This is a genomic window from Schaalia sp. lx-100 (assembly GCF_021083625.1).
Classification (GTDB): domain Bacteria; phylum Actinomycetota; class Actinomycetes; order Actinomycetales; family Actinomycetaceae; genus Pauljensenia.
The window spans coordinates 1-57671 of the sequence record NZ_JAJNRP010000008.1 but is presented as its reverse complement, the minus strand read 5'-3'; the positions used below and the strand labels follow the sequence as shown (position 1 = coordinate 57671).

Below are 57671 nucleotides of genomic sequence, written 5' to 3'. Positions count from 1 at the left end.
CTTGACGCGAAAAAATAAAAACAATAGCGGGAAGCATGTGAGCGCGATCCAGTGCAATCACTGTTCCAACCCGTGTTTCGCGTTTACCAGAGGAAGAACGACCTCGCGCACGCCCAAGCGGTGAAACTTCAGATAAAAGCCGAGGATTCAGACGCGAACTCAAACCTTTCCCATGACGACTCGGGGCATACAGATCAAAAAGATGATCTCCAACCAACATATGTTGATACAAAGGAACAGGCCGTTTCTCCCAAACAACAACCTGACATGAACCACGTACTTCCTGCATCCATGAACCGAATTCTTCAACATTAGACACTGTGGCAGATAAAGCAACAATACGAATATGTGCAGGCAGATGAATAATGACTTCTTCCCACACAGGGCCACGCATACGATCAGCTAAATAATGCACCTCATCGAGAATCACATGTGAAAGATTTTTCAGATCAACTTCCGCATAAATCATGTTCCGTAGAACTTCAGTTGTCATCACAACAATCGGAGCTGAAGGACGAACAGACGTATCTCCCGTTAAAAGACCAACATTTTCTGCACCAAAAATCCGCTGTAAATCTAAGAATTTCTGATTCGATAAAGCCTTAATAGGAGTCGTATAAAAAGCACGCTGACCACTGCTCATCGCAAGAAAAACAGCAAACTCCCCTACCACTGTTTTTCCGGCACCAGTGGGAGCCGCAACTAAAACAGAGGAGCCACTTTCTAAATGATCCATTGCTTCGCATTGGAAAGGATCAGGCACATATGGCAAATTTGCTGTCCACTCATGTCGAGCCGAGGAACGAAAATGACGGTCCTCATGAAAAGCTCGCATACGTTCTGCCGGGCTTAAAAGAGTGCTATTATCTGGTTCCGCACTTTCACGTACTACGCGACGACGGCGACGTGCAGGGCTCATATTTTTTCCTTTACACCGATAGTTTCCCAGATATGGAGTGCACGTGTGGCTCGCCTGTGAAGCCGCTGACGTATACGAGAAGGACAATCGAGTATATGCGGTGCTACATCCATAAGGACACTATCAACCCACTGGTCATTCCACAGGGGAAAATCAACCGTGAAAGCACCTTCATCTTCATCAATGATCCGAAGTGAATAATCATCAACGATCCAACGTGCAGGGGTACGTAATTTTATAGGCACGCACTGGGGTTGCGGCTGCTCAGCATTCAACAGTAAAGAAGGGGTCTGTGTGAGGTTCTGCGTTTCCTTAGGTGTACCCGTCGATTTATGAGGAAACTGGGTAGCTGAAGTTTTGAGGATGCAAATATGGGTCATACGTGAAAGAAGGAATGTGCGTTCTTCTTCATTTTCATGACACCATCCCTGTAAAGACCACTCATGTGTTCCACGTGAAAGTTCCCGTGGATCAACATGCCGATGAGAGCATTTACCGGAGTTATTCACGTAGTCAAAAGTAATAGCGTATTTGTTCTGAATTGCATCACGTATGACAGCAACTTTGGGATTATGTTTTCGGTACTGTGTGTCTTTCAGGAAAATTGAGGAGTGAGGCACCCCTGCAAGAGCGCCAATTTTCATAATAGTGCGAGGAAGGTGGGCGCATAATTCATCATCTAAGGTTTCAGTGATAGCTTCGAGGCTTACAAGTAAAGCCATCGCTTCATCTTCACTCAGCCGTGGAGGTAAATGAGCGCCCATTGTTGTACGAAGGAAAAGTTGCCCGGTTTCTGTGTAAGCAGCCCAGTCAATTTCAAAAGAAGCACCCGGTAAAGAATCTCCCACATTCCCTAAATACTCAATATCACGTTTCACTTGTCGACGAGTACGGTCAAAGTGGGACGCAATTTCTTGGATTGTGGCCCCCTGGTGTTGTCCAAGCCAAGAAACTAACGAAATTAAACGCACAAGAGCATGGGAAACAGGTTCAGGCATACTTATTTTCCCTTCTGTGTGTAACGCTGCACCAAAGAAATCTGATAAGGAAATAGGACGTAGGAGTACACATCTTATTCAGATGTCTGCGCTGCCGCGTGTAAACGTTTAAGGATTTCATTACGCAAGTCCACGGGATCTAGAACAACTACGTCATCTATTGCAGATAAAATCCTGTGTATCCACTCCCCTTTTTCTGCTTCCTCGGTGTGAACACATTGCCATTCTTGTGTGTCATCCGTTTCAATGTACTGAGTAATATGCGGGTAAAAACGATCTAAGGCTGACAGACGGATCATCAGTCGTGGAGCCACAAGAAAATCTGTAAAAGGATCACGAACTCCCTCTGGCATTGGTTGGGCATCACCGGCTTGCCCATAAAATTCAATAGCTGATCTTATGCGGGACAAACGAAAAACTCGCTGATCCAACCGATCCAAATCATATCCCCATAAATACAATGAAGGGCCTCGTAAAATAATGCGCCATGGTTCAACAGAACGCTGATCGCTCCCTTTAAGCGAGGAATAATCAAACACAACGACATACCGATCATGAATAGCGCGTGCAAGGTCAGCAACGCTTTCTGCTCCACTGAAATCAATACGCACAGGCGTTATATCTTGTGTACGAGAAGTGGCAGTATCGTGGGCAGCGGCAGCAAGTTTAGGACGTATGAGCTGAGGATTAATTTTTTGCCATGCTGATGCAGCCAGTTGAATAAGGGCCATATCGGTGATATTAAGTGTTATATCTTTCTTAGCAAAAAAATCGGAAGCGATACGGTACTTTTCATCTTCAGAACTGCTCATGTATTTCTTATCCAGAATTACACCTATTGAGCGTAGGGCAGCTTTATCCCGTTCAAACTGAACATCAAATGCCTGTGTCGTCAGGTTGGAATATCCTGGTAGAGAGCGAATATGTGCACGTGAAATCCCTGAGGTCGAATAAAGAATTGTAAAAAATAAGTTGAGCACACGCGTATTTGTTAAGACCTCAGAAGCCACAAAAATATTCTACGTGACAAGGTTTTAAGACAAGGCATAGGAAACGCCTCATGTGGATTATCAAGCAAGGGATATGCGCCCGCTTATTTTTCCTACAAAGCCAAAGCTCATCTTAAAGACGTGAAGCTGCGATTTGGGTGACGATAATGCCTCGGGCACCACATTCATGCAGATGATCCATCACAAGATTCACTCCTTGTGCAGGAACCATCACACGTACAGCAATCCATTGAGTATTAACAAGAGGGCTGATTGTAGGCGAACCAAAACCAGGGGTGATCGCAATTGTTGCCTCTAAATCCACCTCACGCACATTGTAGTCAACGAGTACGTAAGAGCGTGCAACTTGTACACCTTCAAGCCTGCGGTCAAGAGTGATGACGCGAGGATCCTCACGTAGTTCCTTGCGGGTGATGAGCACCGCTTCTGAAGTAAGAATCGGCTCAGCGAATACTTCTAATCCGGCTGTTTTGAGGGTGCTCCCAGTTTCTACGACATCAGCAATAACATCAGCAACACCGAGTCTGATGGAAGACTCGACCGCTCCATCTAAGTGAACAACTTCGGCTTCAATATTGTGTTCATCCAGGTAAGTACGAACTAAATGATCGTACGAAGCCGCCACTCGTTTCCCAGTGATATCACTGAGATTTTGCATTGTCCCTACGGGAGCAGCAAAACGAAAAGTAGAACGAGCAAAACCTAAAGGACGGTGTTCAACGGCGGCGGTTCCTGAATCAAGTAGCAAATCACGACCGGTAATGCCAGCATGAATGGAGCCACGGCCAACATACACAGCAATATCGCGTGGACGCAGGAAGAAAAGTTCCACACTGTTATCTGAATCGCTTAACACTAACTCACGGCCACGGCGCCGTGTCTTGTAGCCTGCTTCTGATAGGAGTGAAATCGATTGCTCTGAAAGAGATCCTTTATTTGGCACGGCTACGCGTAATACATTCGTTGTATTCATGATAATCCGATCAGAGCTTTTGATACACGTCTTCTAGAGTGAGGCCACGAGCAATCATCATAACCTGCGCATGGTACAAAAGTTGCGATATTTCAAGTGCCAGGTCATCGTCACTTTCATAACGTGCAGCTATCCACACTTCACCGGCTTCTTCTGCAATTTTTTTACCGATGAAATGAACACCTTGCTCTAGTTCTTCGACTGTGCGGGACCCGGCTTCATGGGTCTGTGCTTTACGTGAGAGTTCAGCAAAAAGTTCATCAAAAGTAGTCACCTATCTTAGGCTAGTGTCCTTTTGGTGTTTTTTCAGTCAGGCCCAAACATCGGACTTTCGTTGAGATAAGGCGAAAATGATAAAGAAAAGGCCCGACAAAATACTTGCCGGGCCGAATGTCAGCAGAACAGAGGCTCAGGCCTCCACGTCCAGCAGACCGTTCTTGTACGCCTTCGCCAGACGACGCGGCACGCGGACCTCACGACCTGCAACCTTGATGGTGTTCAGCTCGGTCAGATCAGCTTTCCATGCAGACCGGCGAGTGCGGGTGTTGGCGCGGGACATCTTACGCTTTGGTACTGCCATTGCCTTACCCCTTTCATCTTCTCGTGGACGTATATCGTGCCGGATGACGATCCGTGGAATCCTCATCCTCGGCTCGGCTTCGCGCCCACTCAGGAGAATGCGCGCAAATGGCAACTCGGAAAGTTTAACATGTCTATTTGCAATACTTGATGCCGCGCCGGAGTAGCATAATGCGATTCTCGTTACATCTACGCTCAATATTGCACATACAAAGATTATTCACATCAGTTGATCGATGCTTTCAATACTATTTGCTGCTGCGTAACTTAGATGAGGAAAGTCCGTAATGGATTATTCCTTTCCTCTCCACAGTTGTTTTCACGCATATTAATGGCTCAATACACTCACATTCGCTGCTCCAAAGGACTATGGGAGTAAAGATTGAGAGGGGAAAAGATGAATTGAACAGGGAAAATTGGGGTATTTCATAAGGATGATGACGATGATGAGGAATATTAAGCGGACTCAAAAGGATAAAAGTACTGACTCAAAGGGGTGAATACAGCAAGTAAGGGGGCGCGTCACAGGATAGATGGATTGACTAGAATTAGATACAAGGTAGTGAAGCAGTAGCGACAACATATCAATATACGAAGATAACTCTTTTCATTTAGTCCCACAAAGTATTCCTCAACGCATTGAGAAAGGACCTGCTTATGGATACTCGCGGTCTGCTCACATTACGTGAGGGCACAATCATTGAGCACGAGATAGAAATTAAACGATCACGTTTCATTGCCACCCTCGCTCGTACAAATACTCCCCAAGAAGCACGTACCATTATTAACGACGTGCGCTCCACACACCCCGCCGCACGCCACGTATGCTCGGCATACCTCATCCACGAGCAGGGACAATCGCCTCATCAACACTCCAGTGATGATGGTGAACCCGCAGGAACCGCTGGAAATCCCATGCTAGAAGTCCTCCGAAATAATGATGTATGGAATGTATGTGCTGTTGTGACTCGCTACTTCGGTGGGATCCTTTTAGGGACAGGTGGGCTCGTTCGTGCTTACTCTAGCGCAGTAAGTGAAGCGCTCATCCGCGCTCCACGTGCCCGATTAAAAGACATGCAGGTGTATGAAACCCATCTCCCACTTGGAGAAGCCGGACGAATTGAAGCCGAAATACGTAGCTTGGGTGCGCATGTTATGAATGTTACATGGGGCAATGACGTTACCCTGCAGGCCGCTATCTGCGAACCGCAAAAACAAGCACTTTTTGAGTGCGTAGCCCGAGTGACGCAAGGGCAAAGTGCGTTTCAATTAGTGACCACAACTCTTGTTGAAGTGGACGAGATTTCCGCTTCATCGTAGGGTGGGTACATGACTTGCGAACGACACACACATAGCCATATTGAAGCTGCTGTGCTTCTTTGCGCTTGTTGTTTCACTGTGTGTTGTCTGTAGGGCGCACGTCTATATTGGTACGTCGCTTACATATTCACACTGATGGTATGCGCGTACTGGCGTTCGCCCTCATCCTTTACTTTTCTTACCTGCTATTTCACACTCAGCGGCCGTTTTCTATCGCATATGTATGCTCGGCCTTTCATATGAAGGAGTTCTCATGTCCCGTATTGCTCATAATGTTTCTGAACTTATTGGAAATACTCCCCTTGTTCGTCTGAACCGTCTTGTTTCCAATCAGGCAACCGTTTTAGCGAAAGTCGAATCTTTTAATCCTGCTTCCTCAGTTAAAGACCGTATCGCTGCAGCAATTATTGACGCAGCTGAAGCATCTGGCGAACTTAAACCTGGAGGTACAATTATTGAGGCAACTTCCGGTAATACTGGTGTTGCCCTCGCCATGGTAGGGGCTTCGCGTGGCTACAAAGTAGTGATTACGATGCCTTCATCGATGAGCATTGAACGGCGTTTACTTATTCGTGCTTTTGGCGCTGAAATCGTTCTTACTGACCCAAGTACAGGTATCAAAGGTGCCGTTGCTGAAGCTGAACGCATACGCGATGAACGCCCCGGTTCAATTATTGCTTCCCAATTCACTAATCCCGCAAACCCTGCTGTTCATCGTCGCACCACTGCTGAGGAAATTTGGGGCGATACAGATGGAAATATTGATATTTTGGTTGCTGGTGTTGGTACCGGCGGCACAGTCTCAGGCGTGGGGGCTGTTCTTAAAGAACGTAAGTCATCCGTTCAGGTGATTGCGGTTCAGCCTGAAGAATCACCTTTGCTTACCGGGGGTGATCCTGCACCTCATGGCATCCAAGGTATTGGCCCGAACTTCGTCGCACAAACTTACGATTCATCTGTGGTTGATGAAGTCCTATCCGTTAACACGGCTGAAGCGATGGCAATGTCACGTCGTGCTGCTGCTGAAGAAGGACTCCTGGTAGGCATTTCCTCTGGAGCTGCTCTTGCTGCTGCTGTTCGTGTTGCTGAACGACCTGAAAATGCTGGAAAAACTATTGTAGTGGTATTGCCAGATACAGGTGAACGTTACCTGTCTACAAAGCTTTTTGAGGATCTACGCGACTAAAAATCAGCTCTGTGTGAAACACTATCTGTAAAATCAACCTCATAAATATGACAGTTGATTTCTCATATTTTTCACGCTTACCGCTGAATCTAGGGTACTCGTACCACGAAAACAGGTGTGAGTACCCTAGTATGTCGGTGATATATGTTCCACTACATAAAAACATCCTCAAGACTATGTGGCTGGGGTGCGCCACTGGACCATATTGTGTGTGAACGAGTACATACGAGATTGATGCACGTGAAATGAAAGAGGTTACTATGGCATCGACTTCCGCCTTGAAACTGCTAGCTGAAGATCTGCGTACCGCTCGTCGTCGTGACCCGGCTGCACGTTCCAATGTAGAAGTAGCTTTAGCCTATCCAGGTGTTCATGCTTTATGGGCACATAGAATTTCTCATGCTCTGTGGCAACGCGGCTTTGGTACGCCTGCACGTGTTATTTCTTCACTCTCCCGTGCAGTAACAGGAGTTGACATTCATCCTGCCGCCCAAATTGGTCGACGAGTTTTTATCGATCACGCAACTGGTGTTGTCATTGGTCAAACTGCTGAAGTTGGCAATGATGTTGTGATTTTTCATGGAGTAACTTTAGGTGGAGTCGCCATGACTCCAGGTAAGCGGCATCCCACAGTGGGCAATCATGTGATGTTAGGGGCAGGGTCAAAAATTCTGGGTCCTATTGTCATTGGTAATGGAGCAAAAGTAGGGGCAAATGCTGTGGTCACACGCGATGTTCCTGATGATTCCGTAGCTATTGGTATTCCAGCGCGGATTCGTGAAACTCCACAAAGTAATGAATGTGATGCTGATTTGATTATTGACCCAAACTGCTATGAGGATCCGACCCTTTTGATTTAAGTGCTGTTTCTTCTGGCGCTTCCTGCTGTATTTCAAATACAGGGAGAAGCGTTTGTAGGGCTACTTTCTTTCGTGCAGGTATGCGTCGGTTTGAAAGATAGATCCGAAGTTTTTACCAAAACAGCATATATGTGCTACGTATCACTTACACTGGGTCTATGACACAGCGAACAATGAAAGCACAACTACAAGCGTTAGCTGATGTCGAGCGTCCAGAAAACTACGAAATTGCGACGCTCACTCGCCAAGATATTCCCGCATTGGCGGTGCTGAACATCGTCGCATACGAAGCACCTTACACAGCACAAGCACTTTTTGAAGCAACAGACGAACTCCGTTTAATCTTCGACGGTGTTTTTGGTATTCCACGCGATGACTCATTTGTTGGAGCATGGCATGAAGGGACGCTCATCGCTGCCATTTTGGTTGTTGTAGGCCCTCCGTGGGATGAAGCAGACACAAACACCCCTGTTGTTCTGGACCTCATGGTAGATCCTGAATTTCGTCGACGCGGCATAGCCACAGCACTTATTGCTGAGATTGCGCGACGATGCATGAAATGGGGAAAAGAGTCCCTGTCCTTACGTCTGGACGCTCATCATAGTGCGGCCGCAAGTCTTTACGATTTACTTGGTTTTGAAGAATCAACGAAATAGACTCCTGCTTTTACGGGGTGGCAGCATAAAAACGCTGAGGTTATCTGAGGAAGCTTCCAGACCCTGCAGGTGTGAAACCACGGTTATATGTCAGACTATCGTTGGCAATTCGGACACCAAAATAGACGTCGATTATTCATCAATTTTTCTGCAATATGCGTACCACAACGGATACACGGACGCCCTGTACGATGATATACATACCAGCGCGAGGCTTCCTCATCCCCCTCAATTACTGACTCGGGTGCTTCATCGGGAGACATAGTAATAAGATAGCCCGCTGCTAAACCACGATTCATCACCTCACATACAACATGCCATAGATGCTGTAATCGAGAAACAGAGATACGGTCACCACGCCTCATCGGGGAAATTCCCGCTAAAAATAAAGCATCCGCACGATAAATATTGCCGACTCCCGCAATGATGGACTGATCCATCAGCATTTCCCCAATGGTTCTTTTACGGCGACGAACTGCCTCCACAAAACGCGTACACATCTCATCATTATTGTGAGCAGCAACAGCCAAAGGATCAGGGCCTAGCTGTGATTCAATCAGACAGCGTTCTTCATCAGTAACTAATTCACAGCGATGAGGACCTGCCAAATCTGCAACAGCATGTGTGGTGACAATACGTAGGCGCACTTGCCCTATAGGTTCAGGAACCTCCCATGACTCATTTTCTACCGGGTCAGGGATCTGGGGTGCAGGAGCATTGAGCGGACCACTCCCCCAGCGCATAGGAACATGACGGTCGCGTGGCCCTACACGGTGTACCACCCCATGACCATAATCTTTCACAGTGGTATCACCGTTAAAACGCCACCAGCCGTAAAGACCTAAATGGATATGAACCCACTTGTCTACACGTTCAGGTATTTCTTGCCCTTGCAGGGATAAAGAATCATACGTGCGAAATTCTGCTGCATGTTCCTCGGTGGAAAAACCTAAGAACATATGTTTACCAACTGCTCTGCAAACAACAAGCAGGTGCCCATTAAGTATGGCGGCAGAAGCTGCAAAACGACCTTGCGGGGATGACACGATGCAACGTTGACCCGCGAAAACTTCGGCAAAAGTCTCAGCCAGACGCCGAACGGCATCCCCTTCAGGCATGGTAATCCTTTACTTTTGTGGGACGACAAGATTGATAAGTGTTGGAGGACGCACAATCACTTTCACAGGTATTTGCCCATTCAAGAGACGTTGAATAGCTGGTTCGTTCATAGCAGCTTCACGTAAATCATCTTCACTTATTGATGGAGTTACCTCCAAACGAGCACGAACTTTGCCATTAACTTGAATGATCGCAGTTACCGTTTCTTCAACAAGTAAAGATTCATCTTCCACCACGGGGAAAGGAATCCGCGCTAATGATGTGTCATGTCCAAGACGTTCCCACAGTTCCTCAGCAATATGCGGCGCTACAGGGGAAACCATGAGGACCAATGCTTCTACAGCTTCACGAGGTACAGCAGAAAGAGAAGTCAGATGATTATTGAGGACGATAAGTTTTGCGACCGCTGTATTTACACGCATATTTTCGTATTCCACAGTAACGTCGGCAATTGTCCGAGCCAAAACACGCTGCGTTTCTAAATCGGCAGGATCCTCAGTAATACGCAATTCGCCAGTGGATTCATCAACGACGTTACGCCATAAACGTTGCAGGAAACGCTGTGAACCAATAACTGCACGAGTCTCCCATGGGCGAGACACATCCAGCGGCCCCATACTCATTTCGTACACACGGAATACGTCAGCACCATAAGCCTCATACATGTCATCGGGAGTCACAATATTTTTCAGCGACTTACCCATCTTGCCGTATTCACGGTTGACAGACTGGCCTTTCCATGTGAAACCAGTGTTTTCGTCGCCTTCTACTTCATCGGCAGGAACGTACTGTCCACGAGCATCGGTATAGGCATAAGCCTGTACATACCCTTGATTAAAGAGGGTGTGGTACGGCTCAGAATCAGGAACGTATCCCAGATCAAAAAGAACTTTCTGCCAGAAACGTGAATACAGTAGGTGCAAAACCGCATGTTCCACACCTCCCACGTATAAGTCAGTGCCGCCACTGATTTTGCCTTCACGTGGACCCATCCAATAATTCAGATTTTCTGCAGATGCTAAGGCGTCATTGTTATTCGGGTCGGTGTAACGCATTTCGTACCAGCAAGAACCTGCCCACTGTGGCATTGTGTTGGTTTCGCGTCGGTAGCGTTTCAAACCGTCACCAAGATCAAGCTCAACATTTACCCATTCGTCAGCACGACCTAAAGGTGCGTCAGGTGAAGTCTGCGCATCATCAGGATCAAAAGTACGTGGAGCGTAGTCAGAAATCTCCGGTAGTTCCACAGGTAACATATTTTCAGGTAATGCATGAGGCAAACCATCCTCATCCCACACGATAGGGAAAGGCTCACCCCAGTAACGTTGACGACTGAATAACCAGTCACGCAGACGATATATTACTGTTTTCTTTCCGTAGCCACTGCTTTGAAGCCAATCGGTCATCGCAGCTTTTGCTTCGTCTTTTGTTTTACCATTCAGATCAATGTCACCATTGGCTGAATCAACAGCAACACCATCACCTACATAAGCCGACTCAGAAAGATCATGAGCATAAGGATCCGCAGGATCCCCAATGGTGCGAATAACATCCAAGTCAAAAGCGCGTGCAAAATCCCAGTCGCGTTGATCGTGCGCGGGAACAGCCATAATCGCCCCTGTCCCATATCCCCACAGGACATAGTCGGCAACGAAGATAGGGATACGGCGACCATTTGTTGGATTCACACCGTAGTACCCAGTGAATACACCAGTTTTTTCACGGTCCTCAGCTGTGCGTTCCATTTCGGTTTTCCGTGCAGCTTGACCTCGATATGCTGCCACAGCTTCACGAGGTGAAGGATAGCCACCTGTCCATGCTTCTTTTGTTCCTGCTGGCCACTGCTGAGGCACGCTCAGATGTGCTTCATCATCAGCTTCACCGCCGTGAGTTCCTCCTAAGAGCGGATGCTCGGGGGCAACAACCATGAAAGTTGCACCAAATAGCGTATCTGGACGAGTGGTGTACACCTCAAGTTGCGAAATCGATGAGTGAACCTCTTGCGCGTTCAGTACATTGAAAGTAACTGTGGCACCTTCTGAGCGTCCAATCCAATTTCGTTGCATTGTGCGTACTTTATCGGGCCAGTTAATCGTGTCCAGATCACGGGCTAAACGCTCACCATAAGCGGTGATACGCATCATCCATTGACGCAGGTTACGTTTGAAAACAGGGTAATTTCCGCGTTCAGAACGACCATCAGCTGTTACTTCCTCATTTGCCAAAACTGTTCCCAACCCTGGGCACCAGTTCACAGGCGCATGGGACACATATGCTAAACGGAAACTATCAACAACCTGTGATTTTTCGACCTCAGTCAGTTCATCCCATGGACGACCATCGGGCACTGCTACCTGGCCGGCTGCAAGTTTTTCACGTAGTTCAGATACTGGGCGCGCTGCACCTTGTGAGCCGTCGGGAGCAGTTGCTTCAGGATCAAACCATGAGTTAAAGACTTGTGTGAAAATCCACTGTGTCCAGCGCACATATTCAACATCAGTTGTCGCTAAAGAACGGCGACGATCATGTGACAGCCCTAAACGACGAAGCTGCCTGCGCATATTAGCAATATTTTCTTCGGTGGTGATACGTGGATGCTGGCCTGTCTGAACGGCATATTGTTCGGCAGGAAGACCGAAAGCGTCATACCCCATCGTGTATAGGACGTTATCGCCTTTCATGCGGCGGAAACGCGCCACTGTATCTGTAGCAATGTATCCTAAAGGATGCCCCACATGAAGACCTTTACCTGAAGGATAAGGAAACATATCAAGGAGGAAGAAGGGTGTGTGCGCGGCCAGAGGACCGGCAAGATCACCAGTGGGATTATCAGCATGGAAAGTACCCCACTCATCCCAGCGTTCCTGCCATTTTGTTTCGATTTGTCCGGCCAGCTCTGCCGTATAACGGTGGGCGGGAATGATAGCTGTAGGTTGAGTTGATGACATGTGCGGGCTTCCTTGTGGTTCCTGCGGTTCTTTTGGCCTTAAAAGGCCCCGTATAAGGGTAGACCATTTAGGCTTTTTCCTCTCGTTCCCATCAAAATATGAGGCAAGAGGAGGAAAAATTCACGATCTTTCATGTAGTAATGTCAGCGTATCAAGTAAATGCTGCCCTTTATGGGACGCGCATTCATTGTTGTCACACGCATAAGGCCAAGCGGCGTTGCACAATAGATGTATGAGTACTGTATTTGAAAAAATTATCAGTGGAGACTGGCCTGGTCGTTTTGTGTGGACTGACGAGGTATGCGTCGCTTTGATGACCATTGAACCGGTTTCCCCTGGGCATGTTCTAGTTATTCCGCGTCATCCCTGGGAAAAATGGAGTGATTGTCCACAGGAAATCCTCACACATCTCACCCATGTTGCCCAGAAGATAGGTTCTGCTCAGGAACGTGCTTTTGAGGTATCACGATCAGCTGTGGTGATTGCTGGCTTTGAGGTTCCTCATACTCATATTCATGTGATTCCGGCTCGTTCAGAAGCTGATTGTTTACTAAATAACGCTCAGAGTGCGCCTGCGGAAGAAATCGAAGCTGCTGCTATCCACCTGCGCGATCAGCTCATCCATGATGGTTATGAAGCGTATGTTCCGCCTCGTCTTGAAAGTGCTGCCAGCTAACTAGTTTCCCTGTCGGTACTTTACGTATTCTTCATATGCGCACATGTGCTGTGTATGACGTGTGCGTGAGAGGTCAAACAGATCATTGACTTATGAGCAATAGACTCACGCTAGTGAAACAGGTATTACGCATCTGCGCTCACATGAAGAATTTGTGCTTGCCGGTAGGTAAGAACGCTTTCGTGGTCCCCTATCTTCACAATAAATCCTGAGTCCTCGGATAAAACCCGCATCATACACACACATGTTCCTAAAGTGATTCCAAGAGCGTCATTTGCACGCATTGCTTCAGAATCACGATCACTGACACGGATAAGGATGGCTTCTTGTCCTTCGGTAAGTTCTGAGAGCAAAATTGTTTCTGGTAGGACTTCACATGTACCGTCAGCTGCTGGAATCGGGTCACCGTGCGGGTCTCGTGAAGGATACTTGAGTGCAGCTTCAAGACGACCTAAAAGCCGATCAGATATTGCGTGCTCAAGGATTTCTGCTTCTTCGTGTACTTCATCCCAGTCAAAATTCAAAACTTCATGCAGGTAGGTTTCTAAAATCCTGTGACGGCGTATCATCCCTACGGCCACGCTGCGCCCTTTGGAGGTTAAACGGGCTTTTTGGTAGGGAGTGTGATCGATAAGTCCTTGAGCGACTAGACGGCGTACATTCTCAGATGCTGTGGAAGCCACTACTCCTGTGCGACGGGCAAGCTCATTAATACTCAAGCCATCCTTTCCGCGAGTTTGCGCAGTCCATATCAATTTGAGGTAATCCTGCGCAACGGGTGAGGCTGCGAATATTTCTGTACTTTTTTCGCCGGTCATCGCACTCCTTGACATATGTAAATAACTGGCTTCTAGCGTACCTTTTGCAGGTTACTTCGCCATCTGAAGTCAAAATGTGTCCTGATCCTCGTGAATAGATTTTGTGTCTTGCCCTCTAAAGGAGTAGTCTATTCTTTCGGTCCTAGGATTGCCGCGCCGTTAGCTCAATTGGCAGAGCAGCTGACTCTTAATCAGCGGGTTGGGGGTTCGATTCCCTCACGGCGCACGAATATTTTGTGCGTGGCAATACCGCTCATAAAGTATCCAACGCGCCGTTAGCTCAATTGGCAGAGCAGCTGACTCTTAATCAGCGGGTTGGGGGTTCGATTCCCTCACGGCGCACTTTTTATTCCCGTTTTCTTGCTAATCGTCGGTAAATCATATTTCTATGGGGTACGTAGCTCCATTAAAGGATCACGATGAGCAGCCCATGTAGCCGGCACAAAAGCCCCTAGAGTACTCATAAAAGTTAAAGCCGTAATTGTTGCGCCCAGAAAACTCAGTGGCGGCAGCGAATTATGTGTGAACCACAACCATAGTTGTGTCAGCAATACGCCACTACTTGCACTCAGCATTGCAATAAAGCAGGCATGCATAACAGTGAGTGTCACAATGAGGGAGCGTGAAGCACCTAGTGCGCGGCGACGACCGTAATCTTTACGGCGTAGGAGGACAACGGTCCATACAATGATATGGGTAGCTGTTACGCAGGCAATGAAAGTAGCTAGCAAAATCCCTCGGTTTGAGGCTATGAGTTCTCCGGTAATAGCTTTTTTCAGGGGAGAAATATTGTCTGGGAGCTGTATTTTTACCTGCGAACGTGGAATTCCAGCTAAATGCTGTTGGAGAATTTTTTCGACACTGCCTATATCTTCCAATGTTCGGGCAGTTACAGAGATCATGCTGAGAGGTTGTTTTTCCTCAATATTGCGTGGAATCAGGATGATAGGCTCATATATTTTTAGAACTTCAGGTAGTTCTTTCGTATCGATAACATTGATTTCTTCCCCTGTTTTTTCTTCGCGCACAGTTGCGCTACGTGTAGATACCCCTATGGTTGCAAGCGCTTTCGGGGAACTAATTGCACTGGTAGGAAAGTTTTTAGGGGCCGCAGGCACATGTAATGCGTAAGCGGAGGTTGTGTACAGTGTGCGGCCAGGTACTTTCGGGCTGGCTGGATTGACCGCTGAAACATAATCATGAATCGGTCCCATGCCGATAACTGATTCAATAACAGAATATTGGTCAAGTGCGCCAATAAGTCCTGTGTCAAAGCCACTGGCTTTTTCTCCGAGGATAGTGAGGGTACGCATGGTAGGTGAATTGAGTTGCGATAAAATTTTTTCTTGACTTGTCGCAGTTTTCCCTGCTGTAAGTATTAAAAAAGAAGAAGCTCCACAGATGATGAGTCCCATGATGATGCTGGTAAGAGCTGCGGAGCGGATAACAGCGCACAATTCACGCAGAAAAACAGCAATGGACTCTGCTGCGCGTTTCACGGTTTTACCGCCGTAATTTCACAGTGATAGTCAGCAAAGTCGCTCACTTCAGGATCGTGGGTGACCATGATAACTGTTCCTCCGTTTTGTGCGTGTTCTTTGAGGGTACGTAGAACCAGTGCGGAAGTGATGCTATCAAGGTTTCCAGTGGGTTCATCAGCGAAAATAATCTGCGGATTGGTTACTAATGCGCGGCATACGGCAATCCTTTGTGCTTGGCCTCCAGAAATTTGACCGGGCTTACGCAGAGCCGGTACATCAACATTCATTTCTTCCATGAGGCGCAGAGCACGTTCACGTAAATCTCGCGGAGATCTTCCTTGGTACAGGCTTGTTTCAACGATATTGTCAAGGACTGAGCGTGTGGCATCCAGAGCAGCGTCTTGGAAGATGAAACCAAAATGATGTGCGCGGATAGCGGCTCGTTCCCTGTCAGTGAGGTTATCTACTCGTCTATCATCAAGCCAGATTTCGCCGCGTTTGATTTTCACCATGAGGGCCAGCATGTATAGGCGTGTGGATTTTCCTGAACCGGACATCCCTGTTATCGCAGTTATTGTTCCTGATGTGAAGCTATGCGACCAATCAGTGACTACTTCCTGAGTAGAGCGCGGATAAGTGTAGTGAATACCGTATGCATGTAGATCCATGGTTACTTCTCATCTTTTTGCGTGGAAGTGTCAGACTTTTCTTTTCCTATGGAAGCTAACGGAATACTCAGTCTGGTTCCGTCGTTTATTCCTGTCACAATGGATTGGCCGCCTATGGATACAACGACCTCAACAGTAATTTTCTGCCCACTGCTGTCTGTAACGTACACTGTGGCATCTGAAGCCACGTAAATGGCTGTATTAGGGACGATTATTCCTTCAGTTTGTGGTACTACGGTGATTGTGGTGGACATTCCTTCTGTTCCCGTAGCTGGGATAAGCGCACATTCCTCGCCGCAGATTGTTTCAGTATCTGCGGGTGGTTCCAGGAATGCTATGGTTTGCCCTTCGGCATTTGTGGTGATGGTTCCGATGATTGCTGGCCATGTTTTGTCTTGATAGGTAATACTGGCTTCCATCCCTTCTTTGACGAGTTCAGCTTGCCCTTCGGGTAGGAGCATGTGAAAACGAGGGTGGGATCCGGATAAGGTTCCGATTGTGTCCCCTGTGGAAATATGGGAGCCGATAGCGATATTGTCGGCCCAAGAAAGCGATACGGGGAGTTTGCTGACAAAAATCATTGATCCCAGCGAAACATCTCCAGTGGGGGTTATGCCGTTTTCTTTTTGCCAGCGTGTAACTGCGGTTTGAGTTGAAGGGCCGTATATTCCTTCTTTATCGTAGATGGGATACTCGTGGCGTTTAAGAAAAGCTTGTAGTTGTTTGACGTCTTCCCCTTCGGTTCCTGATGTAAGGTCACGATAAGCAGGGATAGTTCCTTCTACGATGACAATAGGTTCCATGTCGATACTCGCGATTTTTTGTCCGTCTTCAAGTGGAACGTTATTTACTGCCAGTATTTGGGTAATTACTCCGCCACGGTTTGCGATGAGGTGAGTGCTGTCAGTCCAGGTAATTTGTGAGACGAGGGTGATTTTTCTTTCTAGCGTGCCGTTGTGTGCAGTAGCTTCGTCATATGTCGTGGGATGCGGTAGCAGTTGAGGTGCAAAAAATAATGTTTTTACTGTCCATACGCCAAGAGCAGACAGCGCAAGAAATAGCAGCAGAATCAGTGTAGCGAATCGTTTTTTCTTCCCCGTCATCGTTGACCTCAATACCGTAGTGTTTTGAAATATTTAGTAGCTTCGCAGGAGAAGCCATTTCGTTTTGTAAGACTTCACCATTGAGGGCATTTTTCAGTAATCTCACGAAATCTGTCTGCCGTCAGATCACTGGCGTTCATGAGGTCCGTGTAAGGACTCCACGTAACACGATCATTCCTGAAGTCATCAATGTACTTTTGTTTCGTTGGAGGGGTAGTGACTGCGATCCCCTCTTTTTCTAAACAATCCCTTACATTCAAGTTATAGTTATAGATATCCTCAATATCAGCAACAGACATCACAATATCCGCATCAGGTGAAGGGTTTAGCGCATTACATTCATTGATATCTGCAGCAACTTGTGTACGCATTGCCGGATCTTCTTGAGGCTCTACCGTGTACCCAAGATCTTTCAGATCAACTTTTTCTATTTTCCACCCTTTATCTTCCAGACACGAGATTTCATGCTTCATTGCTTCGCGTATTTTTTCGCGTCGTTCTTCACGACTGAGCGCGAACCATTGACGTGAGGCTTCAGGCTGCTCGTCACGACTCTCTACCACAACCGTGGCATTCGAACCAGACTCACTAGATTTACCCGTCTCGACTTTCACAGATTCAGCACTTCCCAACAATCCCTGTGTAGATGTATTTGCGCATCCAGCAATAGACAAAGCAAGAAACGCGCACAGCAATGCGGAAACGACTCTGCGTTTCAGAAGCATTTTCCTCACCTCACTTCCTAAAAAACTATGCGCTAGGTACAGACCATACGGTATTAATCTGCACCTAGCAGCAATATTCACTCAGGAATATTCAGCGGACAGTTCCAGTGAAAATGCATTGGGCTTTACCGTCTGCCAAATTATCACTTACAACTTGCCATCTACCACCACGGTTTACATTCGCCAGTGCATAGGTCCATGTAAATGCTTTTTGAGATTCATTCATACGTTGCACCTGAGGGTCACCGGGTGGGTAATGCAAGACAAGCCCTTTACTCAGCGCTCCTGATCGTCCTGCTTGATTTGCCGTGCAACCGATGACGCCACTTTTAGTAGCGCTCCAACCCACATTCGTCACACCGAGTACAAGTAGTGCCGTAAGTAGAACAGTTGATATCCGAGGGATTCTTTTTGTCATGATTTCTCCTCATCTTTGGGGTGGATTTTCAGCGTAACGAAAATAAGGAACATTTGCTCTAATTTTGAACAAAATTATCCTATTATTTCGTATAATGAGATACTTAAGTAAGTAAAAAATCTTCAAAGTCAGACCGTCTGCGCCCAACACTACCATTGAGGGCATTTTTCAGTAATCTCACGAAGTCTGTCTGCCGTCAGATTGGTGGCATTCATAAGGTCTGTGTAAGGACTCCACGTATCACGATTATTCCGGAAATCATCAACATATTTTTGTTTCGTTGGAGGGGCAGTGACTGTGATCCCCTCTTTTTCTAAACACTCTTTCACCGTCAGGTCATACTCGTAGTCATCTTCAATGTCGGGAACCGAGATCACTGTGTCAGAGTCAGGTGCAGGGTAAAGTTTGTCACATTCTTCAGAATCTGCCATAAACTGGGCGCTTATAGTTGGATCACCTTGAGTATCCGCAGAAAAACTTATTTCTGCCGGCCCTCCACTCACTTCTTTAACTTTCCAGCCTTTTCCCTCTAAACACGCCATGCTCTGTCGCATATATTCGCGGATTTTTTCACGTCGTTCCTCACGACTGAGCGCGAACCATTGACGTGAGGATTCAGGCTGCTCATCACGAGTCTCTACCACGACTGTAGCAGGAGAGTCAGATTCACCAGATTCATTCACACTTTCAGAGCTTCCCAATATTCCTTGTGTAGATGTATTTGCGCATCCAGTGACAGACAAAGCAAGAAACGCACACAGTACCGCGGAAACGACTCTGCGTTTCAGAAGCATTTCCCCTCACCTCACTTCCCAGAAAAATGCTACGTGCTGATGTCAGTTAATACTGAGGGCATTTTTCAGTAATCTCACGAAATCTACTGGCCGTCAGGTTCGACACATTCATAAGGTCCGTATACGGGTTCCAATATGATCGATCATTTCTGAAATCATCGATGAATTTTTGTTTTGTCGGAGGGTCAGTGATCTTGATCCCTTCGTTTTCTAAACAGGCTTTCACCGTTAACCTGTATTCGTAGATGTCTTCAATATCAGGAACAGAAATCACGAGATCACGATAAGGCGAAGGTGAAAGTTTTTCACATTCTTCAGAATCTCTGATCATCTGTGCGAATAAAGCATCATCACCTTGAGTATCTATCGAATAGCTTAATTGCCCATAATTGTTAGTTTGCTCTACTTTCCATCCCTTTTCTTCCAGACAGCCCATGTTCTGCCGCATCTCTTCATCATCAATTTTCCTCTGTTCTTCGCGACTGAGGGCAAACCAACGGCGTGAGGATTCAGGTTGCTCGTCTCGACTCTCCACTATAACCATGTGGGGTGAGTCCGATTCGCTAGATTCACCCGTCTCGACTTTCGCAGATTCAGCACTTCCCGACAATCCCTGTGTAGATGTATTTGCGCATCCAGCAATAGACAAGGCAAGAAAACCACACAGTAACACGGAAATGAACGTGCGTTTCAGAAGCATTTTCCTCACCTTGCTTCCCCAAAATGCTATTGCTGGGTACAAACTCATAAACATTTGAGCTGCACCCAGCAGTCGTAAGAAAACACCTAACGGAGAGTCCCCGTGACAACACACCGAGCATAGCCATTCGTTAAATCTGGGTTTGACACTTGCCATCTACCACCACGGTTCACATTTGCCATTTCGTAAGTCCATCTGAATTTATCTCGAGGCCCATATACCCTGTATGTTTGGGGATCACCAGGGGGTGTATGGTAAACAAGCCACTTACCATAGGCATATGACTCTCCTGCTTGATTTGCCGTACAACCAATGACGCCACCTCTGACAGCGCTCCAGCCCACATTCGTCACACCGAGTACAAGTAGGGCTGTGAGTAGAACGGTTGAACTCCGACGAATACTTTTCTTCATGATTCCTCCTTGAATCTCGAATGGAATTTCAGAATAACGGACAGAACAAGCATCCATCCTAATTTTGAACAAAATTATCTTAATATTCCATATAGTGAGATATTTGAGTAGGTAAAAAATGTTCAAAGTGAAACCGTCTGCACCCAACACTACCATTGAGGGCATTTTTCAGTAATCTCACGAAATCTACTGGCCGTCAGGTTCGACATATCCATAAGGTCCGTATACGGGTTCCAATATGATCGATCATTTCTAAAATCATCAATAAATTTTTGTTTTGTCGGAGGGTCCGTTACCTTGATCCCTTCGTTTTCTAAACAGGCTTTCACCGTTAACCTGTATTCGTAGATGTCTTCAATATCAGGAATGGACATCACAAGGTTCTCATCAGGCCGTGGAAATCTTTTGTTACATTCATTTGTATCAGCAGAAATTCTCGCCTCTAATGCCGCGTCATTTTGAGTATTTACGCTGTAGCCCAGATTTTTCAGATCGACTTTTTCTATTTTCCACCCTTTATCTTCCAGACATGAAATTTGGTATTTTAAGGCTTCGCTTAGTTTTTCATGCTTTTCTTCACGGGTTAGTGCGAACCATTGACGTGAGGTTTCAGGCTGCTCATCACGAGTCTTTACCACGACTGTGGCAGGTGAGTCAGATTCACCAGATTCATTCACACTTTCAGAGCTTCCCAATATTCCTTGTGTAGACGTATTTGTGCATCCAGCAATAGGCAAGACAAGAAAACCACACAGTAACACGGGAATAAAATTATGCTCCACACGCATTTCTCCTCACCTCACTCCCCTCATAATTATTGTGTGATGAAATGGCATCAGAGTATTTGCTCCCCTATTACTATTGAGGGCATTTTTCAGTAATCTCACGAAATCTGTCTGCCGTCAGATCACTGGCGTTTATGAGGTCTGTGTAAGGACTCCACGTAACACGATCATTCCGGAAATCATCAATGTACTTTTGTTTCGTTGGAGGGGTAGTGACTGTGATCCCCTCTTTTTCTAAACACTCTTTCACCGTTAGATCATGTTCATAGTAATTTTCAATATCGGGAACAGAAATCACGAGATCACGATAGGGTGAAGGTGAAAGTTTTTCACATTCTTCAGAATCTTTTAGCATCTGCGTAAATAAAGCATCATTACCTTGAGTGTCTATAGAGTAATTTAACTGCCCAAAATAATCGGTATTTTTCTCTACTTTCCACCCTTTTTCTTTTAGGCACTCCATGATTTCTTGTTTCTCTTCATCATTGATTTTCTCCTGTTCTTCACGGGTCATCGCAAACCATTGGCGCGAGATTTCAGGTTGCTCGTCGCGGCTTTCCACCACGACCATATGAGGGGAACCTGATTCACCAGATTCATTCGTAGATTCAGAGCTTCCCGATAATCCCTGTGTAGGCGCATTTGCACACCCTGTGACAGACAGGATAAGAAACCCGCACACTAATGCGGGAACAACTCTGTGTTTCAGAAGCATTTTCCCCACCTTGATTCCCTAAAATGCTATTGCTGGGTACAAACTCATAAACATTTGAGCTGCACCCAGCAAAGGAGTACTTAGCGAACAGTTCCAGTGACAATACATTGAGCTTTAACATCTTTTATGGCAGAACCAATGACTTGCCATCTACCACCACGGTTTACATTCGCCAGCGCATAAGTCCAGGCATAGGTATTTTGAGGTCCGTAGAGAACTTGCCTGTTTGGGTCACCAGGTGGGTAATGAATAACTTGTCCTTTGACATTGGCTCCTGATTGTCCTGCTTGATTCGCCGTACAACCAATCACGCCACCTCTGACAGCGCTCCAGCCCACATTCGTCACACCGAGTACAAGTAGGGCTGTGAGCAGAACGGTTGAACTCCGACGAATACTTTTCTTCATGATTCCCCCTTGAATCTCAAATGGAATTTCAGAATAACGGACAGAACAGGCATTCATCCTAATTTTGAATAAAATTATCTCAATATTTCATATAGTGAGATATTTGAGTAGGTAAAAAATATTCAAAGTGAAACCTCTGAAGAAAAGAAAAACAAAATCCCCATGAACATAATCACGCTCATGGGGATAATGAAAAGATCTCTACTGCGAATCAATACCTAAATCACGACGTAAACGAGCGACATGCCCCGTTGCTTTCACACCACGCTGCGCCAACACAACCACACCCGCAGGATCAACAACAAAAGTAGAACGAATAGTACCCGTCACTACACGGCCATAATTCTTCTTTTCACCCCAAGCACCCCAACGTTCCATCACAGCCTTATCTGGATCAGAAGCCAAAGGGAAATTCAGACCCTCATTCTGTGCGAAACGTTCCAAAGCAGGAATACCATCAGGACTCACACCAACAACCAGATACCCTGCTGAGGCAAAAGTATTCAAACTATCCCTGAAATCACACGCCTCTTTTGTGCAACCAGGAGTCGCAGCCTTCGGATAAAAATAAACAACAACCCCTTTAGGAGCACGCGACACCAAATCAGACAGAGTAACCGGTCCTTGCGTGGAATCAAGAGTAAAATCAGGGGCCTGTTCCCCCAAGGCAACAGGATTATTTACAACCATGTCATGTGTACTCATATTTCAATCATCCCACGGACAAGGCCCCAGCACAGTGCGAAGTATGCCTTATTAAATCAATCGGCTAACTCCATCTGAGTGGCAAACCACTGGGCACACCCCACAAAAATACCGCCACCAACCATATTTCCCAGCAAAACCATACCCAAATTACGGCCAGCCTCAACCCAGGTAGCACCATCCACACCGTGAACAATACCCAAAGAAAAAGTCGTCATATTCGCCACCACGTGCTCCATACCTGAACCCACAAAAGCAGCCATACACCACGCCATAACCACCATTTTTGCCACATCACTACGTGTGCGCGTCACACACCACATAGCTAAACACACAAAAATATTGCACAAAATACCACGGAAAAACAGGCCCCATGTGGTTTTATGTGCCTTCGCAGTAATCAAAGCAGCTAAGGCTTCACCAGGAACTGCTTGAGAATCCATAATCCCCGAGCCAAAAACCATGACAGATAAAATAATGGCGCCCAGCAGATTACCAATCAACATCAACGACATCGTGCGGCCAACAGCACCCCAGCGAGTTTTCTTCTCTAACAAAGCTACAGGCAAAATCATCATTGCGGAAGTCGCCAACTCACCGCCAGCAAAGACCGTTAAAATCAAACCAATACCGAAAACTCCACCCTCAACTAATGAAGCCGCCGGAGAACCTGCCAAACGAAATGGTCCTCCCGCGCAGATCATAAAAATATCTGCAAGACCGATATACATACCTGCGAGCATTGCAGCCACCAGATAATTCACAGGCCGACGCGTTCCATGAATCTTATGGTGAGCAGCAGCAACTTGAACATCAATATTTTCAGAAAGTGTCAACACAAAGCGACATCATGCCCGATAAAAACCCACCGCAAATGGGACCTCCGGCCACCAAAAGCATCGCCCATACTTCAAAATCACTTGTGCGCGAGATGGGACTCGAACCCACACGTCAAAGACACTGGAACCTAAATCCAGCGCGTCTGCCAATTCCGCCACTCGCGCGCCCCACCATCTTACCTAGTTTAGAGAGGCATACATACACAACTACACCAAAGGTGCCCTATCAAAGCGTCCAGTTGAACGAATAGTCGCAGAAGCTAAAACACGGGTCCCTCGATACAAAACCAATGTTTGCCCTGCAGCAACACCGCGCAAAGAAGCTGCTAAATCCACATTTAACGAAGAAAAAGAACCAGCATCTGTTGAAGTAGTCAAAAGCCCCTCTTGCTCCGCAACGTAAGAAATACCACTGTCCACCACGCGGGCAACTCCACGCACAACTGCAGGAACCCCATGAGCGCGCACCTGCACAGTAAGTACACGCTCATCCACCTCACATAGAGCTCGATCCCCTAAAGAATCACCAAAAGCACGTGTAGCCTCAACGTCAACATGCCCATCGTCGTCAGAAGCCAACCACACAACCTCATCACACTCAATGTGATTAATACTCAACAACTCTGCTGCGCCCACAACTACTTGATTAGAAGCCGGACGAGTCTCTAAAACGTAACGAGGGCGACCATCCGAAGCAGGATTTTCTAAACGCAATCCACGCCTTTGACCTACCGTGAAATTCCAATACCCCTCATGCGAACCCACAACCTCACCTTCAGGGGTCACAATCTCACCTTTTTCAACCCCTAAACGTGTTTTCAAAAAGCCCTGAGTATCACCATCAGGAATAAAACAAATATCGTATGAATCAGGTTTTGAGGACACACCCAAACCCAAACGCTCAGCCTCACCTCGCACCCATTCTTTCGAAGAAGCCTCACCTAATGGCAAAAAAACACGCGAAAGTTCATCGCGCCCCATAACAGCTAACACATAGGACTGATCTTTCGCTTCATCAACTGCGCGATGAAGCTCAGGACCTAAAGCCCCCTCACGTACCTGCGCATAATGCCCTGTACACACCGTATCAAAACCAAGAGCCCGTGCCCGCGCACTTAACTCACGAAATTTCACAAACTCATTACACCGCACACAAGGATTTGGAGTAGCCCCAGCCCTGTACTGCTCAACAAAATCATCAATCACAGTATTTTCAAACTGTTCCGCTAAATCCCAAACATAGAAAGGAATCCCCAAATGTTCAGCAGCACGGGCAGCATCCCCCGCATCTTCAACGGAACAACATCCCCGCGAACCAATACGGCATTCCTGCGGTGAAGTTGACAAAGCCATATGCACACCCACAACCTCATGACCAGCTTCAACCGCACGAGCCGCAGCCACCGCCGAATCAACACCACCTGAAAGCGCTGCTAGAACCTTCACTTTTGCCCTTCCAATTGATCCAATGCTATTCCAGCCTCAAGAGCAGCCGGTAAAGCCGCAAGAAATGCGTCAATATCGGAAATGCTTGTCTCTTTCCCCGTTGAAATACGTAATACGCCTAATGCCTGATCGACACTCCTACCCATACGGATAAGCACCTCTGAAGGGCGAGTCACACCTGCATGGCAAGCAGAACCAGCAGAAACATGAACCCCTGCAGAATCCATCGCTAACAGCAAAGCTTCTGGATGACGAGTCGGCAATGACAGATGAATAATCGTTGGTAACGAGAAGTCCATGGGCACAGTTAAAGACACCCTCCCCGCACAGGTATGCGAAAGACCATGTACAAGGTGATCGCGGAGTTTTTCTGCATGTACACGTGCCCGTTCACGTTCAGATACCGCATATTCAAGAGCGCATGCAAAAGTTACAGCGCCAGCAACATCAGGGGTTCCTGAACGAATCCCACGCTCGTGACCACCGCCTGGCCGATCACTCACCACAGAAATCCCTCGTCGAATCAGTAAAGCACCAATCCCCACAGGAGCGCCGATTTTATGCCCCCCAATACTGAGGAGGTCACAGCCAAGTTCACGGAAATTCAGATCACATGTGGTCACTGCTTGTGCTGCATCTGTATGAATAAGAGGAAGGCCAGGCTGGGGCGTATGATCTTCCCCCAAAGCACAGGCACGATCACGTATGTCAATCAGTTCATCCACAGGTTGTAACGTGCCTACTTCTGAAGCAGCATAGGTCATAGATACAAGAGCAATATCATCCCACATATGAGGAGCAGAAAGAACAGATACATCAGTGCGGCCCTCATAGGTAACAGGAAGCAGCTCACACGATAATCCCATATGTGGCAAGGATTTTTTCTGCTCTAAAACAGCGTCATGCTCAAGTGAAGATATAAGTACACGATGACGGTGAGGATTCGCAATATAAACTGATCGTGCAGCTCCAGATACGCCAATGGCATCAGATTCTGTTGCGCCTGAAGTAAAAACTACTTCCGCGCGATCAGCACCTAAAGCGCAGGCTATTCTTTCACGAGCATCTTCAAGCAGACGACGCGCAGCCCTACCGCCACTGTGTAAAGAAGCCGGATTACCTGGCCGTTCCGCTAAAAGACGGGCTGCATCTGTCCACGCTTCTATAACATGAGGAGGCATAGGCGTGGTAGCAGCGTGGTCCAAATAATGTTCCTGCCGCATATCACTGCTCATAGATGATGAGTGTGTAGTCACTGTGCGTTTCGTACCTTTTTAATGGTGTCAATCGCCTGCGGAATAACCTCATTCAAATCGCCGACTACACCAAAATCTGCGATCTCAAAAATAGGTGCATCTGGGTCATCGCAGATAGCGACAATATTTTCGCTGCTTTGCATACCAACAGTGTGGTGAATAGCTCCTGATACCCCAAGACCTACGTACAGATTCGGTGAAATAGATACACCAGTTTGGCCAATCTGAAGTGAACGAGGGGCCCAGCCCTCATCAGTTACCACGCGAGTAGCCCCCACTGCGCCGCCAAGAATATCGGCAAGTGAATCGACAAGAGTAAAATCACCTTCTATTCCTCGACCCGCAACAACGACAGTTCGTGCCTGTGTTAAAGAAGCACGACCTGTTGCTGGTTGATGCTGTGAAGAATGCACGCACACAGCAGTAGCTTCAGGTGAATATTGCACCGACACATGTTCAATTTGTGGTGCGGTAGGGACGGAAATAGGTTCTTCATCAACTGACATGGGGCGCACCGCAAATAAAGGTGTGCTTTCTGTGATGCTCATATTCGTCACCCAGGAACCGGCAAGGGCTGTGCGAGAGGCACAAAAATTCCCCTCATCAGTAACTGTCACGGTAGAAATATCAACCGCGGCAGCATTACCTGTACGAGCAGCTAGCCTTGCACAGACTTCTTTTCCTCGATAATTGGCTACCATAAGCACAGCAGCCGGCGAAATATGAGACATACATGCAAGAACAGCATCAGCAACAATCGCGCTGACACGCGGTGAATAAGTTCCCAAATCAGGTATCAGCACTTTTTGAGCACCATAGGCGGCAAGAGCTGTCATATCAGGTGCGTTGTTCAGTGCAACAGCTATTACTGGTCCATGTGTGAGCGTGCGCGCCAAGGTAAGTAATTGCTGTGAGGGAAGCGTCAAAGCGTATCCCTCAGCATCATTACCTGTATGGTCGGTTAGTACAACAACGGGACGATCCAGAAATACCATGAGTTCACTTCACCTTTTCGAGTAAATACTCGGCCAAACGTTCACCTGCGTCACCAGAATCAGTAATGACAGTACCGTTACCTTGACGTTCACGTTTATATGCTTCATCAACAAGAATTGACGTAAGTGAGGACGCAGGATGTAAGCGCTGAAATTCCTCAGAAAGATCAGCAAAAGACCACTCATCCATCGGCTTATTACGCGCTGCTTTCATTGCTGCAAATGCAGGATAACGCGGAGTATTCGCCTGGTCAGTTACAGAAAGAACAAGCGGTGTATGAGCGCTCAGAACATCATCATATTCATCCGTGCTCCGCTCAATAGTGATATTCCATGGAGCTTCCCCTTGCACAGTCACAGTATGCGCAAGACCAAGGAAAGGCATATGCATATGCGCCGCCAAAGCTGCAGGTAGCATAGAAGTCATTGCATCTAAAGAAGCCATACCTGTTACTACCATATCGACAGGAGAATCCTGAGCAATCTTTGTGATAGCTGCTGCTAAAAGAGCTGCAGTGGTATTAACATCACTTCCTTCAAGACTGTTATCAGTGACTAAAATACCTCGATCTGCCCCCATTTGAAGTGCGCGCATCAGAGCATCCTCGGCGTCTGCAGGTCCCATCGTCAGAGCAATAACTTCTCCGCCATGCTCCTCTACCATACTGACTGCCGCTTCAATTGCATTCTCATCTAATTCATTGAGAACATCATCTTCCCCACGAACAAGACGAGCATCTTCAAAACGACGATCAGATTGAACATCTGGGACATGCTTCACGCAGACAACTATTCGCATAAAACAAGAGTGCCATATTCGACGCAAAGCTCCTATTGCTAGCGCAGTGTTCTACGCCTCTTATTGCGATAAAAGTACGACAAAATCGGAGGAAATGAATAAAAATACTTCACACATACAGGTATGAATCTGTGAGGCAAGCTCGCACGCAGTGATGGACAAAACTCACATATCCTGCCTTTTGTTCTAAAAGAAGAACATTTACCTGTATATTTCGTTCTGGATCACAAAATATGCCGCATAGCTGCCAATTGATAAATTCTGTTGGCTCTGCTTGGATTCGTCCTACCAACATATTGAGGACGAAATACTTCACACTACTGGCATACGTGGAAAGGAAACTTGATGTCCTCGCAGCATCAGAGCGCACCCCAGCGTGCTCATGCTGAACATCCTGAACCCCGGCGTATCGGTGTTTTTGTTGAAAATAATTCACTGGTAGTTTCAGTTATTGCTCGCCACGCCACACACATGCTCTTTTGTGTCATTAATGAAGATGGCACTGAAACTCAATGGGCACTATATGGTCCTGACTGTGGTATCTGGCATGGTCGTATCGACGGTTATGGCGCGGGAACACGCTACGGATTCCGCGCTCAAGGACCATGGGATCCTGATGCGGGCTTATACTACAACCCACATAAACTCCTATTAGACCCCCGAGCACGTGGACTCGAAGGATCTGTGAATTTAAGTCCATATATCTATCCTCACCGCGTCGACGAGGACCTATATCCGGTTGCTTTACCTATGGAAATGTCCACACTCGATTCTGCTGGACACGTTCCACTTTCCGTAGTCGTTGATACACATTTCGATATCGCGCCCAAACCACGTGTTCCTTGGGGAAAAACAGTTATTTACGAAATGCATGTCAAAGGATTCACAAAAGACATGCCTTCCGTTCCTGAACAGCTCCGCGGAACCTACGCAGGCTTAGCCCACCCCTCATGCGTCGATTACCTGAAAAAACTTGGTATCACCACCATTGAATTACTGCCCATACACGCTAAATGTGATGAACCATTCCTCGCAGAGCGAGGACTGACAAACTATTGGGGATATTCCACCCTCAGTTTCTTTGCACCAGAACCCACCTACGCCACCGTAGAAGCACAAAAACGTGGCGCGCAGGGAGTCATCGATGAATTCCGTGGAATGGTGTCGATTCTGCACCAAGCCGGGATTGAAGTCATCCTTGATGTGGTGTACAACCACACATGCGAAGGGGGAAAAACAGGACCGTCCTTATCATGGCGCGGACTCGACCAAGGCCTGTACTATCGGCAAACCCCACACAGGCCTCGGGAGCAGGTTGATACCACAGGCTGTGGAAACACGGTGAACGTCGATCATCCGCAAACAATGGCGATGATACTCGACTCCTTACGCCACTGGTCTTTGAATATGGGGATCGATGGATTCCGATTCGATCTGGCAACAGTACTGGGACGCTTCAATTGGGGATACACTCCCCTCCATCCTTTACTTATGGCTATTGCCACAGATGAACGTCTTTCATTGGACAAAATGATTGCCGAACCATGGGATGTAGGTCCCGGAGGGTGGCAAACAGGGAATTTCCCGGATCCTTTCTCTGAATGGAATGACCAATTCCGCGGAGTTGTACGCTCATTTTGGCTTTCTGATGTCGCCAATCTTTCAAAAGGTCTTCCGGTTTCTGGCCCCAATGACTTAGCCACACGCCTATCTGGATCGCAAGACGTATTCAGCCATGGCACAGGCTACCTACGCGGCCCCCGCGCCTCCATTAATTTCGTAACAGCGCATGATGGCTTTACTCTGGCGGATTTAACTGCTTTTGACCATAAACACAACCAAGCAAACCTTGAAGAAAATCGTGATGGTTCTGACGATAATCGCTCATGGAATCATGGACTTGAAGGCGGCCTTGCTTCTGATGAGGAAAGCCTACTTTCTGATGTAGGTGACGGTACAGGGCTCACAGATGACCTGCGTCCTATGCGTCATCGTTCCCAGAGAAATCTTTTAACAACAATGCTCATATCCGCAGGAACACCTATGATTACTGCCGGTGATGAGTTCCAACGTACACAGTACGGAAATAACAATGCTTACTGTCAGGACAGCCCGATTTCATGGGTAAATTGGAATCATCGTCCTGCACAAAAAAATCAGATTCTCACAACGCGCTGGCTGTTAAATCTGCGTAAAAATCACCCTGTGCTACGTCCATGGACTTTTGCTACAGGAACTGTGACATCCGGTGACAGCATCGAAGACCTATCGTGGTACAACGCTCACGGGCAACCTATTTTGCAAGACGCGTGGTATCAGATCGAGAATCGCACATTCCAAATGCTCCGTTCAGGCTTCCCCTTCGATGACAGAGATGCGCTTGTCATCATTAATGGGACACTCAATGACCGTGACATTACTTTACCCATCGGACATGATGTGGACTGGCGAATCGTTATGGATACCTCCTGGGAATCCCCCATAGACGGCGGTATTGACGCAGAAGCAGATTGGGATGGCCTTCCACTGGATCTTGAACTCGTGTCCAGTCGCACGACGTTAAATATTGAACCGCTTTCAATGATGGTTTTACTCTCTGACGTCGTATGCTCACTTGATAGCACACAAGAATTTTAAGGGGAAACCCATACTGATCGGATCTAAGATGCCTTGCTGCTGAGTCCATCAGAAAGCCCATATACGTCTGTTCCTTAAAGTCACGCTAAAATTCACCTGTGACCACAAGTGAAGAAACCCTAGAAAATTCGACAAATGAGGCTTCGCTCGCGCGTGTACGTGCCCGAAGCGCAGAAATTGAACGCGCAATTGATGAAGATCCCTCACGTTTCAGGATCTTGTCAGGTGATCGTCCCACAGGAAAACTCCATTTAGGGCATTACTTTGGGACTTTACGTAATCGTGTCCTCCTTCAAGAACGCGGCATCGAAACCTGGGTTCTTGTCGCTGACTATCAGGTCATCACTGACCGCGACGGTGTTGGTCCCATTCGTGAGCGTGTTCTTGGACTTGTCGCTGACTATTTAGCTGCAGGCTTAGACCCTGAACGCACAACTATTTTTAATCACTCAGCAATCCCCGCGCTCAATCAACTCATGTTACCTTTCCTCTCATTGGTAACAGAATCTGAACTTCACCGAAATCCGACTGTGAAATCAGAGCTTGAAGCAACCGATGGTCGCGCTATGAGCGGTCTGATGTTGACCTATCCTGTTCATCAAGCTGCCGACATCCTTTTTTGTAAAGCAAATCTTGTACCAGTCGGACAAGACCAATTACCTCACCTCGAACAGACACGTTTAATAGCTCAGCGTTTCGATAAACGTTACGGTCGCGTTAATCCTGAACGGCCTGTTTTCCCCCGTCCTGAAGCCCTGTTATCGCAGGCCCCATTGCTGCTGGGAACTGACGGCAATAAAATGTCTAAGTCCCGTGGGAATACTGTGGAATTAGGGATGACAGCAGACGAAACTGCAAAGATATTAAAGAAAGCAAAAACTGATTCTGAACGAGTGATCACATGGGATCCGCAGAATCGTCCTGAGGTATCTAACCTGCTACTACTCGCCTCTTTAGCCACAGGTGAATCCCCAGAATTGATTGCGCAATCCATTGGGGACAAAGGTGCAGGTGCCTTAAAAATGACGGTCATTGATTCTTTGAATGATCTTTTAGCGCCTTTACGTGCGCGTCGTATAGAACTCATCAGCGATGAGGCATATCTGCTTTCCGTTCTTGCACGCGGTAATGAGCGCGCAAACGAGCAAGCGGAAGCAACTCTACGTGAAGTACGTGAAGCAATGTCGATGATCTACTAGCACTCAGCTATTAAGCCACACGATTTTGACGCATATGCCTTGCCCTCTACCAGATGGTGAGGCATATGCGCATAATACGGAGAACACATATCATCTACCGCCATTTTTTGACTTTATGGTCACAACGCCCACAACTGGGCGTAAGACAAGTAGGCTAAGACATGTGAGTGAGAATCTTCTTCCCCGAATTCCCGCAATAGAGTTATTTCCCGTCATTGAAGACGGTCATTTACCCGCCAAAGCCACACAAGGCGAGCCTTTCCCTATTCGCGCCACCATTTTCCGTGAAGGACACGACGCACTGTGTGCTGAGGCCGTCCTCATTGCGCCGGACGGAAGCGAATACTCGCGAACAGTAATGGTTGATATTGCTCCAGGTCTTGACCGTTATGAAGCATGGGTCATGGCAAATGAAACAGGTTCATGGTTTTTCCGTGTAGATACATGGTCTGATCCTTATGCCACATGGCGACACCATGCGACAGTCAAAATTGACGCAAATGTTGATGTAGAACTCATGCTCGAAGAAGGCGCATGTTTAATGGAACGTGCAGCGCAAGGGCAAAGCTTTGGCGTCTCCTCCCCTCATATTCCTCCAGCGGATACTCGTGCGATCTTCCTTGACGCAGCAGAACGCTTACGTGACCAAGCTCTATCCCCACAGCAAAGACTTTCTGCTGGTTTGTCTTCACGTGTTCGTGCCGCTTTCCGTACTTTCCCGTTGCGTGATCTTTGGGATCATACGCGCTTATACCCATTGCGTGTAGCTCGCACAAAAGCACTTGTTGGCTCGTGGTATGAAATATTCCCACGCTCAATAGGTGCCTATCAAGAAGCTGACGGAACATGGATATCTGGAACCTTACGTACCGCAGCATCAGATTTACCGCGTATTGCCTCTATGGGTTTTGACGTGGTGTACCTTACGCCTATTCATCCGATTGGGATGACTCATCGTAAAGGAAAAAATAATACGCTCAAAGCTTCCCCAACGGATCCAGGTTCCCCCTACGGAATCGGATCTTCTGCTGGTGGTCACGACGCTATTCACCCAGACCTAGGGACTTTCACAGATTTTGATGCATTCGTTCAAGCAGCTCATGAGCTCAACCTCGAAGTGGCATTAGATCTTGCTCTCCAATGTTCACCGGATCATCCGTGGGTACACGAACACCCTGACTGGTTCACCACGCGCACAGACGGGTCAATAGCTTACGCTGAAAACCCCCCCAAAAAATATCAAGATATTTACCCACTGAACTTTGATAACGACCCTGAAGGTATTTATCAGGCCATTCGTGACGTTATTCTGCTATGGATTCAGCATGGGGTTACCATTTTCCGAGTTGATAACCCTCATACAAAGCCCATTAACTTCTGGCAAAAACTCATTGCTGACATACATGACACACATCCTGACATTATTTTCCTTGCAGAGGCATTTACACGTCCCGCAATGATGCGTACCCTCGGCGCAGTCGGATTCGACCAGTCCTACACGTACTTCACATGGCGTCGAACAAAAGAAGAAATTGAAAATTATCTACGTGAAGTTTCCCAGGAAACAGCTCACCTCATGCGCCCCGCATTTTGGCCGACAACGCACGATATCCTCACACCACAAATGTGGGATGGAGGGACAGCCATATTTGCTTTACGCGCCATCCTTGCTGCTACTGGAGCGCCTACATGGGGAATTTACTCCGGTTACGAATGTGTTGAAAACGATAATCGTCCGGGTTTTGAAGAACAAAATAACAACGAAAAGTATGAGTATCGACCACGTGACTGGGCACAAGCAGAAAACACAGGTATCCCCCGTCTGTTGGGCCTCCTCAATGCTGCACGAGCAAAACATCCTGCCTTACAGCAGCTCCATGACCTGCGTATTCACGCAACAACGCATCCGGAAATCGTGTGTTTTTCTAAACGAGTTCCCGCTCGCTTTTCTTCAACAGGACAAGCAGATACTGTGATCTGCGTAGTTTCTTTGAACCCATATGACACTGTTGAAGGTGAAATCAGCCTTGACTTAGCTGACCTTGGAATTGAAACCTCTGCAGGAACTTTCCGCGTAATCGACGAACTTGATGGCCATGAATATACGTGGTCTGCGTCAAACTGGGTATCGTTATCACCGTGGACGCGTTTAGGGCACATTATGTCCGTCGAAGCTCCTCCGCATTCTTTTCCGCGTTTGTGAATGAAATTGATAAAAGTGCTTTCAAACATTCGTGTAGATGCACTGATACATCAAGATACTTCCCATCAAAGTAACGGAAAATACCTATTTGCTGGCATACGAACAATTCTGAGGGTCACCACTGGAGAATCCGTATGAGTCAGCCACGTGCACGCTGGCCTTCCCATGATGCACTTGTCACCATAGTGAGGCCGTGGCTCAACACACGTCGCTGGTTTCCTGCGGGGAATGATTCTGCGATAGCAGTCGTATCTTATTGGGAACACATAATTCCTTATGTTTCCAACGATGCTGCCCGAACCTATGTTCTTTCGACAGATCAAGGGTATGTTCAGCTTCCACTCGTGTGTACCCTAAATTGTCCAACTCCGGAGCAGGGTTTTATCACGAAATACGGTGAAATGTATTTAGCTGATGGTCCTGCGCATCCTGCATGGATTACCTCATGGTTTCACGAAGCGACACTGGACTCCTTTGCACCTGCTTTTCTTAAAGCACAGCGAGTACACGCAACTAAATTCCCCTTATCTCCACATGTTCTCAGTGGAGAGCAATCTAATACCTCCGTCTTATTTTCCATTGCTTCTCAACGGATGATTCTCAAGGTTTATCGTGTTCTTTGCGCGGGTTTGCACCCTGATTTGGAGCTTGGTGCTGCATTAGCCGCAGCAAAATGGCCACATATTTCCCCGCCGGTGGCACATTCTCTTATCTGCTTCCCTCAGCACAATGGAACAGAAAACACAGCATTGGGAGCACTTATGTGTCCTTTTATTCCTGATGCCACCGATGGTTTCACCTACTTTGTCGATTTAGCGCGCCGTAGAATAGATCCTTTTCCCGCTGCAGAGCGTTTAGGGAAGGTCACAGCGGATATGCACCGTGAATTATGTTCAGCATTAGGGCACAGTGAAGCTGTAGATCCCTTAACCCTCAGCAGGCGAATCACATCAGAGCTTGCACTGACCGTTCAAGAAGTTCCGCAATTGGACACGGATCTTTATGAAAAACTTCAAGGCCTCATTGACCCGTTATGTGATATGACGGATATTCCTGTGCTCATGCGAATCCATGGGGATTACCATTTAGGACAAACACTACTGGCAGATCGGTGGTATATCGTCGATTTTGAAGGGGAACCTCTACGTCCCATTGACCAGCGGCGTCGTCCCGATTTAGCTCTACGTGATGTGGCGGGAATGCTCAGAAGTTTCAGCTATGCGCAAGCACAAGCCCTACGTCAGGAAGATGCTTACTCCGTATCTGCAACACATTCGCATTGGATTACTCAAGCAACACGTGGATTCCTTCAGGGGTACATGCAGGGGAAAAGTTTACGTAGCAGTGAGGAAACCCTGTTAAAAGTACTCATATTAGAAAAAGCTGCATATGAGCTACGATATGAATACCGTATGCGACCGGAGTGGCTTTCTATTCCTTTAGATGCTTTGCGGAACCTCACAGAAAATAAACCGTCTCAAAACAGTGACAGGAATTACACTTTTTAAGCTAAAACGTGGGATGATATGAATATGGACGAGTACACACCGATCAGCGTCGATAATGACTTACTTGACTCTGTAGCTTTTGGCACACATTATCTGCCACACTCAGTACTTGGAGCACATTTAGGTGAATCTTCTGTCACAGTGCGCACAGTACATCACCTGGCTGATGCCGTGGATATCGTGACAAGTACCGCTTCTTATGCGGCAACCCATGAACGTAACGGCGTGTGGGTAGCAGTCCTCCCCATCACGCAAATATCTGACTACCGTGTACGAGTCACATACGGTGACCAAATCGTTATTAAAGATGACCCGTACCGTTTTTTGCCAACCCTCGGTGAAATGGACACATACCTCATTTCAGAGGGACGTCACGAAGAACTCTGGAAAGTCCTGGGCGCACATGTAAAGCACTACAGCGGTGAAATGGGCGAAGTAGACGGTGTAGCTTTCGCAGTATGGGCACCAAATGCCCGTGCTGTGCGTGTCGTCGGTGATTTTAACTACTGGGATGGAACCGCCACAGCTATGCGTTCCTTGGGATCTTCCGGAGTCTGGGAAATTTTCATTCCCGGTATCGGAGTTGGTGCGCGATATAAGTTTGAAATTCAAGGTCCTGCCGGAAACTGGTTCCAAAAAGCCGATCCATTGGCACGCGCCACGGAAATCCCCCCAGCCACCGCCTCGGTAGTCACTGATCTGCACCATCATTGGGAAGATGACCAATGGATGCGTACACGCACAGAGACAAACCCTCATAAGAAACCCATGTCGATCTATGAAGTACATGTAGGGTCATGGCGGCAAGGCTTAGGGTACCGAGGCTTAGCTGATGAGCTTGTCCCCTACATCAAAGATATGGGGTTCACGCATGTTGAATTTATGCCCGTAGCTGAGCACCCATTCGGTGGTTCTTGGGGATACCAAGTCACTTCTTACTATGCGCCTACCGCGCGATACGGTACCCCTGATGATTTCCGCTACCTCATTGATCGCTTACATCAAGCAGGTATCGGTGTGATCTTAGATTGGGTTCCAGCGCATTTCCCGAAAGACGAGTGGGCTTTAGCGCGCTTTGATGGAACACCGTTATATGAAGACCCAGATCCCATGCGAGGTGAACATCCTGATTGGGGCACATATGTCTTTAATTTTGGGCGACGCGAGGTACGAAATTTCCTCGTAGCGAATGCCTTGTACTGGCTGGAAGAATTCCATATTGATGGTCTACGTGTAGATGCCGTCGCGTCAATGTTGTACTTGGATTATTCGCGTAAAGACGGCCAGTGGCGTCCCAATCAGTATGGGGGGCGCGAACACCTAGAAGCAATCGAATTCTTGCAAGAAGCAAATGCGACAGCATACCGCTCTCACCCAGGTATCGTTATGATTGCTGAAGAATCGACGGCGTGGCCCGGCGTGACTGCACCTACTTCTTCAGGTGGTCTTGGTTTTGGTATTAAATGGAATATGGGGTGGATGAATGATACCTTACGTTATATGCGTGAGGATCCTGTCAATCGCCGCTGGCACCACGGTGAGCTGACATTCTCTTTGGTTTATGCTTTCTCGGAGAATTATGTTCTCCCTCTTTCGCATGATGAAGTTGTCCATGGGAAAGGTTCTCTTTTCAACAAGATGCCTGGTGATACGTGGCAAAAACATGCGGGTATGCGTTCCCTTTTTGCCTATCAGTGGGCGCATCCGGGCAAGCAACTATTGTTCATGGGGCAAGAATTCGCTCAGGAACAAGAATGGATGGAAGCCTATTCTTTGGATTGGTGGCTATCTGATCGCCCCGAGAATTCTGGAGTTCAACGCCTTGTTGCTCATCTCAATAATGTGTATGCTTCACGTCCAGCATTATGGGATGACGATTACACAGGTTTTGAGTGGCTTGATGCCTCTGATGGTGACCATAATGTTATTTCTTTCCTGCGTAAAGGCGAAGATACGGATGGTAAGACACGTGTTATGGTCTGCGTATCGAATTTTGCAGGTACACCGCACGAATCCTACCGAGTCGCTTTACCTTTCAGTGGTGAGTGGACAGAAGTTGTCAATACCGATGATGTTGCTTTCGGCGGTTCAGGTGTAACAAATATCGGGCCAATCGTAGCGGAGAATATTCCGTGGAATGGACGTCCAGCTTCCGTAGAGTTGCGCATACCACCTCTGGGTGCGATTTGGCTTGAGCCTAAGGAAAACAAGTAGTTTCCATTTGAGTTAAGACGCGGGTTTGATTGGATTCTCTGTATCAGCCCGCGTCTTTGCTTTATGCTGTTTCCTTTCTTCGATCCTTTGTTCCTCTGCTTTTCCTCCCGCACCCCTTTGCTGCTCTAAAGCTCCCTCCTTCCTTTCTGTTTTTCCTTTTCTGTTACCCGAAAGTAGTTTTCATGCACATTGAGCAGCCATCCACACTCCTATGGTGTAGCAAAACAACTGTGGGGAATAGGAAAGAGAATAGTAAAAGAGCACAGAAGAAAAGACTAAAAGGACATATTCACATTCACTACGTGTTAAGTGCCCACCATAAATGCTCAACAAACTGCTGATCGCCAGAATCATTCACCGAAAAAGCTCTGCGTATGCCTGCCGGCCCAAAACCAGCGCTGCGTAAGAAACGAATATAAGACTCATCATCAGCATTTACCCAGACTCGTAAAGCCTTCGCTTGAGTAACATCAACAAGTGCCGCCAAAAGTCTTGATCCATGTCCGCTCCGCTGAAATGCGCGCTCAACCCATAGATTCACTATTTCTGTACCTTGTGGAATAGAAAGGTGTTTTCCAGTTCCGACAGTATTTTCATGTATTTCTTGTGCTGGGACGCATGAAGCAAAACCTACAATCCGGAACCCATGTATAGCAACAAGCGTATAACACCCATCAGGAGCTTCCTGCGTAAGAGTTTGTTCCCATTGAGCATGTAATTGTTCGTAAGAAGGTACTAAAGGATGAGAGGCTCCAAAGAGCGCATGAAAAACAGTTTCATGAATGTACGCAATATCTGCTGCATCTTTAAGCGTTGCTGGACGCACACCTTTACGTAAATCGTCCCCAGTGGCCTGTTCAATAATCATATTCATATATTCATCAGCGTATCAAGGCCCACAGTCAGTCCAGGAAAGTCAGCAACCCGTCGAATTCCTAATAAAACGCCCGGCATGAAACTTGTTCGATCAAAGCAATCCGTACGGATAGTCATTTGTTCTCCGAGATTTCCTAAAAGGATTTCCTCATGAGCAGTCAAACCACGTAAACGTACAGCATGAACGGGAATTCCCTCAACTACAGCACCCCGACTACCTAAAGGATCTTTTTCTGTGGCATCAGGAATAGGAGGACACTCTGCGTTCTTCCGAGCTTCAGCAATCACGTGTGCAGTATGTACAGCAGTTCCAGAGGGAGCATCAACTTTTGCAGGATGATGCTTCTCAATAATTTCAACAGACTCAAAATAGGGAGCTGCCATCGCCGCAAACTTCATTGCAAGAACAGCTGACAAAGCAAAGTTGGGTGCGATAAGAACACTACAATCCACAGCTTCAGCATGATTGCGAACCCTATCTAAAGATTCTGCAGTCCAACCCGTTGTACCGACAACTGCGTGTATTCCAGCTTCGAGAACAGCATGCACATTCTGTTCGGTTACCGACGGAACAGTGAAATCCACAGCGACATCTGCTCCGTTAAGTGTTTCAGCATTGACCGGTTGCTGAGCATCAATGCTGGCAACAAGTGTCATATCCGGTGCGGCTGTTACTGCACTCACAACAGTGCTTCCCATACGTCCTTGAGCACCGATGACAGCAACTTTCTTCATTCATTCAGCCTTTCCTTGCATAAAACACCCAGTCACCGCAGAAAATTTCCTTCACTATTTTCGCGTAAAATTTTCTCTCATGCTTATCTGCCCGTAAGCCAAGTGTAGGAGTATCTCTTTCGCCTCAATGAGAATCATGGTTTCGGCAAAACTAAAGCACGCGATCGAGGTAAGCTCGCTAACTCAGCGGCTAGCTCACGTACCTGATCGGCTGTTACCTCATGAATTGCTTCTAAAGCATGCGCGACTGTACGATAACGCCCATTCACCTCGGCTCGCCCTAAACGTGACATCCGCGCCCACGGAGATTCCATGCCAAGCGCTAAAGAACCTCGCACCTGGCCTCGCACACGAATAAGTTCATCCTGAGTTGGCCCCGTAGCTGCAAGTTCCTCTAATTGCCCGATCATAACGCTTTCCACTTCATCAACCCGTGACGGCGAAGTACCTGCATACATTCCAAAAGCTCCCGCATCCGAGTAGGCTGCATCAAAAGCATAGGTCGTATACGCTAAGCCACGTTTTTCACGTACTTCTTGGAATAAACGCGAGGACATTGAGCCTCCCAAAATAGTGAGGAGCACATTCATCACAGGCCGCCGTTCATCGTCACCGCGCATTGACGGACATCCAATAATCACATGCGCTTGTTCCACCTCACGGTAACGTATCTCCTCCCCTGTTCCCTGTAAGTTTTGTAGAGGATTCGTTGAGCGACGCGGACGAGGCAATGAGGGTGTGGTCATACGATCAACCCACGTCGAATGCGCGAGACTATCCTCAATGAGCCGAACAATCGCCTGATGGTCAACATTCCCTGATGCAGCAACTACCAAATTATCCGGACCGTAGGTTGTCTGATAGTGCTCCCACACGTCTTCACGTCCCACCGCTCGAATAGCATCCGCTGTACCTCCCACTGGACGTCCAAGAGGGGTATCACCGTGAATAGCGTGCTGAAAAGCCTCATGAACAATATCCGTTGGGCTGTCTTCATTCATTGCCAGTTCATCAAGGATAACGCCTCGTTCTACCTCAAATTCTGTTGGGTCAATCAAAGAATCAGAAAGCATATCCATAAGGACACTCGTAGCCATCGGAGCATCTTCATCTACCACTCGCGCCCAGTACGAAGTAGTTTCTTTCCCTGTTTCCGCATTTGATTCCCCACCAACAGAATCGAATGCCACCGCTATATCTAAAGCCGTGCGAGTATGTGTCCCCTTAAACAGCAGATGTTCCAGAAAGTGCGTTGATCCCCCATGCTCTGGTTTTTCATCACGCGAACCTACAGGAACCCATAAGCCAATACTTGCGCTACGTGTCGCCGGAACATGCTGAGTAACAATACGGGTACCGCACTCTAAAATTGTGCGTTCAACACGCGTATCCCCATCATTAAATTCACTTGTGTAACGCTGAGGCAGGGTGGGAAACGGCAAAGAAATTTCAGTCATACTCACCGGATTAGTTTAACTGTTATACCTCAGCGCAGGCATGCCGGCACAGATAGGGTGTGAATATATGTGTAGAAGCGCATAAGAAAATAATTTCACTCATAAAATATCTATGATAAATAGACCTACATATACTCTAACAAGGTGTAATATTTACACGGTTCCTTAAAATTTTCCTATCAACCTGTAAGGAGAACCTATGAGCAGTTCAGACGGATTTCTTCCTCCACCATCTGATAATGCATCTGCCCCTCTAACTACCCCCCCTACCTGAGCAAGGAGCGAACAATGTGTCGCCCGCGCCTAGCGCGCCGGTAGGTCAAGAACTTCAGCAGCCCATTGCCTCGCCTGTAGGACTTCAGCTTCGCGTCATTGGAACTTCTGAAGCTTTCGTAACACTTGGCTTCCTTTTAGGCGCTGTCATGCTTACCGCTTTCCTGAGTGCGCTTTTCGTTACCCTCGGTTTTAGCCTACCTTTCAGCACCATTTTCCCAATGATCGGTTATATTCTGGGAAGTGGAGCTAGCTTATCTGTTGGTTCTGGCTTTTTATCGGCCTCAGTGGGTGTGTCATTCTTCATTATGCCTCTAACGACTTTCGTCGTTATCGTATTTTTGACATACCTTATTGCTCGTTTCCGTTTCACACACGATGGACTTATCGCACAAACAACCCCTATAGCTGTGCGCTCACTGGCAGAAAGTGCCATCATTGCACTGATTACGGTTTTACTTTCTTTTGTATTGAATAAACTTGGCGGCACCACAGCTCAAATTCTGGGTAATCTGGCCTCTGCGTCGCTGGATCCGCGTTATTTCCTCGAATTTTTCTCTCTCGTCTGTGTCCTAAGCGCTACGCTTTTCTTGACACGTAGTCATTTCTTAGGATTGCAGTGGCGTCCAGCATGGTTCATTCGCATGTGCACAGAGACCGTTCACAGCACCCTTGTTTTTGGAATTGTTTACGTTGCTATTTCTGTCCTGACAACCTTGTACTTAAGCTTTGAGAGCGGATCATTCCTCATCGCCTTGGTCTTCATCGTATTTTTGCCAAATCAGGTGTGCAGCTTACTGGGCCTGAGTTTCCTTGGCGGGATTGAAATTAATCTCCCCATGTCAGAGCTTAAAAACATACCTCTGCTTGATGGAGTATTAAAAATTCCACGCGAATTCCGCTCACTCCCCGAAGCTATCCACGCATGGGATTTTCCCTATGGACTGGGCTACGTGTTGATTCTTGTGGCGCTTATATGTCTGCTTGCAGCAGCACTTCGAGTAGGTTTGCGACGTGAGCGAAGTTCAGGTATCCATTGGAATCGCGTGTGGCAATTACCAGTAGCTGCTACCACCCTCTGGTTTATTTTTGCCGTAGTACTCTCTAGTATCCGTTTATCGTTCATAGGTATTTCGGCCTCTGTAGGTGTGAGTTTTGCCTCCGTCATCGTAGTTGCTTTTGCTTTCCTTGCTCTTTCAGTTCTTGCAGAAATTCTTCCCATGTTCTGTGCACAAAATGCGCTCGGCCTACTGACCTTCGTAGGCGGACGTGGACAGTATGCTGTCTGGGCACAAAGCTATATTCCCGCGCCAGTAGCTCCCACAACTACTACCGCAGCTATGGGGACAACAATTCCTCAAGCGACAACTGTAATGACACCTCCTCCACCGATATCGAGCATTTCAGAGTCAGCCCCTCCCGCCACACCTATGACAGAAGCAGCTCAGGTGGAAACAATTCCTGTTGTTTCCGCTCCTTCAGTACCAGCACAATCACCGGCACCAGCAGTAGCGCCTTTGCCTGTAGTATCAGTACCTCGCACGCCAATGTCTGCACAAAAGAAACGCAAGATTGTACTTGCCGCCTCAGTGATTGGTGTTCTCACTGTGCTCTGTGTTGGTGCTGTTATTGCTCTGAATATCGTGAATAGTATGCGGACAGCAGAACAACCTGTACGTCAATATCTTGAAGCAATTGCGAAAGGTGATGCTGAGACGGCTTTAAGTATCGCTGATCCAGGAATCCGAAATGACGAACGTGTACTGCTGACAAACGATGTACTGGCGCATAGTTCAGCTCATATCGAAATTGTTAATATCCACGTAGAAAATGCTGCTGCTTCAAACGAAACATCACAACATGTGACTGCAACACTCGCTCTTGATGGCGAACAATTCACGCAGTTCTTTGAAGCTCAACCCGGTCCAAAAGAATTCGGACTCCTGCGCACTTGGAAGCTCAAAGCACCTGAACTTAAGCGGATAGACATCAGAGCGGAAGGGTTCTCAGAAGTACTTATTGGTGGTACCACTGTTAAAGCACGCGAGAATCTGTCATTGCCGTTGTTCCCGGGCATTTACACAGTATCGGGAGTAGCTAATGACTATATTCAGTCTGATGAAAAAACTCTCCGCGTACTTGATGCCTTCTCAAAGGATGATTATGTCTCGATTAAACCAAAAGCCACTGAATCTTTTGAAAAACTCCTTCTAGAGAAAGCGAATGAGTTAGTTAAATCATGTTCGACAGTTGGGGGTAACCTTGATGAACGTTGTCCTTACCCTGTACAAAGCAAGAACTTAAGCACGCTTGAGCTTGGGAGCCTCGCAAAGAAAATTGCTGACATTGATTTTTCAATGGGAAGGTTTGAGTCCAGCGAAGCTGACATCATCACTCGTTACTCATCTTCATCGTCGGATCAACATAATCGATTCCGCGTAGTAGGCACTTTTGATCTCAGCAATCCAACAAAACCTGAGATCACTATTACGAATATCTTCTGAGCAATCTGAAGTGGCAGAGTAACACCGTGGTGGTGCTCCCTGAAAGCATGAGGAGTAAACAAAAAATTCTTGTTTCTCCCTGTTTTCAGGGAGCACCTGTTTACCCATCACGTAAAGATCCTCATATAAAATACAGATCGTGAGCTTTTTGGGCTTACTCGGCTTATAAATACCCGATTGTATTTTGCGTTATGTGCAATAGTTTTCTTCATCCCCACCATTGTTTATAGAGTGAATAATAAGTATTATTCATTTGTTACTGAAAGTAATTAAAAGGAATACTATATGAGTACCTGCAGAACACAAAGCGAAACCGAAGCAGACGGGGATATTCTCAACGCGGATTGCCCTTCACGTACTGTCCTTCGTCATGTCACCGACCGATGGGCACCAATGATTATCACTGTGCTGAGTCAAGAAAACACGGTTCGTTTCACGCAGCTCAAAGATTTCATCGGCGGAATCTCTGGAAAAGTACTGACAGAAACACTGCGCTCCATGGAACGCGATGGCCTCATACACCGCGAAGTTATTCCAACTATTCCACCCCGAGTTAATTATTCCCTCACTAATTTAGGACACTCAGTCGTAGAACCTATCCAAGCGCTTCGCCGCTGGGCAGAAAAACATGTCACAATCATTGAACAGCATAGGGAAAAATACGACGCTCAAACAGTCAAGTAAACAGCACGCGCTTGAGAAAAGTATCTAACGAAAACCCTACACACATGACATAAATTGTAACAATATTGTGTATCTGTACCTGATGCAGAATATAAAGGAAACCGAGATGAACAATACGTTCATCTCGGTTTCACCACTTATGAGACTATTTTGCTCTGCTACCGTCACACTAGTGCGTAATGGCAGCTTTAAGCAGCAGTATCATTCCTGCACTGACTCATCAGCAGAATTTCCGCCATCTTCATCTTCACGACGACGGCGAGTACGTGTGCGAGGACGACGCTCACGACGATCTGTGCGGTCACGACGTTCACGGCGTGCCGGGCGCGCAGAAGTTTCAGATTCTGTATCAGCAGAAACTTCTTCAGCCGCTACCTCACCTTCAACAACAGCATGCAAAGACAATTTGCCGCGATCACCAATTTCAGCGATCTCTACCTCAACCTGTTGTCCTACCTGAAGAACATCATCCACAGATTCAATGCGTTTACCACCCACAAGCCTACGGACCTGTGAAATATGGAGTAAACCATCCTTACCTGGGGTCAAGGAAATGAAAGCACCGAAAGACGTTGTTTTCACAACAGTCCCCACAAAGCGCTCCCCTACCTCAGGCATTTGCGGATTAGCGATCTGATTGACCACGGCGCGAGCAGCTTCAGCAGCCTCACCCGTAGAAGCACCAATGTACACTGTTCCATCATCTTCAATGGTCAGATCAGCACCGGTATCTTCCTGAATCTGGTTAATCATCTTCCCCTTAGGGCCGATCACTTCGCCAATCTTATCGACAGGAATCTGAACCGTGATAATACGAGGAGCATGAGGGCTCATCTCATCTGGAGAATCAATGGCTTGCTCCATGAAATCAAGAATCGCGATACGTGCATCACGAGCTTGAGCTAAAGCCGCACGCAGAACCTGAGAGTCAATACCATCAAGCTTTGTATCCAACTGTAAAGCAGTGATGAACTGACGAGTACCAGCTACCTTGAAGTCCATATCTCCGAAGCCGTCTTCTGCTCCCAAGATATCAGTCAAAGTAACAGCTTTTTGTACGCCATCAACTTCACCTGTCATTAAGCCCATAGCAATACCAGCCACGGGCGCGCGCAAAGGAACGCCAGCTTGCAACATGGATAATGTTGATGCACACACAGAACCCATAGAGGTAGAGCCATTCGAACCCAAGGCCTCAGATACCTGACGAATAGCGTAAGGGAAATCTTCACGCGAAGGAATCACTGGACGAAGCGCACGCTCTGCCAAATCACCATGTCCGATTTCACGACGCTTTGGTGAACCGACACGCCCAGTTTCCCCTGTCGAGAAGGGGGGGAAGTTATACTGGTGCATATAACGCTTTGCAGTAATTGGCGACAAGTTATCCAACTGCTGTTCCATACGGAGCATTGCCAAAGTGGTAACGCCAAGGATCTGAGTTTCACCACGCTGGAATAAAGCCGAACCATGTACACGCGGAAGAACTTCAACTTCAGCAGCTAACGAACGAATCTGACGAGGAGTACGACCGTCCATACGTATTTCTTCACGCAAAGTACGATTACGAATCGTTGATTTCTCCAAAGAACGGAAAGCCGCTTTCAGATCTTTTTCAGCCTCAGGGAAACGCTCCTCCAAAGCAGCCAACATATCACTTTTTACTGCTTCAACAGCTTCATCACGAGCCAATTTTCCTTCAGTAAGCAAAGCAGCAGCAAGCTTATCGCCCACCCATTCTTCAACAGCAGCGTATTCCTCATCAGTGTAGTCAAAAAACAATGGGAATTCCGCGGTTTCTTTCGAGGCGCGCTGAGCAACCTCAATTTGTGCCTCACACAGTACACGAATAAATGGTTTCGCAGCTTCTAAACCATCAGCTACTACATCTTCGGTAGGAGCCATTGCACCGGCTTGAATGAGATCCCATTCATTGTCACCGCCACCGGCTTCCACCATCATGATCGCCACGTCGTCACTGCCATCCTCAGCAGTCACAATACGGCCAGCAACAACAATGTTAAAGACTGAACGCTCCATTTCTGACCAGCGTGGGAAAGCAACCCACTGGTCATCAATCAGAGCAAGACGTGTGCCACCAATTGGGCCAGTAAAAGGAAGGCCCGCAATTTGTGTTGACATAGACGCCGCATTGATTGCGAGAACATCGTAAGCATCATCTGGATGCACAGCGAGCACGGTTTCGTGCACCTGAACTTCATTACGCAAACCTTTGACGAAACCTGGGCGTAACGGACGATCAATCAGACGTGCAGCCAGAATAGCTTCAGTTCCGGGACGTCCTTCACGACGGAAAAAAGACCCAGGAATACGACCAGCAGCATAGGAACGTTCTTCCACATCAACAGTAAGCGGGAAGAAATCAAACTGATCTTTCGGCTGTTTTCCAACAGTTGTGGCAGACAAAATCGCAGTTTCGTCATCCAAATAGGCCATAGCCGACCCTGCAGCTTGTTTCGCCAGTCGGCCAGTTTCAAAACGCACAACACGTTTTCCGAAACGACCATTATCAATAATCGCTTCTGCAGCAACAATTTCGTTGCTTTCCATCATCAAGATTCTCCTTTTCGTGATGGTGACGTTTGCAGCGTCGGCCTTCGATCGAAGCCCACGGACATCACTTTCTTACTACCCCATATAAATGAGGCGGTAAAGTCCGTAAGCCACTGTCGAAAACCGTCAGCTCAAGGCAAACGCAATTTTCATACGTAATGCATATCTGTTTGTCAGCACGTGCTTAAACTAAAACATGCACAGATAGGCAGAGGGAACAAACCGGCCCGCTCCCCTTGGGATCGGGCCGGTTGTATGTCAGCGACGCAGGCCGAGACGTTCAATGAGCGAACGGTAACGCTCAATATCAATTTCAGCCAGATAGCCAAGCAAACGACGGCGACGACCAACCAGAAGCAGCAAACCGCGACGGGAATGATGGTCATGCGTGTGATGCTTGAAGTGTTCGGTCAGATCCTTAATACGCTGAGTCAGCAGCGCGACCTGTACCTCAGGAGAGCCAGTGTCACCCTCATGAGTACCGTATTCGGCAATAATCTTGTCTTTTACTTCCTTTGCTAAGGGCATAGGACTCTCCTCTGTTCGTTGCACGGAGCAACAGGGCGATTCCCTGCAGCATACAATCCGTGGCCGTCATGACGGCCTTTCTATGGTACATGAGCAAGTTTTGCGAATAAAAGTACACATCCCATGAAAGCGACTTTTTTCCTGTGGGATCGGGCACTTTTCAGCTTCAGCACCTAAAAGCGGCCAGCAGTTACCTGAGATGGATCCACACGACCCGTCACCCCAATACCAAGAACAGCAGCCGTTGAACGCAAATCCTCATCCATCTGTGCTAATAGAGTAGGCACCGAATCAAAAGTACACATCGACCGGATACGTGAAACAAAAGTGACAGCCACGTCCTCACCATACAAATCCAAGTCAGAACGCCCCAACACATGTGCTTCAACCGTGCGTTCACGCCCTAAAAACTGTGGATTTGTCCCCACCGAAATCGCAGATGGTAAAAATTCTGCAGCGTAGGTATCAGGCACACGCCGCACAAGCCACCCCGCATACACGCCATCACCAGGAACCACGCCCTCAATATTCGAACATAAATTCGCCGTAGGAAAACCGAGCTCACGACCTCTTTTATGCCCATGCTCAACAGTGCCACGAATACGATGTAAATGTCCCAAAACTCGCGCAGCACCAGATACATCACCAATAGCCAGTAATTCCCGAACCCACGACGATGACCAACGCCGCCCCTCAGGAGCCTCAATATCAGTCACCATGACAACATCAAAATCATCATTGCGCCCAAGAGCACGCAATGTATCAACCGTTCCTGAATTTCCTTGGCCAAAACGGAAATCCTCACCCACAACAACTTCTGCCACACCTAAAGCATCCACAAGATAATGTTTCACAAAATCTTGCGGACTTAGCACGTACACACTGGCGTCATAGTGAACCACAAGGGTCCCATCAAGACCGGTTGCTGCCATCGCGTCAAGCCTGTCGCGGAGAGGCTCAATTAACTGCATACTGCTGTCTGGCTGATGAACTTTCCGTGGATGCGGATCAAAAGTTAAAGCAACAGAATGCACACCACGTTTGCGCGCACGTTCAACACATGTCGCAATAACTTTCTTATGTCCCAAATGCATGCCATCAAAATTACCGATCGTGACGACAGCACTTATCCCTGCGGGCACCTGCGATAAATCCGTCCAGACTTCCATAAGTTCTCATTCCATCCACTATTGCATGAGGCCATCCGTCACCCACTATTGCATGACGGACTTAAAACACCAATAAAGTAACCAGCTTTCCTGATCGTACCGCGAGTAAACCCATCACGTGCCCATCAGGATGTAAAGCCGCAATTGGATGAACCTTATCTTTCACGTGCCCAGAATTATCACTGTGTTGCCCTGCGAGCGCAGGCACGTGACGTTGAGGTGGATTGCCATGAGCAAAACGTAGCGCTTCTTCCTCGGTCAGCACAAGAGTTGGAAAAAGTGAATGCACTACCTCATCAAGCGGCAACAAAAAAGGCGCAGGAGCACAAACAGGAGCAGAACCTATTGTTTCTTCACCAACACGATAAAGAGTACTTGCTTCAGTTTTTTCAGTATTTTCCGTAAAATTTTGCGACAGATCATCGACAGATAATGCTTCACAAGATTCCAGCGTATGCGCATGATCTAATGTGAAAACACCAACCTGTGTGCGACGCAGATACGTCAAATGAGCACCACAACCTAATGCTGCACCAATATCACGGGCCAAGGCACGCACATACGTCCCGGAAGAACATTCCACGACCACATCAACATCCACAACAGGCACATGAGGTGTCTTTAGCTTGGTGTTTCTGGGAATATCAAAAGTAGCCTGAGCCTGCAAAAAATCTGAGGCAACAAAATAGGCTTTCTCCTCAGCATCTACCGGAAAGAAAACATCCTCCGCAAGATCACAGACACTTGAACGGAAAGGCGCGCAAACTTCTAAACGTGAAATATGCACAGGACGCGCTTCTAGTTCCACTTCTTTACCAGCACGAACCAATGCATGAGCTCTTTGACCTGCAATTTTTAAGGCACTTACTTTTGAAGGAACCTGCAAAATATCTCCCCGCAAACCTGAAAGCACTCTTTCCAGAGCACTCTCATCTAGGGAAGGACAACCACGTGCAGAAATAAGCTGGCCTTCAGCGTCCTCCGTTGTCGTTTCAATTCCCAAACGTATCGTCGCATTGTAGGTTTTTGAGCTGCCTGAAATATAAGTGAGTAAGCGAGTTGCCTTACCAATTCCTACGACAAGAACACCCGTTGCCATTGGATCCAAAGTACCTGCATGGCCAACTTTTCGGGTATGAGCCAGGCGACGCACACGCGAAACCACATCGTGACTTGTCATTCCAGAACTCTTATCAACAATCAGCAAACCTGGTACTGATCGATCGGGACGTTTTGCCATAACTTGGGTTTTATCCTTATGAATCACTCGTAGAAGTAGGCAATTAATGCAAGTACCTGCACTATTCTCACACGCATACTGTCACGGCACAGTGCCTTTTCGCTGTTCTGTGTCGCTCAGAGCGCAGCACATTTTATGCACTGCATTTTACTCAGATTAAAAAATCCCGATTTTACGGAGATCAAATAATCTTGCCTGTGAGTTAATTATTTTCTTCGTGATCTTCGATAGGCCATTCAGGTTCTTCGTCATACTCGTCATACTCACCAGGTTTACGGTAAGGATCTTCATCTCCTGCGTAGGTTGCTTGCGCTGCGATTTGAGCAATCTGCGCATCCTTTTCTCGTGCTGCTGTGAGCACTTCCTCTAAAGCTGCGGCGCTTTCTGGTAAACCATCCAAAATGAATTCCACGGTTGGAGTTAAACGGATTCCTAAGGCTTTTCCAACTTCCGAACGAATAATTCCTTTAGCTGACTCAAAGGCGGCGGCACTTGCTTGACGATCACGTTCCTCACCCAAAACCGTGTAGAAAATGGAAGCATGTTGCAGGTCACCGGTGACACGCACATCGGTAATGGTGACGAATCCTAAACGAGGGTCCTTGATACGACGGCCAAGCATACGTGCAACAGTTTGTTGTATGCGGTCTTGAACTTTACGCACTCGCGCTTCGTCTGCCATTGCGGTTCCTCACATTCTGACTTTCTTTCCCTTTAATATACCCCGTTAATAGTAGCGGTTCTTCTGAGATACAGGTGCCGCCGGCCCTGTGAGGTAAAGCTGAGCTTCGTGTTCTCAGCCCGCAGACTTGTCAAAGCCCACATAAATACAGTGCTCGCACATTCTGTTCAGGTGCGGCCTGTGAACAAAAAGGGTGAGCACAAAAGCAACGGGCCGACCTGCCATAAGACAAGCCGACCCGCACATGATGAGAGCATGTATTACTCGCGATTAATCACGTGCCTTTTCACGCAGCTCCCACGTTTCAATAACATCGCCCTCTGCAATGTCTTTGTATCCAAGGGTGATACCGCATTCGTAGCCCTCACGGACTTCAGTGACATCATCCTTTTCACGACGCAAAGAAACAATTTCAAGGTTGTCTGAAACAACAACGCCGTCACGAACCAAACGAGCTTTCGTTCCACGTTTGATCGTCCCCGTGCGCACAATCGAACCAGCGATATTACCGAACTTACCTGAACGGAACACTTGCCGAATTTCAGCGGAACCCAACTGGACTTCCTCATAAATCGGCTTCAGCATACCCTTCAAAGCGGCTTCTACATCATCAATTGCTGAATAAATGACGTTGTAGTACTTAATCTCTACGCCTTCAGAATCAGCCAACTCTTGAACCCGTTCAGCAGGACGCACGTTAAATGCAATGATGACTGCATTATCAACGGTCGCCAGGTTCACGTCATTCTGAGTGATAGCACCCACGCCACGGTGAATAATACGTAGCGCAACTTCGTCACCCACTTCAATGCGTAACAGTGAATCTTCCAGAGCCTCCACAGCACCGGACACGTCACCCTTAATGACCAAGTTCAGAGTATTAACTTCGCCTTCCTTCAAGACCTTATCGAAGTCTTCAAGGGACACGCGTTTACGACGTTTCGCAAGCATTGCTTGACGTTCAACAGATTCACGTTTATCAGCGATCTGACGAGCAGTGCGATCATCTTGGGCAACCAAGAATGAATCACCTGCGCGTGGGACAGAAGTCAAACCCAAAACCTGTACAGGACGTGACGGCCCTGCCTCGGTTACTTCTTCACCCGCATCACCGAACATAGCGCGCACACGACCATGAGCAGAACCCACAACTAAAGCGTCGCCTACACGCAAAGTTCCGCGCTGAACCAACATAGTGGCCACAGCACCACGACCGCGGTCAAGATTGGCTTCAATAGCTACACCACGAGCGTCTGTATGAGGGTTCGCAGTTAAGTCCAAAGCCGCATCCGCAGTCAAAAGTACCGCTTCAAGCAGGTCATGGATACCTTGGCGCTGCTTCGCTGATACATCAACGAACATTACGTCGCCACCGTATTCCTCAGCCACTAACCCGTATTCGGTGAGCTGAGCACGAATCTTGCCGGGGTTGGCATCTTCCTTATCGACTTTGTTCACAGCAACGACAATAGGAACTTGGGCGGCCTGAGCATGGTTGATAGCTTCAACTGTCTGCGGCATCACACCATCATCAGCAGCAACCACGAGGATAGCAATATCGGTTACTTGCGCACCACGAGCACGCATAGCAGTAAATGCTTCGTGACCTGGTGTATCAATGAATGTAATCGGACGAGGCTGACCTTCATGTTCAACCGTGACTTGGTAAGCACCAATATGCTGGGTAATACCACCGTGTTCAGTATCAACAACGTCAGTATGACGGATAGCATCAAGGAGTTTCGTCTTACCGTGGTCAACGTGACCCATAACGGTTACAACCGGAGGACGAGCCTGCAAATGATCTGCATCATCAAGTTCTTCAGCTTCAAGATCAATGTCGAAGGACTCAAGGAGTTCACGATCTTCATCTTCTGGGGACACAACTTTCACGTCATATCCCAATTCTGCGCCTAATGCCTCGAAAGTATCTTGGTCAAGCGACTGTGTAGCCGTAGCCATCTCACCGAGGTGGAAAAGCACTGTGACCAGAGCAGCAGGGTTGACGTTAATCTTTTCCGCAAGATCAGCCAGAGTTGCTCCTTGGCGAATACGAATTTCTTCGCCGTTCCCACGTGGAACCTGAACACCGCCAATAACCGGAGCATTCTGCTGTTCAAACTCTTGACGTTTTGCTCGCTTTGACTTACGACCACGCTGGCTGCGACCAGCAGAGCGGCCGAAAGCACCCGGAGTTGCACCGCGGCCACCAGATCCACCACGACCACCACGAGGAGGAGCAAATCCTGCACCTGCGCCTGCAGCGGCACCCACGCCTGCGTTTGCACGTGACCCGTTGCTGCGGCCACGACCGCCACCACCAGAACGAGGAGCACGCTCAGGTGGAGCTCCTGCTCCACGCACAAAATTCGCTTGCCCTGGCATCATTCCTGGATTTGGGCGAGAAGCGCCGCCACCACCGGAACGAGGAGCCGAAGAAGTATTTTGACGAGGCGTGTTACCTCCGCCGCGTGAACCACCTGATGAGCGTGGCCCGTTTGAACGTGCTGGACGTTCACCTTGAGCAGCAGCATTTCCTGTCGAACGTGAACCACCTGGACGCGGGCCCGGACGCGGGCCTCCTGTCCCACCTGGACGCGGACCTGCGCCAGAACGAGTAGCACCGCTGCCTCCTGGACGTGGCATCCCTTGGCTTGAGGCATAGGGATTATTCCCCGGACGCGGGCCTGCCGGTCGCGGAGCATTTGGTTTTGCGCTAGGCCGTGGAGCAGCCGGACGTGGCGCTGCAGGTCGAGGGCCCGGGGTGGATGCAGATGCTTGCGGAGCACGAGGCTGTGCAGGGCGGGTAGGCTCTGCTTCCTGTGATTTTTGCGTATCTGCAACGGGCACAGGCTTTTCAGCCGGTGTTTCCTGCACCGATGCAGCAGCGGATGGGCTAGACTCTGCTTTTTGGTTTTCAGCAGGCGCTTCCGTTTGTGTGCTCTGCGCAGAGGATACTTTTTGAGGAGCAGCAGGCTTAGGCGCTGCGGCTCGGGTCGGTGAAGTCTTTTTGGTCGTCTTCTTTTCAGCAGCATTTTTTTCAGGTGCCGCTGTTTCTGACTGACTTTGATAATGTTCACGCACTGAACGCACGACTGGTGGTTCCAGCGCTGATGACGATGCCTTAACAAACTCTCCGTGGTCATTAAGGTATGTCAGTAGTTCCTTGCTGGTGATTCCGAGCTCTTTAGCAAGCTCGTGGACACGCAACTTTGCCACTTTTCTCCTGTCTGGACGTGACCCCAGGCAGGAGACACGTCATTGATATTGCTGGCAGCTCATCGCTGGGTACTCATCGGGTGCCCATCAGCTTCCAACCCGCTTCCGTTACTCAAGAAGACAACGCACCGTGCGCCATCTTATGTGCAGCCTCATCCAGTTCTTGCCATACGGACTCATGTATGTCACGTTGGAGCCGCAAACGTTGCATGAACGTTTTACGCTGGCGCGCCCGTTTTATACACGATAGATTCGGATGAATCCACGCGCCTCGGCCTGGGAGACTGCGACTCAGGTCCACATGTGCAGACCCTTGTGTGGCAACCATGCGGATCAGTTCCGCACGGTTTGCTTGCAAACCACAACCTACGCAGGTACGGACAGGTCCGGTATATACACCATCCCTATCTCCTGCTTGCAGGTCATAGTTCGACACAATCCCCCAGCTTAGCGGAGCTTAAGCCAATTGCCACGTTTGAGTGGTGAGCGAATGGTCACGTCGTCTTTATTCGTTCTTATCAGGAAGTTTTTCCAAGCGGGATAAAAAAGAGCGAATAGATTGTCTCCCCAATTCAATCCCTATTCGTTAGCGGATAGTAGAAGAAAATTTTCAATTGAGACAGAGAAGGAAATGAGTATCTCTCCCCAAGTAAATTCATGTGAGGCTTGCCATAATTTTACCGTCAAATAGAAAAGCACTACTCAATGGGACAAAACCAGTGCCTGCGTTTTCCCCTACCATACAAAGATTTCAACACGATGGCGCACGCCCTTAGTTTGAGGACATGCGCCACCATCTGTTTGTGCATGAGTAGTACGAGAACTCAGTAGCTCACAGCACTCAGCTACTCACATTTCTATATCATCAGGATGGGACATAAATCCACGAGCCTCATCCGACATAGAAGAACGCGAGACTTCACTCTGGGCACCATTTTCCGTATCAGAATGAATATCAATGTGGTAACCGGTCAAACGGGCAGCCAAACGTGCGTTCTGCCCTTCTTTACCAATGGCCAGCGACAATTGAAAATCAGGAACAACTGCTGTGGCCGTCCGATTCTCCACAGAATGAACAACAATGCGAGCAACACGTGCAGGCGATAAAGCATTCGCTACAAAACTTGCAGGATCTTCTGAATAATCAACAATGTCGATCTTTTCGCCGCCAAGTTCCGTCATAACAGAACGCACACGAGCACCCATTGGCCCAATGCATGCGCCTTTCGCATTCACACCCTCACGTAAAGCAGCAACCGCAATCTTCGTGCGATGCCCCGCTTCACGTGCTACTGCTTTAATCTCTACAAGTCCTTGCTGAATTTCTGGAACTTCACGGTGGAAAAGACCTGTAATAAGCCCCGGATGTGTACGAGACAAAGTGATACGAGGCCCTTTTTCTGTTCGCTCAACAGATACAACGTACGCACGAATACGATCACCATGTCGGTAAAATTCCCCCGGCGCTTTTTCAGCGTCAGGAAGCACAGCCTCAAACTCATCCCCCAAAAGGACACGAGTCATTCGACCATCACGTGACTGCTGGACAACACCCGTCACGATCTGTCCTTGGCGTGAAGCAAAATCACCCAAAACACGCTGATCGTCAGCGTCACGTAAACGTTGCATAATCACAGAACGAGCTGTTGCCTGCGCGATACGACCAAAATTTTTCGGAGTATCATCAAATTCTCCGATAGGATTCCCGTCCTCATCTTCATCCATTGCAAGAACACTCACCCGCCCTGTGCGCTTATCAATCTCAATGCGAGCCTGAGAGATCGCACCGGGGATGTTGTGATAGGCCTTCAGAAGCGCTTCTTCGATGGCATCAACTAGGGTGTCGAGGGCAATGCCTTTTTCTTGCTCCACTACACGGAGCGTAGTCATGTCGATTTCCATATTCAGTTCACTCCTCATTGCCTTGATCGGTGGCGGTGAGTTCCACTTGCGCACGCGCTTTCTTTATCTGCGCGTAGTCGAAAGTTGTCTTTTCACCTTCCACTTCTAGTGTCACACATACATCATCTACTGCGCACACGCGACCGGCGAAACGTTGTCCATCGTACAGACGACCAGCCACTGTTCGCCCCATTTGTCGACGCCAGTGTGCGGGCTGAAGTAGCAGGCGATCAATACCAGGGGTAGACACCTCTAACAGATACTCTTGCTCAATGGGGTCTGCTTTATCTAAAGCTGCAGAAACTATACGCGAAACATCAGCCAAAGTATCTGCGTCAAGAGATTGTTCACCTTCGGGTTCTTCAACGGTCACACGAAGCAATGTCATCCCGTATTGTGAGGTAAGAACAACGGCATCAAGTTCTACGCCTTGTTCTGCAACAATTGGCCTGAGTAGGTTATACAGATTTTCATCTGGCTGAGGTTTGCCCACTTTCGTCCCTTACTTTGTTCAGTTGTCTTTGGTTATGCGTGTTGTTTCTTTATTCACTGTGCGTACAACACGTTATCTGTGTGTAATCGTACCCGTCTATCCATGAGATGATAGCTTCGTGCGTGTTGCGAGTAGGTATTTTGCTTGTATGAGGATGTTTTTTCAGCGTGTTGCGAAGAAAAAACCTGTACTTCTCGTCGCTGTTTCATTATGTGCTGCTCTGTCGTTGAGCGCCTGTGGAGTTCATCTCTCCGGGTCACCTGGCGCGCTACCTCCTTTGGATGACCTGCAAAAAGCACGTGATATGTCTGCACGAACTGAGGTAGCAGCATTTACCCGTGCGCAAGCTTTTGCCCGCAAATCTTCTGAATGTGAACCGTGCCGTATTGCTTTGGACGCTTTCGCTCAATCAGCTCAGGCTCGTTTAGATGCTGTCGGCGGCATGTGGGATCCCTGGCAAGGTCATATATTCCCTGACGCTTATCAGATCCCCCCGGTAGCTTCTGCTCCTGTCGATGTTCCTACTTTTATTACGTGGCTTGTCAGGTCGTCTGAACGCGATTTACGAATGATTGCTACAGGGAATGTATCGGACTCAGAAGACGCATATGCGTTGGCTTTGATTGCTGTAGGACGCCATGCTGCTGCTCAAAAGCTTGCCGATACCTATGGAGTTGAACTTGATGAGGCAGATTCTCATATTGTCTCTTACCTTGAACGTGCCTCTCATTTGACAAGTGACGCTGTTATTCCTCCTATAGCGAGTTGGGGATTTGTCTTTTCTGAGGGCGCAGATTCTAAATATTCTTCGGAACCACCTTCTGACAATTCCCCTATATCTGGTCTTTTATCCCAAAGTGAAGATCTTCAACGCCTAGGACAATCTGACGATACTGCGCAAGATCCTTTACGTACTGCCATCCGGAGTTGGGATTGTGTTGCTCAAGCTAGCGCATATGCAAAAGCCGTTGAGAAAGTTTCATTTGATTCTCATGCTGTCAGTGAAAAACTTTTTACACGCATAGATTCTCTCCTTGACAAAGGAGCATCTGATGCTCGGGTGTATCGTTGTGCTTTTACTGATGGAGATTTTACTTCTGCGATTGCGGCTCTCATTGATGCGGATATACGGCTTTTCATTTCCACTTCACCTGAGTTTCGCACATATGCTCTTTCTTTCTTGCGTGAAGATATACAAACATTTTTACCTGTTATTCCTTCAGCTTTTTCGCCGCTCATAGAGCCTCGGCTTATCCCTCATTC

The 57671-nt window shown here is 47.7% G+C and carries 51 protein-coding genes and 3 tRNA genes (1 of these 54 running past the window's edge); 15 read left to right on the top strand and 39 right to left on the bottom strand.

Annotated features, from left to right (window positions below; genetic code table 11):
• From LRP54_RS06965 to rpmF, 6 genes are all read right to left on the bottom strand, one after another.
• Positions 1–919: the 5' portion of a DEAD/DEAH box helicase gene (locus tag LRP54_RS06965; protein ID WP_231235498.1), read on the bottom strand. Its footprint begins 1832 nt before the window's first position; the window shows 919 of its 2751 coding nt (coding positions 1–919); its start codon is at positions 917–919; its stop codon lies off the left edge, out of view.
• Positions 916–1917: a helix-turn-helix transcriptional regulator gene (locus LRP54_RS06960; protein WP_231235497.1), complete on the bottom strand. Its 1002-nt coding sequence runs from the start codon at positions 1915–1917 to the stop codon at positions 916–918. Before LRP54_RS06960 ends, LRP54_RS06965 begins: the two co-directional genes overlap by 4 nt.
• 74 nt (positions 1918–1991) lie before the next feature.
• Entirely contained in the window at positions 1992–2729 is a 738-nt protein-coding gene (locus LRP54_RS06955) for a transcriptional regulator (protein ID WP_231235496.1), read from the bottom strand.
• A gap of 310 nt (positions 2730–3039) precedes the next feature.
• Positions 3040–3900, bottom strand: coding sequence for an ATP phosphoribosyltransferase (hisG, locus tag LRP54_RS06950; RefSeq protein WP_231235495.1), 861 nt, complete (start codon positions 3898–3900; stop codon positions 3040–3042).
• Positions 3901–3910: 10 nt separating this feature from the next.
• On the bottom strand, positions 3911–4174 hold the full coding sequence (locus tag LRP54_RS06945; protein ID WP_231205052.1) for a phosphoribosyl-ATP diphosphatase: 264 nt from the start codon (positions 4172–4174) through the stop codon (positions 3911–3913).
• A gap of 135 nt (positions 4175–4309) precedes the next feature.
• Entirely contained in the window at positions 4310–4480 is a 171-nt protein-coding gene (rpmF, locus tag LRP54_RS06940) for a 50S ribosomal protein L32 (protein WP_231205050.1), read from the bottom strand.
• A 656-nt stretch (positions 4481–5136) separates the two neighbouring features.
• Here rpmF and LRP54_RS06935 point away from each other — a divergent pair.
• The 4 genes from LRP54_RS06935 to LRP54_RS06920 all read left to right on the top strand — a co-directional run bounded on the left by LRP54_RS06935 (position 5137) and on the right by LRP54_RS06920 (position 8501).
• Positions 5137–5799: a YigZ family protein gene (locus LRP54_RS06935; protein ID WP_231235494.1), complete on the top strand. Its 663-nt coding sequence runs from the start codon at positions 5137–5139 to the stop codon at positions 5797–5799.
• Positions 5800–6052: 253 nt separating this feature from the next.
• Positions 6053–6985: a cysteine synthase A gene (gene cysK / locus LRP54_RS06930; protein ID WP_231235493.1), complete on the top strand. Its 933-nt coding sequence runs from the start codon at positions 6053–6055 to the stop codon at positions 6983–6985.
• Between the two features lie 260 nt (positions 6986–7245).
• Complete coding sequence (gene cysE, locus LRP54_RS06925) at positions 7246–7845, top strand: serine O-acetyltransferase (RefSeq protein ID WP_231205044.1); 600 nt, start codon at positions 7246–7248, stop codon at positions 7843–7845.
• 158 nt (positions 7846–8003) lie between these two features.
• Positions 8004–8501, top strand: coding sequence for a GNAT family N-acetyltransferase (locus LRP54_RS06920; RefSeq protein ID WP_231205042.1), 498 nt, complete (start codon positions 8004–8006; stop codon positions 8499–8501).
• A 95-nt stretch (positions 8502–8596) separates the two neighbouring features.
• Here LRP54_RS06920 and LRP54_RS06915 read toward each other — a convergent pair whose 3' ends face one another.
• The gene (locus LRP54_RS06915) at positions 8597–9619 is read right to left on the bottom strand and encodes an Fpg/Nei family DNA glycosylase (protein ID WP_231205040.1); all 1023 of its coding nucleotides are present in this window, start codon (positions 9617–9619) and stop codon (positions 8597–8599) included.
• 9 nt (positions 9620–9628) lie between these two features.
• Positions 9629–12568 (bottom strand): leucine--tRNA ligase, encoded by a 2940-nt coding sequence (locus LRP54_RS06910; RefSeq protein WP_231235492.1) that lies wholly within the window; start codon positions 12566–12568, stop codon positions 9629–9631.
• 232 nt (positions 12569–12800) lie between these two features.
• Here LRP54_RS06910 and LRP54_RS06905 point away from each other — a divergent pair, with 232 nt between their 5' ends.
• Positions 12801–13244 carry an HIT family protein gene (locus LRP54_RS06905; RefSeq protein WP_231205037.1) on the top strand — a complete coding sequence of 148 codons (444 nt, stop codon included), beginning with the start codon at positions 12801–12803 and terminating at the stop codon, positions 13242–13244.
• A gap of 125 nt (positions 13245–13369) precedes the next feature.
• Here LRP54_RS06905 and LRP54_RS06900 read toward each other — a convergent pair whose 3' ends face one another.
• Entirely contained in the window at positions 13370–14062 is a 693-nt protein-coding gene (locus LRP54_RS06900) for a metal-dependent transcriptional regulator (protein WP_231235491.1), read from the bottom strand.
• A gap of 153 nt (positions 14063–14215) precedes the next feature.
• Between LRP54_RS06900 and LRP54_RS06895 the strand changes: the two genes are divergently transcribed.
• Positions 14216–14288, top strand: a tRNA-Lys gene (locus LRP54_RS06895).
• A gap of 43 nt (positions 14289–14331) precedes the next feature.
• Positions 14332–14404: transfer RNA gene (locus LRP54_RS06890), tRNA-Lys, on the top strand.
• Between the two features lie 44 nt (positions 14405–14448).
• Here the strand turns inward: LRP54_RS06890 and LRP54_RS06885 are convergent.
• The 18 genes from LRP54_RS06885 to LRP54_RS06800 all read right to left on the bottom strand — a co-directional run bounded on the left by LRP54_RS06885 (position 14449) and on the right by LRP54_RS06800 (position 28311).
• Positions 14449–15561 (bottom strand): ABC transporter permease, encoded by a 1113-nt coding sequence (locus LRP54_RS06885; RefSeq protein ID WP_231235490.1) that lies wholly within the window; start codon positions 15559–15561, stop codon positions 14449–14451.
• Positions 15558–16211, bottom strand: a complete 654-nt coding sequence (locus tag LRP54_RS06880; protein ID WP_231205031.1) for an ABC transporter ATP-binding protein — start codon at positions 16209–16211, stop codon at positions 15558–15560. Before LRP54_RS06880 ends, LRP54_RS06885 begins: the two co-directional genes overlap by 4 nt.
• A 2-nt stretch (positions 16212–16213) precedes the next feature.
• The gene (locus LRP54_RS06875) at positions 16214–17314 is read right to left on the bottom strand and encodes a peptidoglycan-binding domain-containing protein (protein ID WP_231235489.1); all 1101 of its coding nucleotides are present in this window, start codon (positions 17312–17314) and stop codon (positions 16214–16216) included.
• A gap of 74 nt (positions 17315–17388) precedes the next feature.
• The gene (locus LRP54_RS06870; RefSeq protein ID WP_231235488.1) at positions 17389–18039 is read right to left on the bottom strand and encodes a hypothetical protein; all 651 of its coding nucleotides are present in this window, start codon (positions 18037–18039) and stop codon (positions 17389–17391) included.
• 91 nt (positions 18040–18130) lie between these two features.
• Positions 18131–18457: a hypothetical protein gene (locus LRP54_RS06865; RefSeq protein WP_231205024.1), complete on the bottom strand. Its 327-nt coding sequence runs from the start codon at positions 18455–18457 to the stop codon at positions 18131–18133.
• Positions 18458–18606: 149 nt separating this feature from the next.
• Entirely contained in the window at positions 18607–19251 is a 645-nt protein-coding gene (locus tag LRP54_RS06860; RefSeq protein WP_231235487.1) for a hypothetical protein, read from the bottom strand.
• A 46-nt stretch (positions 19252–19297) separates the two neighbouring features.
• Positions 19298–19951: a hypothetical protein gene (locus tag LRP54_RS06855; protein WP_231235486.1), complete on the bottom strand. Its 654-nt coding sequence runs from the start codon at positions 19949–19951 to the stop codon at positions 19298–19300.
• A gap of 86 nt (positions 19952–20037) precedes the next feature.
• Positions 20038–20364, bottom strand: a complete 327-nt coding sequence (locus LRP54_RS06850) for a hypothetical protein (protein WP_231235485.1) — start codon at positions 20362–20364, stop codon at positions 20038–20040.
• Between the two features lie 149 nt (positions 20365–20513).
• Entirely contained in the window at positions 20514–21146 is a 633-nt protein-coding gene (locus tag LRP54_RS06845; protein ID WP_231235484.1) for a hypothetical protein, read from the bottom strand.
• A gap of 76 nt (positions 21147–21222) precedes the next feature.
• Positions 21223–21864, bottom strand: a complete 642-nt coding sequence (locus LRP54_RS06840) for a hypothetical protein (protein ID WP_231205017.1) — start codon at positions 21862–21864, stop codon at positions 21223–21225.
• Between the two features lie 80 nt (positions 21865–21944).
• A complete protein-coding gene (locus tag LRP54_RS06835; RefSeq protein WP_231235483.1) occupies positions 21945–22271 on the bottom strand; it encodes a hypothetical protein in 327 nt (108 codons plus the stop codon).
• A 201-nt stretch (positions 22272–22472) separates the two neighbouring features.
• Complete coding sequence (locus tag LRP54_RS06830) at positions 22473–22976, bottom strand: peroxiredoxin (RefSeq protein ID WP_231235482.1); 504 nt, start codon at positions 22974–22976, stop codon at positions 22473–22475.
• Positions 22977–23032: 56 nt separating this feature from the next.
• Positions 23033–23815: a formate/nitrite transporter family protein gene (locus LRP54_RS06825; protein ID WP_231235481.1), complete on the bottom strand. Its 783-nt coding sequence runs from the start codon at positions 23813–23815 to the stop codon at positions 23033–23035.
• An 84-nt stretch (positions 23816–23899) separates the two neighbouring features.
• Positions 23900–23980: transfer RNA gene (locus LRP54_RS06820), tRNA-Leu, on the bottom strand.
• A 42-nt stretch (positions 23981–24022) separates the two neighbouring features.
• Positions 24023–25261 (bottom strand): tRNA 2-thiouridine(34) synthase MnmA, encoded by a 1239-nt coding sequence (gene mnmA, locus LRP54_RS06815; RefSeq protein WP_231235480.1) that lies wholly within the window; start codon positions 25259–25261, stop codon positions 24023–24025.
• Positions 25258–26496, bottom strand: a complete 1239-nt coding sequence (locus tag LRP54_RS06810; RefSeq protein ID WP_231235479.1) for a cysteine desulfurase family protein — start codon at positions 26494–26496, stop codon at positions 25258–25260. The genes mnmA and LRP54_RS06810 overlap by 4 nt, the downstream gene beginning before the upstream one ends.
• A gap of 17 nt (positions 26497–26513) precedes the next feature.
• On the bottom strand, positions 26514–27512 hold the full coding sequence (locus LRP54_RS06805) for an electron transfer flavoprotein subunit alpha/FixB family protein (RefSeq protein ID WP_231235478.1): 999 nt from the start codon (positions 27510–27512) through the stop codon (positions 26514–26516).
• Between the two features lie 4 nt (positions 27513–27516).
• Entirely contained in the window at positions 27517–28311 is a 795-nt protein-coding gene (locus tag LRP54_RS06800) for an electron transfer flavoprotein subunit beta/FixA family protein (RefSeq protein ID WP_231235477.1), read from the bottom strand.
• A 345-nt stretch (positions 28312–28656) separates the two neighbouring features.
• On the opposite strand from LRP54_RS06800, the gene glgX reads away from it, so the two are divergent.
• From glgX to glgB, 5 genes are all read left to right on the top strand, one after another.
• On the top strand, positions 28657–30948 hold the full coding sequence (gene glgX / locus LRP54_RS06795) for a glycogen debranching protein GlgX (RefSeq protein ID WP_231235476.1): 2292 nt from the start codon (positions 28657–28659) through the stop codon (positions 30946–30948).
• A 98-nt stretch (positions 30949–31046) separates the two neighbouring features.
• A complete protein-coding gene (gene trpS / locus LRP54_RS06790; RefSeq protein WP_231204998.1) occupies positions 31047–32147 on the top strand; it encodes a tryptophan--tRNA ligase in 1101 nt (366 codons plus the stop codon).
• A gap of 163 nt (positions 32148–32310) precedes the next feature.
• Positions 32311–34350: an alpha-1,4-glucan--maltose-1-phosphate maltosyltransferase gene (locus LRP54_RS06785; RefSeq protein WP_231235475.1), complete on the top strand. Its 2040-nt coding sequence runs from the start codon at positions 32311–32313 to the stop codon at positions 34348–34350.
• Positions 34351–34484: 134 nt separating this feature from the next.
• Complete coding sequence (locus LRP54_RS06780) at positions 34485–35858, top strand: hypothetical protein (RefSeq protein ID WP_231235474.1); 1374 nt, start codon at positions 34485–34487, stop codon at positions 35856–35858.
• Between the two features lie 24 nt (positions 35859–35882).
• Positions 35883–38072 (top strand): 1,4-alpha-glucan branching protein GlgB, encoded by a 2190-nt coding sequence (gene glgB, locus LRP54_RS06775; RefSeq protein WP_442984635.1) that lies wholly within the window; start codon positions 35883–35885, stop codon positions 38070–38072.
• Between the two features lie 298 nt (positions 38073–38370).
• Here the strand turns inward: glgB and LRP54_RS06770 are convergent, their stop codons facing one another.
• The 3 genes from LRP54_RS06770 to LRP54_RS06760 form a co-directional block, all read right to left on the bottom strand.
• On the bottom strand, positions 38371–38940 hold the full coding sequence (locus LRP54_RS06770; protein WP_231235472.1) for a GNAT family N-acetyltransferase: 570 nt from the start codon (positions 38938–38940) through the stop codon (positions 38371–38373).
• A 2-nt stretch (positions 38941–38942) separates the two neighbouring features.
• On the bottom strand, positions 38943–39683 hold the full coding sequence (gene dapB, locus LRP54_RS06765; protein WP_231235471.1) for a 4-hydroxy-tetrahydrodipicolinate reductase: 741 nt from the start codon (positions 39681–39683) through the stop codon (positions 38943–38945).
• 134 nt (positions 39684–39817) lie between these two features.
• Entirely contained in the window at positions 39818–41140 is a 1323-nt protein-coding gene (locus tag LRP54_RS06760) for a M16 family metallopeptidase (protein WP_231235578.1), read from the bottom strand.
• A 290-nt stretch (positions 41141–41430) separates the two neighbouring features.
• Here LRP54_RS06760 and LRP54_RS06755 point away from each other — a divergent pair, with 290 nt between their 5' ends.
• Together LRP54_RS06755 and LRP54_RS06750 are read left to right on the top strand one after the other, a co-directional pair.
• Positions 41431–43917 carry a hypothetical protein gene (locus tag LRP54_RS06755; RefSeq protein WP_231235470.1) on the top strand — a complete coding sequence of 829 codons (2487 nt, stop codon included), beginning with the start codon at positions 41431–41433 and terminating at the stop codon, positions 43915–43917.
• A gap of 285 nt (positions 43918–44202) precedes the next feature.
• Entirely contained in the window at positions 44203–44601 is a 399-nt protein-coding gene (locus LRP54_RS06750; RefSeq protein WP_231235469.1) for a winged helix-turn-helix transcriptional regulator, read from the top strand.
• Positions 44602–44802: 201 nt separating this feature from the next.
• Here the strand turns inward: LRP54_RS06750 and LRP54_RS06745 are convergent, their stop codons facing one another.
• From LRP54_RS06745 to rimP, 9 genes are all read right to left on the bottom strand, one after another.
• Positions 44803–47175: a polyribonucleotide nucleotidyltransferase gene (locus LRP54_RS06745; RefSeq protein ID WP_231204981.1), complete on the bottom strand. Its 2373-nt coding sequence runs from the start codon at positions 47173–47175 to the stop codon at positions 44803–44805.
• A gap of 258 nt (positions 47176–47433) precedes the next feature.
• Positions 47434–47703 (bottom strand): 30S ribosomal protein S15, encoded by a 270-nt coding sequence (gene rpsO, locus LRP54_RS06740; RefSeq protein ID WP_231204979.1) that lies wholly within the window; start codon positions 47701–47703, stop codon positions 47434–47436.
• A gap of 173 nt (positions 47704–47876) precedes the next feature.
• Complete coding sequence (locus LRP54_RS06735; protein ID WP_231204976.1) at positions 47877–48872, bottom strand: bifunctional riboflavin kinase/FAD synthetase; 996 nt, start codon at positions 48870–48872, stop codon at positions 47877–47879.
• A gap of 61 nt (positions 48873–48933) precedes the next feature.
• Complete coding sequence (truB, locus tag LRP54_RS06730; RefSeq protein WP_231204974.1) at positions 48934–50112, bottom strand: tRNA pseudouridine(55) synthase TruB; 1179 nt, start codon at positions 50110–50112, stop codon at positions 48934–48936.
• Between the two features lie 202 nt (positions 50113–50314).
• Entirely contained in the window at positions 50315–50794 is a 480-nt protein-coding gene (gene rbfA / locus LRP54_RS06725; protein ID WP_231204972.1) for a 30S ribosome-binding factor RbfA, read from the bottom strand.
• Positions 50795–51064: 270 nt separating this feature from the next.
• Positions 51065–54013, bottom strand: coding sequence for a translation initiation factor IF-2 (gene infB, locus LRP54_RS06720; RefSeq protein WP_231235468.1), 2949 nt, complete (start codon positions 54011–54013; stop codon positions 51065–51067).
• A gap of 112 nt (positions 54014–54125) precedes the next feature.
• Positions 54126–54449 carry a YlxR family protein gene (locus tag LRP54_RS06715; protein ID WP_231204968.1) on the bottom strand — a complete coding sequence of 108 codons (324 nt, stop codon included), beginning with the start codon at positions 54447–54449 and terminating at the stop codon, positions 54126–54128.
• A 413-nt stretch (positions 54450–54862) separates the two neighbouring features.
• Positions 54863–55915: a transcription termination factor NusA gene (gene nusA, locus LRP54_RS06710; protein WP_231204966.1), complete on the bottom strand. Its 1053-nt coding sequence runs from the start codon at positions 55913–55915 to the stop codon at positions 54863–54865.
• Between the two features lie 7 nt (positions 55916–55922).
• Positions 55923–56408 (bottom strand): ribosome maturation factor RimP, encoded by a 486-nt coding sequence (gene rimP, locus LRP54_RS06705; RefSeq protein WP_231235467.1) that lies wholly within the window; start codon positions 56406–56408, stop codon positions 55923–55925.
• 154 nt (positions 56409–56562) lie between these two features.
• Between rimP and LRP54_RS06700 the strand changes: the two genes are divergently transcribed.
• The coding region (locus LRP54_RS06700) for a hypothetical protein (protein ID WP_231235466.1) at positions 56563–57671 on the top strand (1109 nt) is incomplete at its 3' end.

What these genes read in the sequence shown, in the direction of transcription:
- LRP54_RS06960 (WP_231235497.1), bottom strand. Translation starts at nt 1,917, where the DNA reads ATGCCTGAACCTGTTTCCCATGCTCTTGTGCGTTTAATTTCGTTAGTT.
- LRP54_RS06955 (WP_231235496.1), bottom strand. Translation starts at nt 2,729, where the DNA reads ATGAGCAGTTCTGAAGATGAAAAGTACCGTATCGCTTCCGATTTTTTT.
- hisG (WP_231235495.1), bottom strand. Translation starts at nt 3,900, where the DNA reads ATGAATACAACGAATGTATTACGCGTAGCCGTGCCAAATAAAGGATCT.
- rpmF (WP_231205050.1), bottom strand. Translation starts at nt 4,480, where the DNA reads ATGGCAGTACCAAAGCGTAAGATGTCCCGCGCCAACACCCGCACTCGC.
- LRP54_RS06935 (WP_231235494.1), top strand. Translation starts at nt 5,137, where the DNA reads ATGGATACTCGCGGTCTGCTCACATTACGTGAGGGCACAATCATTGAG.
- cysK (WP_231235493.1), top strand. Translation starts at nt 6,053, where the DNA reads ATGTCCCGTATTGCTCATAATGTTTCTGAACTTATTGGAAATACTCCC.
- cysE (WP_231205044.1), top strand. Translation starts at nt 7,246, where the DNA reads ATGGCATCGACTTCCGCCTTGAAACTGCTAGCTGAAGATCTGCGTACC.
- LRP54_RS06920 (WP_231205042.1), top strand. Translation starts at nt 8,004, where the DNA reads ATGACACAGCGAACAATGAAAGCACAACTACAAGCGTTAGCTGATGTC.
- LRP54_RS06915 (WP_231205040.1), bottom strand. Translation starts at nt 9,619, where the DNA reads ATGCCTGAAGGGGATGCCGTTCGGCGTCTGGCTGAGACTTTTGCCGAA.
- LRP54_RS06910 (WP_231235492.1), bottom strand. Translation starts at nt 12,568, where the DNA reads ATGTCATCAACTCAACCTACAGCTATCATTCCCGCCCACCGTTATACG.
- LRP54_RS06905 (WP_231205037.1), top strand. Translation starts at nt 12,801, where the DNA reads ATGAGTACTGTATTTGAAAAAATTATCAGTGGAGACTGGCCTGGTCGT.
- LRP54_RS06900 (WP_231235491.1), bottom strand. Translation starts at nt 14,062, where the DNA reads ATGACCGGCGAAAAAAGTACAGAAATATTCGCAGCCTCACCCGTTGCG.
- LRP54_RS06880 (WP_231205031.1), bottom strand. Translation starts at nt 16,211, where the DNA reads ATGGATCTACATGCATACGGTATTCACTACACTTATCCGCGCTCTACT.
- LRP54_RS06875 (WP_231235489.1), bottom strand. Translation starts at nt 17,314, where the DNA reads ATGACGGGGAAGAAAAAACGATTCGCTACACTGATTCTGCTGCTATTT.
- LRP54_RS06870 (WP_231235488.1), bottom strand. Translation starts at nt 18,039, where the DNA reads ATGCTTCTGAAACGCAGAGTCGTTTCCGCATTGCTGTGCGCGTTTCTT.
- LRP54_RS06865 (WP_231205024.1), bottom strand. Translation starts at nt 18,457, where the DNA reads ATGACAAAAAGAATCCCTCGGATATCAACTGTTCTACTTACGGCACTA.
- LRP54_RS06860 (WP_231235487.1), bottom strand. Translation starts at nt 19,251, where the DNA reads ATGCTTCTGAAACGCAGAGTCGTTTCCGCGGTACTGTGTGCGTTTCTT.
- LRP54_RS06855 (WP_231235486.1), bottom strand. Translation starts at nt 19,951, where the DNA reads ATGCTTCTGAAACGCACGTTCATTTCCGTGTTACTGTGTGGTTTTCTT.
- LRP54_RS06850 (WP_231235485.1), bottom strand. Translation starts at nt 20,364, where the DNA reads ATGAAGAAAAGTATTCGTCGGAGTTCAACCGTTCTACTCACAGCCCTA.
- LRP54_RS06840 (WP_231205017.1), bottom strand. Translation starts at nt 21,864, where the DNA reads ATGCTTCTGAAACACAGAGTTGTTCCCGCATTAGTGTGCGGGTTTCTT.
- LRP54_RS06835 (WP_231235483.1), bottom strand. Translation starts at nt 22,271, where the DNA reads ATGAAGAAAAGTATTCGTCGGAGTTCAACCGTTCTGCTCACAGCCCTA.
- LRP54_RS06830 (WP_231235482.1), bottom strand. Translation starts at nt 22,976, where the DNA reads ATGAGTACACATGACATGGTTGTAAATAATCCTGTTGCCTTGGGGGAA.
- LRP54_RS06810 (WP_231235479.1), bottom strand. Translation starts at nt 26,496, where the DNA reads ATGAGCAGTGATATGCGGCAGGAACATTATTTGGACCACGCTGCTACC.
- LRP54_RS06805 (WP_231235478.1), bottom strand. Translation starts at nt 27,512, where the DNA reads ATGGTATTTCTGGATCGTCCCGTTGTTGTACTAACCGACCATACAGGT.
- LRP54_RS06800 (WP_231235477.1), bottom strand. Translation starts at nt 28,311, where the DNA reads ATGCGAATAGTTGTCTGCGTGAAGCATGTCCCAGATGTTCAATCTGAT.
- glgX (WP_231235476.1), top strand. Translation starts at nt 28,657, where the DNA reads ATGTCCTCGCAGCATCAGAGCGCACCCCAGCGTGCTCATGCTGAACAT.
- LRP54_RS06780 (WP_231235474.1), top strand. Translation starts at nt 34,485, where the DNA reads ATGAGTCAGCCACGTGCACGCTGGCCTTCCCATGATGCACTTGTCACC.
- glgB (WP_442984635.1), top strand. Translation starts at nt 35,883, where the DNA reads ATGGACGAGTACACACCGATCAGCGTCGATAATGACTTACTTGACTCT.
- LRP54_RS06770 (WP_231235472.1), bottom strand. Translation starts at nt 38,940, where the DNA reads ATGATTATTGAACAGGCCACTGGGGACGATTTACGTAAAGGTGTGCGT.
- dapB (WP_231235471.1), bottom strand. Translation starts at nt 39,683, where the DNA reads ATGAAGAAAGTTGCTGTCATCGGTGCTCAAGGACGTATGGGAAGCACT.
- LRP54_RS06760 (WP_231235578.1), bottom strand. Translation starts at nt 41,140, where the DNA reads ATGACTGAAATTTCTTTGCCGTTTCCCACCCTGCCTCAGCGTTACACA.
- LRP54_RS06750 (WP_231235469.1), top strand. Translation starts at nt 44,203, where the DNA reads ATGAGTACCTGCAGAACACAAAGCGAAACCGAAGCAGACGGGGATATT.
- LRP54_RS06745 (WP_231204981.1), bottom strand. Translation starts at nt 47,175, where the DNA reads ATGATGGAAAGCAACGAAATTGTTGCTGCAGAAGCGATTATTGATAAT.
- rpsO (WP_231204979.1), bottom strand. Translation starts at nt 47,703, where the DNA reads ATGCCCTTAGCAAAGGAAGTAAAAGACAAGATTATTGCCGAATACGGT.
- LRP54_RS06735 (WP_231204976.1), bottom strand. Translation starts at nt 48,872, where the DNA reads ATGGAAGTCTGGACGGATTTATCGCAGGTGCCCGCAGGGATAAGTGCT.
- truB (WP_231204974.1), bottom strand. Translation starts at nt 50,112, where the DNA reads ATGGCAAAACGTCCCGATCGATCAGTACCAGGTTTGCTGATTGTTGAT.
- rbfA (WP_231204972.1), bottom strand. Translation starts at nt 50,794, where the DNA reads ATGGCAGACGAAGCGCGAGTGCGTAAAGTTCAAGACCGCATACAACAA.
- nusA (WP_231204966.1), bottom strand. Translation starts at nt 55,915, where the DNA reads ATGGAAATCGACATGACTACGCTCCGTGTAGTGGAGCAAGAAAAAGGC.